The 57,000-nt window shown below is 65.0% G+C and carries 48 protein-coding genes and 1 pseudogene (1 of these 49 only partly in view); 15 read left to right on the top strand and 34 right to left on the bottom strand.

The window, feature by feature from the left end; genetic code table 11:
* Both tcuC and HX881_RS29085 read left to right on the top strand, forming a co-directional pair.
* On the top strand, window positions 1-1,244 hold the 3' portion of the coding sequence (gene tcuC, locus HX881_RS29090; RefSeq protein ID WP_017125315.1) for an MFS transporter. It extends 55 nt beyond the left edge of the window; 1,244 of the gene's 1,299 nt are visible here — the last part of the coding sequence; the start codon falls outside the window, past its left edge; its stop codon occupies window positions 1,242-1,244.
* Window positions 1,245-1,290: 46 nt separating this feature from the next.
* The gene (locus HX881_RS29085) at window positions 1,291-2,061 is read left to right on the top strand and encodes a substrate-binding domain-containing protein (RefSeq protein ID WP_177087989.1); all 771 of its coding nucleotides are present in this window, start codon (window positions 1,291-1,293) and stop codon (window positions 2,059-2,061) included.
* A 25-nt stretch (window positions 2,062-2,086) separates the two neighbouring features.
* Here HX881_RS29085 and HX881_RS29080 read toward each other — a convergent pair whose 3' ends face one another.
* The 6 genes from HX881_RS29080 to HX881_RS29055 form a co-directional block, all read right to left on the bottom strand.
* Entirely contained in the window at window positions 2,087-2,992 is a 906-nt protein-coding gene (locus HX881_RS29080; protein ID WP_017125313.1) for a LysR family transcriptional regulator, read from the bottom strand.
* Between the two features lie 112 nt (window positions 2,993-3,104).
* Window positions 3,105-3,611, bottom strand: a complete 507-nt coding sequence (locus tag HX881_RS29075; protein ID WP_177087987.1) for a GNAT family N-acetyltransferase — start codon at window positions 3,609-3,611, stop codon at window positions 3,105-3,107.
* Complete coding sequence (locus HX881_RS29070) at window positions 3,608-5,521, bottom strand: M48 family metallopeptidase (RefSeq protein WP_177087985.1); 1,914 nt, start codon at window positions 5,519-5,521, stop codon at window positions 3,608-3,610. Before HX881_RS29070 ends, HX881_RS29075 begins: the two co-directional genes overlap by 4 nt.
* Window positions 5,522-5,545: 24 nt before the next feature.
* Window positions 5,546-6,139 (bottom strand): LemA family protein, encoded by a 594-nt coding sequence (locus HX881_RS29065; protein WP_017125311.1) that lies wholly within the window; start codon window positions 6,137-6,139, stop codon window positions 5,546-5,548.
* Between the two features lie 210 nt (window positions 6,140-6,349).
* Window positions 6,350-7,369, bottom strand: a complete 1,020-nt coding sequence (locus tag HX881_RS29060) for a branched-chain amino acid aminotransferase (RefSeq protein ID WP_017125310.1) — start codon at window positions 7,367-7,369, stop codon at window positions 6,350-6,352.
* A 127-nt stretch (window positions 7,370-7,496) separates the two neighbouring features.
* Window positions 7,497-8,402: an NAD(P)/FAD-dependent oxidoreductase gene (locus HX881_RS29055; RefSeq protein ID WP_177087983.1), complete on the bottom strand. Its 906-nt coding sequence runs from the start codon at window positions 8,400-8,402 to the stop codon at window positions 7,497-7,499.
* Window positions 8,403-8,543: 141 nt separating this feature from the next.
* Here HX881_RS29055 and HX881_RS29050 point away from each other — a divergent pair, with 141 nt between their 5' ends.
* Both HX881_RS29050 and HX881_RS29045 read left to right on the top strand, forming a co-directional pair.
* Entirely contained in the window at window positions 8,544-9,029 is a 486-nt protein-coding gene (locus tag HX881_RS29050; protein ID WP_017125308.1) for an RrF2 family transcriptional regulator, read from the top strand.
* A complete protein-coding gene (locus HX881_RS29045; RefSeq protein ID WP_017125307.1) occupies window positions 9,026-9,370 on the top strand; it encodes an FKBP-type peptidyl-prolyl cis-trans isomerase in 345 nt (114 codons plus the stop codon). The genes HX881_RS29050 and HX881_RS29045 overlap by 4 nt, the downstream gene beginning before the upstream one ends.
* 11 nt (window positions 9,371-9,381) lie before the next feature.
* Here the strand turns inward: HX881_RS29045 and HX881_RS29040 are convergent, their stop codons facing one another.
* A complete protein-coding gene (locus HX881_RS29040) occupies window positions 9,382-9,840 on the bottom strand; it encodes a GNAT family N-acetyltransferase (protein WP_177087981.1) in 459 nt (152 codons plus the stop codon).
* A 190-nt stretch (window positions 9,841-10,030) separates the two neighbouring features.
* Here HX881_RS29040 and HX881_RS29035 point away from each other — a divergent pair, with 190 nt between their 5' ends.
* Window positions 10,031-10,870, top strand: a complete 840-nt coding sequence (locus HX881_RS29035) for an NAD-dependent protein deacetylase (RefSeq protein ID WP_177087980.1) — start codon at window positions 10,031-10,033, stop codon at window positions 10,868-10,870.
* Here HX881_RS29035 and HX881_RS29030 read toward each other — a convergent pair whose 3' ends face one another.
* Together HX881_RS29030 and HX881_RS29025 are read right to left on the bottom strand one after the other, a co-directional pair.
* Window positions 10,871-11,458: a hydrolase gene (locus tag HX881_RS29030; RefSeq protein WP_177087978.1), complete on the bottom strand. Its 588-nt coding sequence runs from the start codon at window positions 11,456-11,458 to the stop codon at window positions 10,871-10,873. It lies immediately after the preceding gene.
* A 211-nt stretch (window positions 11,459-11,669) separates the two neighbouring features.
* Window positions 11,670-12,368, bottom strand: coding sequence for a glutathione S-transferase N-terminal domain-containing protein (locus HX881_RS29025; protein WP_177087976.1), 699 nt, complete (start codon window positions 12,366-12,368; stop codon window positions 11,670-11,672).
* Between the two features lie 157 nt (window positions 12,369-12,525).
* Between HX881_RS29025 and HX881_RS29020 the strand changes: the two genes are divergently transcribed.
* Window positions 12,526-12,750, top strand: a complete 225-nt coding sequence (locus HX881_RS29020) for a YgdI/YgdR family lipoprotein (RefSeq protein ID WP_017125301.1) — start codon at window positions 12,526-12,528, stop codon at window positions 12,748-12,750.
* 16 nt (window positions 12,751-12,766) lie between these two features.
* Here HX881_RS29020 and HX881_RS29015 read toward each other — a convergent pair whose 3' ends face one another.
* The 4 genes from HX881_RS29015 to lexA are packed head-to-tail and all read right to left on the bottom strand — an operon-like array spanning window position 12,767 to window position 18,507.
* Window positions 12,767-15,847 (bottom strand): error-prone DNA polymerase, encoded by a 3,081-nt coding sequence (locus HX881_RS29015; RefSeq protein ID WP_177087974.1) that lies wholly within the window; start codon window positions 15,845-15,847, stop codon window positions 12,767-12,769.
* Window positions 15,844-17,262 carry a Y-family DNA polymerase gene (locus tag HX881_RS29010; RefSeq protein ID WP_177087972.1) on the bottom strand — a complete coding sequence of 473 codons (1,419 nt, stop codon included), beginning with the start codon at window positions 17,260-17,262 and terminating at the stop codon, window positions 15,844-15,846. Before HX881_RS29010 ends, HX881_RS29015 begins: the two co-directional genes overlap by 4 nt.
* A gap of 7 nt (window positions 17,263-17,269) precedes the next feature.
* Window positions 17,270-17,887, bottom strand: a complete 618-nt coding sequence (imuA, locus tag HX881_RS29005; RefSeq protein ID WP_177087970.1) for a translesion DNA synthesis-associated protein ImuA — start codon at window positions 17,885-17,887, stop codon at window positions 17,270-17,272.
* Window positions 17,887-18,507, bottom strand: coding sequence for a transcriptional repressor LexA (gene lexA / locus HX881_RS29000; RefSeq protein ID WP_177087969.1), 621 nt, complete (start codon window positions 18,505-18,507; stop codon window positions 17,887-17,889). Before lexA ends, imuA begins: the two co-directional genes overlap by 1 nt.
* A 382-nt stretch (window positions 18,508-18,889) precedes the next feature.
* Here lexA and HX881_RS28995 point away from each other — a divergent pair, with 382 nt between their 5' ends.
* Window positions 18,890-20,026, top strand: coding sequence for an aKG-HExxH-type peptide beta-hydroxylase (locus tag HX881_RS28995; RefSeq protein WP_177087967.1), 1,137 nt, complete (start codon window positions 18,890-18,892; stop codon window positions 20,024-20,026).
* Window positions 20,027-20,036: 10 nt separating this feature from the next.
* Here the strand turns inward: HX881_RS28995 and HX881_RS28990 are convergent, their stop codons facing one another.
* On the bottom strand, window positions 20,037-21,053 hold the full coding sequence (locus HX881_RS28990) for a M14 family metallopeptidase (protein WP_177087965.1): 1,017 nt from the start codon (window positions 21,051-21,053) through the stop codon (window positions 20,037-20,039).
* Window positions 21,054-21,070: 17 nt separating this feature from the next.
* Here HX881_RS28990 and HX881_RS32910 point away from each other — a divergent pair.
* A pseudogene (locus HX881_RS32910) lies at window positions 21,071-21,820 on the top strand (TetR/AcrR family transcriptional regulator); the annotation flags it as partial.
* Here the strand turns inward: HX881_RS32910 and HX881_RS28985 are convergent.
* The 7 genes from HX881_RS28985 to HX881_RS28955 form a co-directional block, all read right to left on the bottom strand.
* Entirely contained in the window at window positions 21,776-22,780 is a 1,005-nt protein-coding gene (locus HX881_RS28985) for a DMT family transporter (protein WP_042935010.1), read from the bottom strand. The pseudogene HX881_RS32910 and the gene HX881_RS28985 overlap by 45 nt on opposite strands.
* 1 nt (window position 22,781) lies before the next feature.
* A complete protein-coding gene (locus tag HX881_RS28980) occupies window positions 22,782-23,480 on the bottom strand; it encodes an ABC transporter permease (RefSeq protein ID WP_177087963.1) in 699 nt (232 codons plus the stop codon).
* 5 nt (window positions 23,481-23,485) lie between these two features.
* Window positions 23,486-24,190, bottom strand: a complete 705-nt coding sequence (locus HX881_RS28975; RefSeq protein ID WP_177087961.1) for an ABC transporter permease — start codon at window positions 24,188-24,190, stop codon at window positions 23,486-23,488.
* 263 nt (window positions 24,191-24,453) lie between these two features.
* Window positions 24,454-25,236, bottom strand: coding sequence for a transporter substrate-binding domain-containing protein (locus HX881_RS28970; protein ID WP_042935008.1), 783 nt, complete (start codon window positions 25,234-25,236; stop codon window positions 24,454-24,456).
* Window positions 25,237-25,263: 27 nt separating this feature from the next.
* Window positions 25,264-27,267, bottom strand: coding sequence for an aminotransferase class I/II-fold pyridoxal phosphate-dependent enzyme (locus HX881_RS33025; protein ID WP_177087959.1), 2,004 nt, complete (start codon window positions 27,265-27,267; stop codon window positions 25,264-25,266).
* A gap of 157 nt (window positions 27,268-27,424) precedes the next feature.
* Entirely contained in the window at window positions 27,425-28,843 is a 1,419-nt protein-coding gene (locus HX881_RS28960; RefSeq protein WP_177087957.1) for an aldehyde dehydrogenase family protein, read from the bottom strand.
* Window positions 28,844-28,989: 146 nt separating this feature from the next.
* Window positions 28,990-30,621, bottom strand: a complete 1,632-nt coding sequence (locus HX881_RS28955) for a 5-guanidino-2-oxopentanoate decarboxylase (protein ID WP_177087955.1) — start codon at window positions 30,619-30,621, stop codon at window positions 28,990-28,992.
* Window positions 30,622-30,897: 276 nt separating this feature from the next.
* On the opposite strand from HX881_RS28955, the gene HX881_RS28950 reads away from it, so the two are divergent.
* Entirely contained in the window at window positions 30,898-36,516 is a 5,619-nt protein-coding gene (locus HX881_RS28950) for a membrane-targeted effector domain-containing toxin (protein ID WP_177087953.1), read from the top strand.
* A 29-nt stretch (window positions 36,517-36,545) separates the two neighbouring features.
* Here HX881_RS28950 and HX881_RS28945 read toward each other — a convergent pair whose 3' ends face one another.
* The 10 genes from HX881_RS28945 to HX881_RS28900 all read right to left on the bottom strand — a co-directional run bounded on the left by HX881_RS28945 (window position 36,546) and on the right by HX881_RS28900 (window position 48,292).
* Entirely contained in the window at window positions 36,546-37,271 is a 726-nt protein-coding gene (locus HX881_RS28945; RefSeq protein ID WP_177088118.1) for a winged helix-turn-helix domain-containing protein, read from the bottom strand.
* Window positions 37,272-37,387: 116 nt separating this feature from the next.
* On the bottom strand, window positions 37,388-38,020 hold the full coding sequence (locus tag HX881_RS28940) for a TetR family transcriptional regulator C-terminal domain-containing protein (protein ID WP_177087951.1): 633 nt from the start codon (window positions 38,018-38,020) through the stop codon (window positions 37,388-37,390).
* Window positions 38,021-38,068: 48 nt separating this feature from the next.
* Entirely contained in the window at window positions 38,069-38,770 is a 702-nt protein-coding gene (locus tag HX881_RS28935) for an NAD(P)H-dependent oxidoreductase (RefSeq protein ID WP_177087949.1), read from the bottom strand.
* A 132-nt stretch (window positions 38,771-38,902) separates the two neighbouring features.
* The gene (locus tag HX881_RS28930; protein WP_177087947.1) at window positions 38,903-40,552 is read right to left on the bottom strand and encodes an ABC transporter ATP-binding protein; all 1,650 of its coding nucleotides are present in this window, start codon (window positions 40,550-40,552) and stop codon (window positions 38,903-38,905) included.
* A 2-nt stretch (window positions 40,553-40,554) separates the two neighbouring features.
* Window positions 40,555-41,385, bottom strand: coding sequence for an ABC transporter permease (locus HX881_RS28925; protein ID WP_017125283.1), 831 nt, complete (start codon window positions 41,383-41,385; stop codon window positions 40,555-40,557).
* 3 nt (window positions 41,386-41,388) lie between these two features.
* Window positions 41,389-42,348, bottom strand: a complete 960-nt coding sequence (locus HX881_RS28920; protein WP_017125282.1) for an ABC transporter permease — start codon at window positions 42,346-42,348, stop codon at window positions 41,389-41,391.
* A 16-nt stretch (window positions 42,349-42,364) separates the two neighbouring features.
* A complete protein-coding gene (locus HX881_RS28915; protein WP_177087945.1) occupies window positions 42,365-43,966 on the bottom strand; it encodes an ABC transporter substrate-binding protein in 1,602 nt (533 codons plus the stop codon).
* Window positions 43,967-44,213: 247 nt separating this feature from the next.
* Window positions 44,214-46,301: an acetate--CoA ligase family protein gene (locus tag HX881_RS28910; protein ID WP_177087943.1), complete on the bottom strand. Its 2,088-nt coding sequence runs from the start codon at window positions 46,299-46,301 to the stop codon at window positions 44,214-44,216.
* Between the two features lie 20 nt (window positions 46,302-46,321).
* On the bottom strand, window positions 46,322-47,482 hold the full coding sequence (locus HX881_RS28905) for an acyl-CoA dehydrogenase family protein (RefSeq protein ID WP_017125280.1): 1,161 nt from the start codon (window positions 47,480-47,482) through the stop codon (window positions 46,322-46,324).
* Window positions 47,483-47,500: 18 nt separating this feature from the next.
* A complete protein-coding gene (locus HX881_RS28900) occupies window positions 47,501-48,292 on the bottom strand; it encodes an enoyl-CoA hydratase/isomerase family protein (protein WP_017125279.1) in 792 nt (263 codons plus the stop codon).
* A gap of 453 nt (window positions 48,293-48,745) precedes the next feature.
* On the opposite strand from HX881_RS28900, the gene HX881_RS28895 reads away from it, so the two are divergent.
* The 3 genes from HX881_RS28895 to HX881_RS28885 all read left to right on the top strand — a co-directional run bounded on the left by HX881_RS28895 (window position 48,746) and on the right by HX881_RS28885 (window position 52,019).
* Window positions 48,746-49,948 (top strand): MFS transporter, encoded by a 1,203-nt coding sequence (locus HX881_RS28895; protein WP_177087941.1) that lies wholly within the window; start codon window positions 48,746-48,748, stop codon window positions 49,946-49,948.
* Window positions 49,949-50,162: 214 nt separating this feature from the next.
* Window positions 50,163-50,759: an NUDIX domain-containing protein gene (locus tag HX881_RS28890; RefSeq protein ID WP_177087939.1), complete on the top strand. Its 597-nt coding sequence runs from the start codon at window positions 50,163-50,165 to the stop codon at window positions 50,757-50,759.
* A gap of 69 nt (window positions 50,760-50,828) precedes the next feature.
* The gene (locus tag HX881_RS28885) at window positions 50,829-52,019 is read left to right on the top strand and encodes an alpha/beta fold hydrolase (protein WP_244861907.1); all 1,191 of its coding nucleotides are present in this window, start codon (window positions 50,829-50,831) and stop codon (window positions 52,017-52,019) included.
* A gap of 5 nt (window positions 52,020-52,024) precedes the next feature.
* Here the strand turns inward: HX881_RS28885 and nadE are convergent, their stop codons facing one another.
* Genes nadE through HX881_RS28870 form a run of 3 tightly spaced genes read right to left on the bottom strand, consistent with a single transcriptional unit; the run spans window position 52,025 to window position 54,743 of the window.
* A complete protein-coding gene (nadE, locus tag HX881_RS28880) occupies window positions 52,025-52,855 on the bottom strand; it encodes an ammonia-dependent NAD(+) synthetase (protein ID WP_177087936.1) in 831 nt (276 codons plus the stop codon).
* Between the two features lies 1 nt (window position 52,856).
* A complete protein-coding gene (gene pncB, locus HX881_RS28875; protein ID WP_103032503.1) occupies window positions 52,857-54,086 on the bottom strand; it encodes a nicotinate phosphoribosyltransferase in 1,230 nt (409 codons plus the stop codon).
* A gap of 3 nt (window positions 54,087-54,089) precedes the next feature.
* Window positions 54,090-54,743 carry an isochorismatase family protein gene (locus HX881_RS28870; RefSeq protein WP_177087934.1) on the bottom strand — a complete coding sequence of 218 codons (654 nt, stop codon included), beginning with the start codon at window positions 54,741-54,743 and terminating at the stop codon, window positions 54,090-54,092.
* Window positions 54,744-54,910: 167 nt separating this feature from the next.
* On the opposite strand from HX881_RS28870, the gene HX881_RS28865 reads away from it, so the two are divergent.
* The 3 genes from HX881_RS28865 to HX881_RS28855 are packed head-to-tail and all read left to right on the top strand — an operon-like array spanning window position 54,911 to window position 56,698.
* The gene (locus tag HX881_RS28865) at window positions 54,911-55,456 is read left to right on the top strand and encodes an adenylyltransferase/cytidyltransferase family protein (protein WP_177087932.1); all 546 of its coding nucleotides are present in this window, start codon (window positions 54,911-54,913) and stop codon (window positions 55,454-55,456) included.
* A gap of 1 nt (window position 55,457) precedes the next feature.
* Window positions 55,458-56,174, top strand: coding sequence for an NUDIX hydrolase (locus HX881_RS28860; protein ID WP_177087930.1), 717 nt, complete (start codon window positions 55,458-55,460; stop codon window positions 56,172-56,174).
* Between the two features lie 8 nt (window positions 56,175-56,182).
* Window positions 56,183-56,698 carry an NUDIX hydrolase gene (locus tag HX881_RS28855; protein ID WP_177087928.1) on the top strand — a complete coding sequence of 172 codons (516 nt, stop codon included), beginning with the start codon at window positions 56,183-56,185 and terminating at the stop codon, window positions 56,696-56,698.
* Window positions 56,699-57,000 lie beyond the last annotated feature (302 nt).

Below are 57,000 nucleotides of genomic sequence, written 5' to 3'. Positions count from 1 at the left end.
TTCGCGTTACCTCGGGTAACTTCCTCGAACAATTCGACTTCTTCCTGTTCGGCTTCTACGCCACCTATATCGCCGCTGCCTTCTTCCCCGCCAGCAGTGAGTTCGCCTCGCTGATGATGACCTTCGCCGTGTTCGGCGCCGGCTTCCTGATGCGCCCGCTGGGCGCGGTGATCCTCGGTGCCTATATCGACGACGTCGGCCGGCGCAAGGGCCTGATCGTCACCCTGTCGATCATGGCCAGCGGCACCATCCTCATCGTCCTGGTGCCCGGCTACGAAAGCATCGGCCTGCTGGCCCCGGCCCTGGTCCTGATCGGCCGCCTGCTCCAGGGTTTCTCCGCCGGTGCCGAACTGGGCGGCGTCTCGGTCTATCTGTCGGAAATCGCCACGCCAGGTCGCAAGGGCTTCTTCACCGCCTGGCAGTCCTGCAGCCAGCAAGTCGCCGTGGTCATCGCCGCCGCCCTGGGTTACGGCCTGAACCAGTGGATGTCGGCCAGCACGGTCGCCGACTGGGGCTGGCGCATCCCGTTCCTGGTCGGCTGCATGATCGTGCCGTTCATCTTCCTGCTGCGGCGCAACCTGGCGGAAACCGAAGAGTTCGCCAAGCGCAAGCACCGTCCGGGCATGCGCGAGGTGTTCAACACCCTGGCGCAGAACTGGGTGATCGTGGTCGCCGGGATGCTGATGGTCGCGCTGACCACCACCGCCTTCTACCTGATCACCGTATACGCGCCGACCTTCGGCAAGACCGTGCTGCACCTGAGCACCGCCGACAGCCTGCTGGTGACCTTGCTGGTGGGTGTCTCGAACTTCTGCTGGCTGCCCCTGGGCGGTGCCCTCTCCGACCGTATCGGCCGCCGTCCGGTGCTGCTGACCATGTCCGGCCTGACCCTGGCCACGGCCTATCCGGCCTTGTCGCTGCTGGTCCAGGCACCGACCTTCACCAGCATGCTGCTGGTGCTGTTGTGGTTCTCGTTCCTCTACGGCATGTACAACGGCGCGATGGTCGCGGCCCTGACCGAGATCATGCCGGCGGAAGTCCGCGTGGCCGGTTTCTCCCTGGCCTACAGCCTGGCCACGGCGGTATTCGGTGGCTTCACCCCGGCGATCTCCACCGCGCTGATCCAGTACACCGGAGACAAGGCCGCGCCGGGCTACTGGATGAGCTTCGCCGCGCTCTGTGCGCTGTGCGCGACGCTGTTTCTCTATCGCAAGGCCAGGATGCAGCTCCAACCGGCGCTGTAAGTCCTGAATCCAATCCCGCCCTTTCGATACCCATAAGAGAAATCCGATGAAAGCAGTGTTTCTGAAACTCGCCCTGATCGGCAGCCTGGCCCTCGGCAGCCTGGCCCAGGCCGAGGAAATCCGCGTGATGACGTCCGGCGGCTTTACCGCCGCCTACAAGCTGCTCGGCCCGAAATTCGCCGCCGACACCGGCAACACCCTCGACACCATCCTCGGCCCGTCCATGGGCAAGGCACCGGAAGCCATCCCCAATCGCCTGGAACGCGGTGAAAAGGCCGATGTGCTGATCATGGTCGGCTATGCCCTCGACGAGTTGATCAAGCAAGGCAAGGTCGTGCCCGGTTCGCGGGTCGAACTGGCGGATTCGCGGATCGGCCTGGTGGTGCGCGAAGGTAGCGCCAAGCCGGCCATCGGCACCGAGCAGGAACTCAAGGACACCCTGCTCAAGGCCAGCTCCGTGGCCTACTCCGACAGTGCTAGCGGCGTGTATATCCAGGACCAGTTGTTCAAGCGCCTGGGCATCGAGGCGCAGCTCAAGCCCAAGGCGACCATGGTGCCGAAGATCCCGGTGGCCTCGGTGGTCGCGACCGGCGACTATCAACTGGGCTTCCAGCAGGTCAGCGAACTGTTGCCGGTGCCGGGGGTGACCTATGTCGGCAAGATCCCGGAATCGGTGCAGTCGGTGACGCGGTTTGCCGCCGGTATTCCGGTAGGCGCCGAGCATCCCGTCCAGGCCAAGGCCCTGCTGGACTACCTCGCCGCGCCCGCGGCCCAGGCCACCGTGAAGGCCACCGGCCTGGACTCCATTGCGCATTGACAAGTGGGCGCCGGCTTGCCGGCACCTACACGTGTGAGACCTTCATCTCGACGATCAGCCGCTCCAGCTCCAGCGCCGCCGGGGTCAGCACCCGGCCCCGGCGCTTGAGCAGGCCGACCTTGCGCATCACCTCCGGCTCGACCAGCGGCACGCTGGTGAGAATCGGATGCTCGCCGGCCACCGGCATCGCCATGGTCGGCACCGCCGCGATCCCCAACCCGGCCTCCACCAGGCCGATCATGGTGGTGACATGCCGGGTCTCGCACACCCCGGGCTTCTGCGCCTCGATCCCCACCAGCGCCTGGTCGAGCAGGAAACGATTGCCCGAGGTCTTGTCGAGGCTGATGTAGTCCTGCTGGTACAACTCGGTCCAGGTCACACTGGCCCGCCCGGCCAACGGATGATCGCGGCGACAGGCAACGACATAGCGTTCCTCGACCAATAACTCGAACTCGATTTCCGGTTGCAGGTTGCCGGTGAAGCTCAGGCCGAAATCCGCCTCGCCGCTGAGCACGGCGGCATGTACGTCGTTGGCGCTGGAGTCGAGGACCTTGACCTTGATCTTCGGGTATTGCCGATGATAGTGCGCCACCACCTTCGGCATGAAGTAATAGGCGGCCGAGGGTACGCAAGCCACGGTGACATGGCCGAGCCGGGTCGAGGCCACATCGGTGATGCCCAGCAGCGCGACATCGAGGTCGTCCAGCAGCCGCTCCACCGTCGGCGCGAAGGCCCGACCGACCTGGGTCAGGCTGACCCGGCGGGTGGTACGCTCGAACAGGCGCACCCCGAGAGCCTCTTCGAGCTTGTCCACGCGTCGGCTCAGGGCCGGTTGGGAGATATTGATGGCCTGGGCCGCCTTGCGAAAACTGCCCTGCTCGACCACGGCGCGAAAGGCCTGCAGGTCGTTCAAATCGAAGTTGATGGCCACGGGACTTACTCATCGGATGCTGATTGATCAGTTTAACGCATGAGTAGTCGTTATAGATGCAGAGAACACCAGCGATCGTTCCCACGCAGAGCGTGGGAACGATCGTCCGTCATCAACTCCGAAGCATCAGCCAATCCCGTTGCACATCGTTCCCGCACTGGAAGGTGGTCCGGCCGACAATGCGGAAGCCGTGGCGCTCGTAGAAGCGGATCGCCCGCGGGTTTTCTTCGCTGACGCTCAGGCGTACCGGCCCCGACAGCAGCTTCAGGGATTCGCTCATGAGGAACCCGGCAGCGCCCGACCCGTGTTGTTCCGGCACCACGTAGCAGCGCGTGAACTCCTGTGCCCCATCGGCCACATCGATACCAACGGGCCCGGGTTCGGGAGTCAGCAGGCTATAGCCGATCAACTGGCCGTCCAGTTCGAGCACCAGGAGGATTTTTCCCGGCTGTTGCAGCAACTGGCGAAAATGCACCGGCTGCAATTGTTCTTCGATATGCCGGGCGATTGCCTGCGCCGGCGTGCTGGCCGGACAGGCCAGGGCAAAGGTCCGGCCGGCGATGTGACTGAGGGGGTCGCAGTCCGCGGCAGTGGCGGAACGTATCCGCAAGGCCGTCATGGATGGCTCGCTTGCGCCGCCAGCAACGGCGGCATCGGGCAATCGAGGATATCGGCCACCGCGCGCATCAACTCGGCTTCGGCGGCCGTGACCTGGCCGTCATGGCCGATGCAGCGGGCCATGGCCTTGAGCAACTGCGGTTTCTGCAGCGGCAGCAACTGGGTGAGGCGGCGCAGGGCCGCTTCCAGCGCCTTCAGGTCGCTTGTGCTGTCGAACGCCGGTGCGGCGAACGGCAACCCGGCGCAGCCATGTGCATAGGCCAGGCCCGCTTGCCGGGGATCGGCCTGCCCTGCCCGGCTGAGAAACGACAGCAGCACCGCCACTTCATCGACCAATGACTCCAGGCGGTATTTGCCGGTCACCGAACGCAGCCCTTCGACATTGCGCTCGACGATGCGCAGCAGCGTCCACTCCAGCAGCTCGACGCGGTCATCGGCGCGGATCAGCAACGCCATATTCTGCTTCACCGCGGCAAACTCGCTCTTGCCCAGTTGCTTGAGCGCCGGGATCGCCAGGTCGATCAGCGCCAGCCGCTGGCCCTGGGGCAGTTCACGCAAGGGAGCGCGCAGGGACTCGAGGTGGCTCGCCAGCGTCGGGCTCAGATGTTTGCGCAACAGATCGAGTTGCTGTTGTTGCAGGAATTCCACCGGGTCCAGCAGCAGGCCGTAGACCAGGGCCTGGGCCCCTTCGCTGCTGTGGGCCGCCTGTTTCAGCGACTCGGGCAAGGCCTGCAGGGTGTCCTGGGCCACTTGCAGATGCGCCAGGCCCGGGTCGCCGATCGCCGCGATCGACTCGGTCACGGCGCCGCCGCTGAAGGCTGCGGCGGCAGTCGAGCGCGAAGACTGCATCCACTGGGCGGTCGGGTCCGCTGCCGTGCTGTCGGCTACCGGCAAGGCTCCCACCTCGGGGTAGCGCCCGTCCCAACCCGGCTCGACCCGACGAATGCGCTCCGCCAGCGGCGGATGGGTGGCGAACAGGCCGTCCAGGGTCGCCTTGATCCCCGCACCGAAATACAGATGGCTGAATTCGGCGGCGTTCGAGGCCTGCAACTGCGAACCGGCCGCGTGGCCGCCGATCTTCTTCAGGGCCCCGCCGATACTGTCGGGGTTGCGGGTGAACTGCACCGCCGAGGCATCGGCCAGGAACTCCCGCTGGCGACTGACCGCGGCCTTGATCAGGTTGCCGAAAAACGTCCCGGCATAACCGAGCACCAGCAATGTCAGGCCGAGGACATACTTGAGCATCACGCCCTTGCTGCTGTCCGAGGAAGAACTGCGCGAGCTCGAATCGCTGCGCAACACCCAGTGCCCGATCAGGCCGATCAGCAGGATGCCGTGGAGCAAGGCGATCAGGCGCATGTTGAGGCGCATGTCGCCGTTGTAGATATGACTGAACTCATGGGCGATCACGCCCTGCAACTCTTCACGGCTGAGCAGGCCGATGGCGCCACGGGTCACGCCGATCACCGCGTCCTTGGGACTCAGGCCGGCGGCGAAGGCGTTGATACCGATATCGTCGAGGACATACACCGAGGGCACCGGCGTGCCCGAGGCCAGGGCCATTTCCTCGACGACATTGAGCAGGCGGCGTTCCTCGAAGTTCTGCGGCGAGAGGTTGATCAGGCGACCGCCCAGGCTCTCGGCGACCACCTTGCCGCCGGCGTTCAACTGCACGCGCTTGTACAGGCTGCCACCCAGCACCACGGCGATCACCACCAGCGCCACGACGCCGACCAGCGAAGGATCCAGCAGCGGCGTGCCACGCCGGCTCGAAGGCTCGCCATAGAAATGCCAGATCAGCGTCAGGGCGAGGCTGGTCAGGGCAACCAGGCAGGTGACCGCCAGCGCCATCAGCAGGACCAGGCGTCCGGTCTGACGCCGGGCGCGGTCCTGGTGTTCAAAGAAATTCATCGGGTCGTCCGTGGGTAAAACTGATTAGAACGACACCTTGGGGGCGGCCTGGATCTCGGCGCTGTCGGCAAACTCCAGCAGGCTGGCGTCGGCCCCATGACCAAACTTCGCGGCGAAGAATACCGGCGGGAAGGTCTGCTTGTAGGTGTTGTATTCCATCACCGAGTCATTGAAGGCCTGGCGGGCGAAGGCCACCTTGTTTTCGGTGCTGCTCAGCTCTTCGCTGAGTTGTTGCATGTTCTCGGAAGCCTTGAGGTCCGGGTAGGCTTCGAGGGTCACGTTCAGGCGCCCCAGGGCACTGTTGAGCAGGCCTTCGGCGCTGCCCAGCCGGGCCATGCTGCCCGCGTCGCCCGGCTGGGCCGCGGCGGCCTTGAGACCGGTCACGGCCTGGTTGCGCGCATTGATCACCGCTTCCAGGGTGTCACGCTCGTGGGCCATGTAGCCCTTGGCGGTTTCCACCAGGTTGGGGATCAGGTCGTGGCGGCGCTTGAGCTGGACTTCGATCTGGGCGAAGGCGTTCTTGAAACGGTTACGCAGGGTCACCAGCTTGTTGTAGATGCCGATGACGTAGAAGACCACGATGGCGATGATGGCCAGGAGGATCAGGGTGGAGACCATGGCGATGTCCTTATCTGCATTTGCGGGGTGGTGGGCGATGTTAGCGTAAAACGCCCGATGGAGCGCACACAAACCCTGTGGGAGTGGGCTCGCCCACGAAGGCGGCCGGCAGCACAACGCTGAATCCGGATATCCCCCCGACCATCGTTCAAACAAAAGGCCCGGGACGATCGCTCATCCCGGGCCTTGCCTGAAGCCGCTGTCAGCCGATCAGACCTTGACGATCCAGCCTGCCGGCGCCTCGACGTCACCGGTCTGCACGCCCGTCAGCTCCTTGTACAGGCGCTGGGTCACAGGCCCGACTTCGGTCTCGCTGTGGAACACGTGCAGCTTGCCGTTGTACTCGATCCCGCCGATCGGCGTGATCACCGCAGCGGTACCGCAGGCACCGGCTTCGGTGAAATCGGCGATCTTGTCGATCAGCACGTCGCCTTCGACCACCTTCAGACCCAGGCGCGATTGCGCCAGCTCGATCAACGACAGGCGGGTAATGCCTGGCAGCACCGAAGGCGACTTCGGCGTGACGAATTCATTGTTGGCGGTGATGCCGAAGAAGTTGGCCGAACCCACTTCCTCGATCTTCGAATGAGTCAACGGGTCCAGGTAGATACTGTCGGCAAAGCCGCGCTTCTTGGCTTCGGCACCCGGCATCAGGCTGGCCGCGTAGTTGCCACCGACCTTGGCCGCGCCGGTACCCTGGGGCGCCGCGCGGTCATAGCTGGAAATCGCGAAGTTGTGCGGCTTCATGCCGCCCTTGAAGTAAGGGCCCACCGGGATGCAGAACACCGAGAAGATGAACTCCGGCGCGGTACGCACGCCGATATTGTCGCCCACGCCGATCACGAACGGACGCAGGTACAGGGCACCGCCGGTGCCGTAGGGAGGAATGAAACGCTCGTTGGCCTTGACCACCTGCTTGCAGGCTTCGATAAAGGCTTCGGTCGACGGCGCCGGCATCAGCAGGCGGGCACAGCTGCGCTGCATGCGCGCGGCGTTCTGGTCAGGCCGGAACAGGTTGATCGAGCCATCCTTGCAACGGTAGGCCTTCAAGCCTTCGAAACATTGCTGGCCGTAATGCAGCGCGGTCGAGCCTTCGCTGATGTGCAGGACGTTGTCTTCGGTCAGCGAACCGTTGTCCCACTCGCCGTTACGGAAATACGACAGATAGCGCTTGTCGGTCTTGATGTAATCGAAACCCAGCTTGTCCCAGTTAATGCTTTCCTGACCCATGGCACCCTCTAATCATCTGATAACCGCCCGGATATCCCGGGCTTATGACATTTTTTTCGCAGGTAACCACAATACTCTATTCGGGCAGGAAATCGCAGCCTGGACGACGTGCATGTCCTACATGCGTTTATGCGCGGTCCTCGCCCAGCAACGACTGGTGGGCACAGACACCGGCCATGACCCCGGCCGCCGAAGCGAACGTCGCATTGTGCATCGGGCTGGCGGCGTCGCCGGCGGCGAACACGCCCGGCACTGTGGTCTGCTGACGTTCGTCGACCCGCAGATAAGGGCCGCTCGGTCCTTCGTCGAACTCGCAACCCAGTTGTTCGGCCAAGGGGCTGGCCATCCGGGTTTTCGGCCCGGTGAACAATGCCTGCACCTCGATCAGCCGCCCGTCGCTCAAGCGTACCGCCTCCAGGGTCGGTGCCTGGCCGAGCAGCTCGACCACCGGGGTCCGCTCGATCGTCACGCCGCGCGCCTGCAGCAGGGCCAGTTGCCCGGCATCCGGCTCGTGGAGGCCCTGGGTGAAATACACCGTCGGTCCCCAGTCCGGGATCATGCTCGCCTGGTGCGCGGAGAGCGGCATGGTGGCCAGTACCCCCAGGGCACGGTCACGCACTTCATAGCCATGGCAGTACGGGCAATGCAGCACGGTCTTGCCCCAACGCTCCGGCAAGCCGGGAATCGCCGGCAACTCGTCGTGCAGACCGGTGGCCAGGACCAGCCGCGCCGCCCTCTCCTCCCGGCCATCGGCCAGCACCACGGCAAATCCGCTATCGACCTGCCGGGCCGAGACCACCTCGCCTTCGACGAACTCGACAGTCGGGTAACGCAGCAGTTGCCGCAGCGCCTCATCGCGAATCGCCTGGGGTGAGCGGCCATCCTGGCCAAGAAAACCGTGGGCCGTCGTCGCGAACCGGTTACGCGGCCGGCCCGAATCCACCAGCAATACCCGCTGACGGGCCCGGGCCAGCTGCATGGCCGCCGACAACCCGGCAAAGCTGGCCCCCACCACCACGATGAAATGAGACATGGGCAGAACTCCTCGTCGATTGAACTCACGAAACTTTATAAGTTACATAAAGAGCGTTCGTCAACTCCTGTAACTCGTCTTGTTACAGACGGTGGTTTTTGCTATACGTGCGCGGTGTTTTTTCCCCAGCGAAACGCTCCCATGCGCAACGACAGCCGCCTTTCCCGCATGCTCCACGTGCTGATCCACATGGACCAGCACGACCAGCGCACCACCTCCGAGACCATCGCGCAGATGCTGCGCACCAATCCGGTGGTGGTACGCCGGACCATGGCCGGCCTGCGCGATCACGGTTACGTGCATTCGGAAAAGGGTCACGGCGGCGGCTGGACCCTGGCCCGGCCCCTGAGCGAAATCACCCTGCTCGACATCCACCGCGCCCTCGGCGCACCCGAGGTGTTCGCCATGGGCCTGGCGAAGGAAGAGCCGCAGTGCCTGGTGGAACAGGCGGTCAATGCGCGGCTGACCGATGTGCTGCAGGAAGCCGAGGCGCTGCTGGTCCAACGCCTCGGGCAAGTGACCCTGGCCGAGCTGGCGAGCGATTTCGAACGGCGCCTGGCGCAGAAACGCCTGGAAAACCCCGACCTGGAAATCATTCATGGGCTACCGGCCCTGGAGAAGTCATGACAGACACTCAATTGCAGGTGACCGACCTGCTGGAAGGCGACGGCAAGGCCGTGGTCAAGGGCGCGTTGATCACGACCCACTATCGCGGCACGCTCGCCGATGGCAGCGAGTTCGACTCGTCCCATTCCCGTGGCAAGCCGTTCCAGTGCGTGATCGGCACCGGACGGGTGATCAAGGGCTGGGATATCGGCCTGATGGGCATGAAAGTCGGCGGCAAGCGCCAACTGTTCGTGCCGGCGCACCTGGCCTACGGTGAACGCGGCATGGGCTCGCGCGTCGCCCCCGGCGCCGACCTGACCTTTGAGATCGAGTTGCTGGAAGTGCTGACCCGGGATGACTGAGCCGGTCTGACCTAGGACGCCGCCAAGCGCCGCTCCATGACGATGGTGCGCTCCTCGCCGTGCCAGGTATCGCCCACGGCCTGGAATCCCAGCCGCGCATAAAAGCCTTCGGCGGTCACGGTCGAAGGCACCTTCAACAGGCTCACACCTGCTTCCACGGCATAGCGGACCACCTCGTCCATCAAGGCCTGGCCCACTCCGCGGCCCTGGAGATCGGGCGCCACGAACACCGTGCGCACCACCTCGCCATCGAGACTGGCGGTGCCGACGATCCGCTCTCCCGCCTGCGCCACCAGTACCGTGCGCATGCCCAGCAGGCTGCGCACATCCTGCGGGCCGAAGTTCAGCTCGACCCGGGCGATCACCTGCGCCGGGTAGTCCGCGGCGTTGCTCTGGCGTAGCGCCTGGATAATCACCTGGCTGATGGCTTCGGCATCCTCGTCACGGGCAATGCGGATGCTGCATGGCATGGGGCTGGCCTCGAGTCCTTTCGTCAAGGTCCTATCCTACGTGTCTGCGGTGCGGCTGCAAGGGCGCCGATCGAAAGCGACCTTGTTCCTGGAGAAATCCTGTGGCTATCCTTGGGCTGCACATATGCCGAGGCCCGGGATCCCCGTGGATGCCCCCAGCGTGCCAACCTTTCGATAGTGGAGATCTCCCATGCCCGACCCACAGGTCAGCGCGGCCCTGGAAACGCTTTTGCCGCTGATGGCCGAACAACCGTTGCTGGTGCTGACCGGTGCCGGTATCAGTACCTCTTCCGGCATCCCGGACTACCGCGACAGCGACGGCGTGCGCCGGGGCAAGGCGCCGATGATGATCCAGGAGTTCCTCGGCTCGCCCCAGGCCCGCCGCCGCTACTGGGCCCGGGCCATGCTCGGCTGGCCACGGGTGCGCATGGCCCGGCCGAATGCCGCCCACCGGGCCCTCGCCAGCCTGCAGGGACAACGCCATCTCAGCGGCCTGATCACGCAGAATGTCGACACCCTGCATGACCAGGCCGGCAGTCACGAGGTGATCGAGTTGCATGGCAGCCTGCACAAGGTGCTCTGCCTGGATTGCGGCAACCGTCTGGAGCGCGATGCCGTCCAGCTCACCCTGGAAGCCCAGAACCCTTACCTGGCGCAGGTCGAGGCGGTCCAGGCGCCCGATGGCGACACCCTGCTGGACGCCGCATTCGAATCGCGTTTCCAGGTGCCCCACTGCCCGCAATGCGGCGGCGACCGGCTGAAACCCGACGTGGTGTTCTTTGGTGAAAACGTCGCCCCGCTCACCGCCGCACGGGCCCTGGCGAGCGCCGAACAGGCCGCCGGCCTGCTGGTGATCGGTTCGTCGCTGATGGCCTATTCGGCCTTCCGCCTGTGCAAGCTGATCGCCGAGCGCGGCAAGCCGCTGATCGCCATCAACCTGGGCAAGACCCGCGCCGACGACCTGCTCGACTTCAAGTTCGAAGCCTCCTGCGAACAGTTGCTGCCACTGCTGGTCGAGCGCCTGGGCTGATCAGCAACGGATCGGCAGCGCCTCGATCAGCGCCTGGGTCGAACGGACCCGGGCAATGCGCGGCATGACCTTCTCCATGGAGAACCTGTGGGTGTCCTCGCCCAGGCCGGCGCAGGCATCCTCGGCCACCAGCACCGCATAGTTGTGGTGCCAGGCATCGCGGGCAGTGGACTCGACGCCGGAGTTGCTGGCGATCCCGCAGACGATCACCGTGCTGATCCCGCGACGGCGCAGTTGCAGGTCCAGTTCGGTGCCGTAGAAGGCGCTCCAGCTGTGCTTGGTGATCTGTACCGGGGCGTTCAAGGCGGCAATCGAGGGGTCGAGGACGGCCCACTGCTCGGGCAGGCCACCGGGCGGCACGGCCATCGGCATGTCCACCGGCTGGTTGGGTTTGTCGGCATAGTCGCTGGCGAACGCCACGCGCACGGCGACCACCAGGCCACCGGCCTGGGTCAGGTGCTCGCCGAGCCGCGCCGCGCGTTCGGCAACGGCCTGCGGAGCATGGGGCGCGACGGGCAAGGCCATGATGCCCTGCTGCAGATCGATGATCACAAGGGCACAGGTACGGGGATCGAGATCGAGCGACATGAGTAGTTCCTGATGAGTTTCCTGATGCCCGGACGCCGGATCGCGGGCGACACCAGCGCGAAAGTCGGGGAGACAGGCGCAATGAGGCGGGTATCCCCCTCAGGATGCGAGAGCGCTCGCGCCGTTCGCAAGTAAAAAAATTTTCATTATTGGCCCGGCGCAATCAGCCGCAAGGCCCCGGCAGCAAGGCCGGAGCCCCCGTACGTCTCGGTCAGCCCGGAATGGTCAACCCTTTCACCACCGCCGGCCGGGCAAGGAATTGCTCCAGCGCGCGGGTGACATGGGTGAAGTCCTGGATGCCCACCAGGTCGCCGGCCTCGTAGAAACCGATCAGGTTGCGGATCCACGGGAAGGTGGCGATATCGGCGATGCTGTAGTCGTCGCCCATGATCCAGCGACGGTTCTCCAGGCGCTGGTCGAGTACCGCCAGCAGGCGCTTGCTCTCGGCCACATAGCGGTCGCGCGGGCGCTTGTCTTCGTAATCCTTGCCGGCAAACTTGTTGAAGAAACCGAGCTGGCCGAACATCGGCCCGATCCCCCCCATCTGGAACATCACCCACTGGATGGTTTCATAACGGGTGGCCGGGTCCAGGGACATGAACTTCCCGGTCTTTTCGGCCAGGTAGATCAGGATCGCGCCGGACTCGAACAACGGCAGCGGCTGGCCGCCGGGGCCGTTCGGATCGATGATCGCCGGAATCTTGTTGTTGGGGTTCAGCGCGATGAATTCCGGGCTCAACTGGTCATTGGTGGAGAAACTCACCAGGTGCGGTTCGTAGGGCAGGCCCAGCTCTTCGAGCAGGATCGACACCTTGACGCCGTTGGGCGTAGGCAACGAATACAGCTGGAGACGGTCTGGATGTTGAGCGGGCCATTTTTGCGTGATGGCAAACGACGAAAGATCGGTCATGGAAAGCTTCCAGCAAGCGGCAGGGAATGCGGCAACGGGTCAGGACAAGCCACCCGTCCGGGCCCTGATTATAGGCATAGCCAACGAGCGTGCTCACCTCGTTTGACACGACACTTTTGCCATACGGACAATAAACCATTGTTTCAAGGAGACTGACATGAACCTGAAATTGTTCGGCCTGCCGCTACTGGCAGCCACCTTCCTGGCCCTGGCGGGCTGTTCGACACCCACCGTGGTGACCTTGCAGAACGGCACCCAGTACGTGACCAAGGACACCCCGAAAACCCACTCCGCCGATGGCTTCTACGAGTTCGAGGATATTTCCGGCAAGGTGATTCGGGTCAAGGCATCCGAGGTCGCGACGGTCAAGCCGCAAGACTGACTCCGAGTCCCGGGCCTCAGCGAAAGTCCCGACTGCGCACGGTAATGTCCGCCAACATCGGACTCAGGTCGCTCAGGCGCCCGGCAATCACATGGCGCACCTCGCCTTCGGTTTCCAGGCGCCCGTCGACCCTCAGCAGTTGTGAGCCCACCAGCACCTGCCGCTGGCGTTCGGCCAGGTCGCGCCAGACCACCACATTGACGTTGCCGAACTCGTCTTCGAGGGTCACGAAGGTCACGCCACTGGCGGTGCCCGGTCGCTGGCGGCCGGTGACCAGGCCGACGATGCTCACCGGCCGGCCGTGCCCGAGCGCCTGCAACTCCCGCGAACTGCGACAGCGCAGGGCCTGCAGTTGCCCACGCAACAGTGCCAGCGGATGCGGCCCGAGGGTGGTGCCCAGGCTGGCGTAATCGGCTTGCAGGTCCTCGCCGACACTCGGGCACGGCAAGGCCACCGGGCTTTCGGCGGCCCTCGACACCCCGGCGAACAACCCCAGTTGCGCCTCGACCCCGGCCACTTCCCAGCGCGCCCGATAACGGTTGCCCGCCAGGCCACGCAAGGCGCCGGCATCGGCCAGCAGTTCCTGGGCGCGGGTATCGAGCCGGGCCCGCTCGCCGAGGTCGGCGATATCCGCGAAAGCCCCCAGGCAGCGAGCCGCTTCGATCCGCTGCGCATCCTCCGCGCGAAACCCGCGAATCATCCGCAGGCCCAGGCGCAACGCCGGCTGCGTACCTTCAGCCGGTTCCAGGCTACAGTCCCAGGTACTGGCGCGGACATCCACCGGGCGGATCTGCAACTGGTGACGGCGGGCATCCTGGAGGATCTGGTCCGGGCTGTAGAACCCCATCGGCCAGCTGTTGATCAACGCACAGGCGAAGGCCGCCGGCTCATGGCACTTGAGCCAGCAACTGGCGTAGGTCAGCAAGGCAAAGCTGGCGGCATGGGACTCGGGAAAACCGTAACTGCCAAAGCCCTTGATCTGTTCGAAGATCTGCGCGGCGAATTCCGGCGGATAACCATTGCTTGCCATGCCCTCGGCCAGCCGCTGGCGATGCGGTTCAAGCCCGCCATGGCGCTTCCAGGCCGCCATGGAACGGCGCAACTGATCGGCCTCGCCCGGCGTGTAGTTCGCCGCCACCACCGCGATCTGCATCACCTGTTCCTGGAACAGCGGCACCCCCAGGGTTCGCTCCAGCACTTCCTTGAGCTCCGGCGACGGATAGGTCGTGGGTTCCTTCTCGTCCCGCCGGCGCAGGTACGGATGCACCATACCGCCCTGGATCGGCCCCGGACGGACAATCGCCACTTCGATCACCAGGTCGTAGAAATTCTTCGGTTTGAGGCGCGGCAGCATCGACATCTGCGCCCGCGACTCGATCTGGAACACGCCGATGGTGTCGGCCCGGCCGATCATCGCGTAGGTCGACGGGTCGTCCGCCGGGATGCTCGCCAGGGTCCAGCGCGGCCCGCCACGGTACTGCTGTACCAGGTCGAAGCAGCGGCGCAGCGCGCTGAGCATGCCCAGGGCGAGGACATCGACCTTGAGCAGCCCGACCTTGTCCAGGTCATCCTTGTCCCACTGGATAATCGTCCGCTCGGCCATGGCGGCGTTTTCCACCGGCACCAGGGTGTCCAGGGGCTGCTCGGAAATCACGAAACCGCCCGGATGCTGGGACAGGTGCCGGGGAAAGCCGATCAGTTGCCGGGTCAGCGCCAGCACCCGGCGCAGCACCGGACTGTCCGGATCGAAACCGCTTTCGCGCAGGCGCTCGGCTGCCGGTGGCTCATCGCTCCAGTGGCCGCAGGCATCGGCCAGGGCATTGACCTGGTCCGGCGGCAGCCCCAGGGCCTTGGCCACATCGCGCACCGCACCGGCGCCATGGTAGGTGCTGACCACCGCGGTCAGGGCCGCGCGGCCACGGCCATAACGGCGGAACACGTATTGCAGCACTTCTTCGCGGCGATCGTGTTCGAAGTCGATATCGATATCCGGCGGCTCGTTGCGCTCACGGGACAGAAAGCGCTCGAACAGCATGTTGGTGCGATCCGGGTTCAGCTCGGTGACGCCCAGGGCATAACACACCACCGAGTTCGCCGCCGAACCGCGCCCCTGGCAGAGAATGCCCTGGTCGCGGGCGAAGCGGACGATATCCGCCACCGTGAGGAAATAACTGTCGTACTCCAGTTCGGCGATCAGCTTCAGCTCTTTCTCGATCAGCGCTCGGCCCTGGTCGCTGATACCTTCGGGCCAACGGCGCTGGATGCCCTCCTCCGTCAGTTGGCGCAGCCAGGTGGTCGGGGTCTGCCCCTGCGGCACCAGCTCACGGGGATACTGGTACTGCAACTGACCCAGGTCGAAGCCGCAACGCCGGGCAATGACTCCGGTTTCGGCCAGCAGGGCCGGCGGATAAATCCCCCGCAGGACTTCGAGGCTGCGCAGGTGGCGCTCGCCATTGGGATGCAGTTGCTGCCCGGCATCGGCGACGCGGGTATGCAGGCGAATGGCGGTCATGGTGTCCTGCAGGGCACGACGGGCCCGCACATGCATATGCACATCGCCACTGGCCACGGCGGGAATCGCCAGCTCGGCGGCCACCGCCAGCAGCCGCGCCAGGTAGCGCTCATCGTCCTGGCCGCAATGCAGTTCCACGGCCAGCCACAGGCGCTCGGGAAAACGTTCGCGCAACCAGCGGCCATCGCTTTCGGCGATGCCCCGTCCGGGTAGCCACAACGCCAGCAATCCCGGCAGTTCCTCTTCGAAATCCGTCCGCAGCAGGCGATAGCTGCCTTTTTCCGCGCGACGCCGGGCCAGGGTGATCAGTCGACACAGGGCCTGGTAGCCCGCCAGGTTCTCCACCAGCAGTACCACCCGTGGCCCGTTGTCGATCTGCAACTCGCTGCCGATGATCAACGGCAGCTCGCACGCCTGCGCGGCCTGCCAGGCCCGGACGATCCCCGCCAGGGTGCATTCGTCGGTGATCGCCAGGGCTTGATAACCCTGCTCCCTGGCCCGTTCGAACAACTCCCGGGCACTGGAGGCGCCGCGCTGAAAAGTGAAGTTCGACAGGCAATGCAGCTCGGCGTAGGCCTCACTCATGCGAACCAGCCCTGCAGCAGCAACGGGCCGCTGTCCCCCACCGGGCGATAGGCCCAGGCGTGTCGCCCGGTCCGGGTCTCGACCAGGTAATAGTCACGACGCACATCGGCGCCGTCCCACCAGCCCGACTCGATCCGTTCCGGCCCCAGCAGGACCCTCGCCGCCTGCTCGGGCAGTGGCATCGGCTCCTTGAGCAACCAGCCGGGACGCAGCGGCCCGGTCGCGGCCAACGGTCCCGGTGTGGTCGCCGCCAGCGGCTGCCAGGCGCACTCGGGGCGGTGATCGGCATGGAAGCGCAGGCCCTGCACCGCCTCGTCGCCAAGCCGGGCGCGCAGGCGTTCGCGCAATTGCTCCCAGGGCAAGGTTTGCTGCGCGCGCTCATCGAAGAGTTCGCGGTGCTGCGGGACAAAGGCCGGCAGGTCTTCGGCCTCCAGGCGAAAGCCGCGCACCGGCGACTCCACCTGGACCTGCTCCAGCCGCCCGCGGGCCAGTTCGAACAGCATCGCCGGGTCACGTTCGGCACTCAGCAGGCCGACCTTGATCCGCGTGTCCGCCACCCCGGCATGCTCCAGGATCAGTTCGAAACGCTGCACACCGCTGTCACGCCCGCAGAGAAACGCCGCCAGATCGCCGGTCAGGCGGCGCAGGGGAAACAGCAACGCCTGGTGCGAGGTCACGTCGAAATTCAGCTCGATCCGCGCTGCGAAGCGATCCGGCGGCAGGTAGAACGCCAGGGCCAGCGGTCGCTCGCCGAGCAAGGTATCGAGGTGCTTGAGCAATGCCGCGTCGAAGCGCCGGGCCAGACTGTGCCGGGGCAAGGCCAGGACCTGGTCCAGGGTGCGCAGGCCCATGCGCGTCAGGGCCGTGGCCGCCTCCTTCGCCAGCCCGACCCGGTCGATGGGCATCGGTCCCAGGGCCTGGCGCAAGGCGCTGTCGTCCGCCAGGGCCAGGCCATCGTAGGCATTGGCCAGGACCCGGGCCGCCGCCGGATGGGGCGCGACCACGATCCGGTGACGAAACCCCAGCGCCGTCAACTCCTCGCGCAAGCGCGCTTCCAGGCGCGGCCAGGGCCCGAACAGGCCAAGGCTGGACTCGATTTCGAACAACAGGGCACGGGGATAACGCAGGCTGACCTGGGAGCTGAAGCGATAGGCCCAGGCAGCGAGCAACTGTTGCCACTGCTCGATTTGCGCGGGGTCGTATTCAGCGCTGGCAAAGGCCTTGGTCAGGGCATGGGCGGCGGTCAGCGACTGGCCCGGACGCAGACCCAGGGCCCGGGCCGAGGCGTTCACCGCCTGCACGATCCGTCGTTGCGGCGAACCGCTCAGCAGCGCCAGCGGTGCATCGGGCTCGGCGGTCCGCCGTAGCACACCGTCCAGGGCCAATTGCGGAAATACAATGCAAACCCAGCGCATGCCAACCTCAATGCCCTGCGCTGAAGGCGATCGGCGCCGCATGGGCCAGGCCGCCACGGCACTTGAGCACCCGCAGTTGCGCGGGGCGGCCATCGACGGCCAGCCGCAGGGCCGCCGGCGACGGGTTGAGCGCCGCCTCCAGCGAGCGGTAGGCAAACGCCAGGGTCTGGCCGGTTTCCGCCGCCACCTGCAAACGGCGCAGGGCGCGGTCATCGACCTCTTGCGGCCAGCACAGGACCGCCCCGCAGCTACCGGAGCGCAGGCACTGTTCCGCCGCCCACAAGGCGTCCCGAGGTGCCGCCTGGATCACCGACAACTGTCGCAGGTCCACGCCCGCGCTCAACCACGCCTGGGGATAGGGCACATGGGGCGGAGCCACCAGGACGATACGTTCGCCCTTCGCCGACAGCCGCGCCAGGGTCGGCCAGACCAGTTGCAACTCGCCCACGCCCTCACCGGTGATGAGGATTTCCGTCAGCGCCGATTCCGGCCAACCGCCGCCGGGCAGCACCGCGTCCAGCGCGGCATGCCCGGTCGCGTGCAGGCTCGCTGCCTGGACCGTCGGCCGGCCCTTCCAGACCCGGCGCTCGTCCAGCAGCGCGTCCAGCGCAACCACGGCGCCCATCAACCTTGCCTCACCAGGCCGCAGAACACCCCTTCGATGGCCAGTTCCTGGTGTTCCGGGTCGACAACGATGGGGGCATAGGCCGGGTTGCGGGCCAGCAGGCGGACCCCGCTCGCCGTGCGCTCGAAACGCTTGATGGTGACCTCGCCGTCGAGCCGGGCCACGACGATCTGGCCGTTGCGTACTTCGACATTGCGCCGCACCGCCACCAGGTCGCCATCGAGGATGCCGTCGCCGATCATCGAGTCGCCCTGTACCCGCAGGAGGAAATCCGGGGTCCGGGAAAACAGCCCCGGATCGAGCCACAGGCGGCTGTGGACCTCGGCATCGACATCGATTGGCACGCCGGCCGCCACCCTTCCGAGCAACGGGATTTCCAGCAGGGTCGGACGCGCGGGCTGATTCAGCAGGCGGATACCCCGTGCCTGATGGGCATTGACCTCGATGAAACCGGCTTCGGTCAGCGCCACCACGTGCTTGCGCGCCACGCTGCGCGAGGCAAAACCAAAGGCCTCGGCGATCTCGGCGAGGCTCGGGGGCTGGCCGTTTTCCGCGATACGGTCGCGGATAAAGGTCAGGATGGCGGAACGGCGGGGGCTTAAAGTCGTCATGGAGTACATTTGTACTCTTGTGGGATTTTCCTGACAAGCACCACCAGTCGGTCACCGGTCGCGAGGCTCGAATCCGGCCTCCCGAGCCCCAGCGTCCCAAGCGAAAAGCCCCCGCCGCTCAGGCCGCCGAACAAATACAAACAACAATAATGGAATTGACCTACAGAACTATCCCGCACACTAAAACATGCCAGTAACTTCCCAGTCCTTAAAATAAAAAACAACGTTATAAAAACAACCATGAATATTGAAAAACAAAACCCGGTCGTTATAGCGTGAGCGTTTCAATCAATAATAAAAATTCTCCACGAGATACCCTGAACGCTGAACAAAGACCTGTAAATGGACTTTATCCCCCAGCACGGAAACTTGTATAAGAAGGTCAAGTATCATGCACCCAGCCCAGAACGCCCAACTTGACGATCTGTTCGAGCGCAATACATTCCTGCCCGACTCGACACCGGATCGTTTCTATCGCCTGCTGGACCAGATCAGCCAGGATCGCTACACCACCCTCGCCGCTTTGTATGCCGAGGCTTATCGACTGTTTCCCGGTTCCACCGAACTCGACGAGTTCTTTGCCAGTACCGCGAACCTGATCCTGCTGCCGGTCGCCCAGCGGCGGACAATCATCAATGAGTCGGTGTTCCAGATCTGGGCCCGGCGCGTCGTCCAGATGACCCGGGAAGTGCTCGATGGCTCGCGCCATGATCTTGCGCCGCTGCAGAGCGGCCTCCAGGAACTGCCGGATATCCTGCAACGGATTGCCCGCGCCGCCACCGACCATGCCTACACCCACCGTCCGCCCATCCAGCGGTTCGATATCGACCCGCTGATCGCCGGGGTGCTCGCGCCCTGCTACGACTTTCCCGAAGACGCCGCCACGCGCCAACACCTTGAAGACTGCGGTTACTCCATCCATTTCTTCAGCGATGTGGTGAATGTCGCCCTGTCCCGTATCGCCATGACCTGGCCCGGCTGCCACGAGCAGTTCCGCCATCTGGTCAAGCTGATCTGCTACCTGCCGGACGGCACCTTCCGCAGTGGCTCGGCCGCTCGCTACAGCGGCACGATCCTGCTGTCGGCCAAGGACCATTCGCTCCTCGATGTCGAAGAGTCGCTGGTGCGCGAAACCGCCCATCAACTGCTGTATTACATCGAGGAAGTCAGCCCGGTGATCGACCCGCAGGTGGCAGCGCAGGGGTTGTATTTCCTGCCCTGGTCAAACCGACCCTGTGCCCTGGACGAATACTTCCAGGCGTTCTTCGCCCAACTGATGCGGGCCAAGTACCTGGAACGTGTGCGCCAGCGCCCGGCCAGTGAAATGCAACGGGCCGAAGAACACCTGGTGTTCAGCCTGCGCGGCCTCGGCCGGGCCCTGCCGGAACTGGCCGGCAGTCGCGACTTCACGCCCCGCGGCCGGACCCTGCTGGATAACCTGGCCGAAGACGTGCGGGCGATGGAACGGCAGCACGCCAGCCTGCTGGTGCGTGCGGCCATGCCGCGCGACATGAGCCTGGCGGGATGAGCCGGTTGTCTCAGTTCGGATCGAGCAGGCCGCCGCTCCAGTTGCGCGATACGCGGCTACCGGTGAACTTCGCCACGACCATGCCCTGGGACACCAGCCGATCGCGATAACGCGTCACCATTCGCCCGGCCTGCTCCGCGTACAGGATCACCTCCGACGACGGATCGCCCGGGCGCCCGAGGATCCGTGCAAAACGCTGGCCTTCCTCGACCTGGTCGCCCAGATCCTTTTCAAAGATCAGCACACCGGGCTGGGGGGCCAGGATGGTTTCCATATGGCCCATCTCCATGGCCTCCACCGGCCAGTCGTCCGCCGCCGCTTCCCCGCTGATCACCCCCTGGCCGCAGAGCCAGGCGTACAGGCCCTCGGCGTCCTGTTGGGCGAAGTGGTCACTGACATCGCCCTGCCCGCGCAGCTCCAGGGTCGCAGCCATGTGCCGCGCCGTGTCGCCATCACGCAGCCAGGGCGCAATGATGGTTTCCTCGAAGGAGCCATCGCCGCCCTCGTCCCAGATGATTGCCACATCCATCTTCATCGCGGCCGCCAGCGCCCGGCCGCGGGGCCAGAAACTGCGGTGCACGTAGAGATAAGGCAGGGCTTCGTCATCGGTGTGCAGGTCGAGCATCACATCCGCCGGTGCCGCCAGCTGTACCAGTTGCTGCTGCCATTCCTGGACATTGGTCGAAGGCCGGGCCAACGCCGCCGACTGATCGAACGAGCGGTTGAAGTTCTGCCCGGTGGCATCGTGAAAACGTCCGAGGATCCGCCCCTGGCGAAATTGCCCGATTCCCAGGGGATTGGCCTGGGGCACCACGGTCACGCTGCCCTTGAGCCGGCCCGCGGCCTCGGCGACGGCCAGCCGTTGCATCAACAGGTGCAGCACCAGCATCCCGGCGATTTCATCGGCATGGACCCCGGCCTGCAGGTGCACCTTCGGTCCGCTGCCATCGCCCTCGAAGCGCCAGGCCCCGACCCGCACCGCATCGCCATTGTTGTTGCGCACACTGAACGAAATATCCCGTGCCATAGCCTTGCCCTCCCGTCGTGACCGTTAAAAATCATTGTTGCCAGCCATGGAAATTGAACGTACGTTCAACTAATATCCACCCACTTCATGTCGTGCTTGCGGGCCTCTTCGCGGGCAAGCCCGCTCCCACTCTGTCAGAGCCAGGCGCGGATCTTGTGTGCAACCTGCCCGCGACGGCGCCGGTGATACCGCCATGGCATTTCAGAGCACTCCAGACAAGGACTCCCGTGAGCACCGACACCCGCAAATTTCGCCGCGCCGAACCCGACGAGCGCCGTGACCTGCTGATCGCCGCCGCCCTGCGCTGCCTGGCCCGGGACGGCCATGCCGGCATTTCCGTGCGGCGCATCGCCACCGAGGCCGGAGTCTCCGTCGGCCTGCTCAACCACCACTTCGGCACCATCGATGCGCTGATCGCCGACACCTACCACAAGCTCGCCAGCGAACTGACCAGCACCCTGCTCGAAGAAGTCCGGCAGGCCGGCAGCGCCGCGGAAAAGCTCGATGCCTTCCTGGTCGGTTCCTTCTCGCCACGGATCATGGACCCGCAGTTGCTCGGGGTCTGGGTGGTGTTCTGGAGCCTGATCCGCCACTCCGGACACGTCAGCCAATCCCATGAAAAAAGCTATCGCGCCTACCTCGACCTGATCCGTCAGCTACTCGACGACCTGGCCGCCGCCGAGGGCTTCGCCATCCACGACAGTCGCCTGGCCGCCATCGGCCTATCGGCGATGCTCGACGGACTCTGGCTCGAGTGGTGCCTGAACCCCGAGACCTTCAGCCCCGCCAACGGCCTCCATATCTGTCGTTGCTGGATAAAGGGGTTGCGACACGGAGCATTCGGCACCGACGACGTCCTGTGACGGGTGACGGCCGAAGATCATCGCCAGGGTGCCGCTGACCGCGATCAGCCCGGCACCGATCATCAGCGACACATCCATCAGCGTGCCCCAGATCAGGTTCGACAGCAGGAACGCCCAGATCAGCCCGGTGTATTCGAACGGCGCCAGCAGGGTCGCCGTGGCGCGCTGGAAACTGGCGAACAGCAGGAACTGGCCGATCCCGCCCACCAGCCCGGCCGCGAGCATGCCCAGCCAGGCCGGGGTCGGCGCCGGGGTATGGGTCCAGGGCAGCGCCAGCGCCATGCAGAGGACAAACACCACGTTGGTGATCAGCATCTGCTCCAGCACCGAGGTCTGCTCGTCCACCTGGCGCAACTGGATGTAGGTAAAGGCCCAGCACAGGGCCGCCAGCAGGGTCAGTACGATCGGCCAGGGGTCGGCCATATGGCTGGGCCGACAGGCGATCACCACCCCGACAAAACCGACGATCAGGGTGAACCATTGCCAGCCGCTGGCATGCTCCTTGAGGATGACCGCCGCCAGCACCGTGACCATGATCGGCGCCGAGAAATACAGGGTGGTCATTTCCGCCAGGGTCAGATCGCGGGCCGCCGTGTAGTACAGCAGCCAGGCGACGATCGACAGCAGGCCACGCACCACCAGCAGCCGTCGGCTCGGCGAACGCCAGGCCCGCCGGACCAGGCGCAGGCGGCCCACCAGCAGGCAGGCGAGCACCACCACGACACCCCGCCAGAACAGGATGGTGACCACCGAATAATCGGCCACCAGCCATTTGATCGCGGCGTCCTGCAGAGCCAGGAAGGCATAGCCCAGGGTGCACAGGCCAATCCCCTGCAACGACCGGTCAACCCGAGGCGTACTCATCTCACACCGACCTGCGCATCGGCGTTCCGCGCCGTTCGGCGAAGGCAAACAGTGCCTCGATCAGGAAAGTCAGGCAGACATAGACCCCGGCCACCAGCAGCAGCGGCTGGTACACCTGCAGGGTCTGCGCCCGCACCACGTTGGCCGCGCCCAGCAGGTCGATCACGGCAATGGTCGAGGCCAGCGCCGTGGACTTGAGCAGCATCACCGTCTCCCCGGCCAGGGTTGGCAAGAGCAGGCGCATGGCCCGTGGCAGGCGCACCCGCAACAGCGACTGGCGCGGGGTCATGCCGAAGGCCGAGGCCGCTTCCATCTCGCCCTTGGGCACCGCCAGCAGGCCACCGCGGATCACCTCGCCGACATAGGCGCCCACCGACAACACCAGGGCGAAGACGATGTACCAGTAGCCGTCACGCAGGTAGGGCCAGAGGAAACTGCCGCGAATCAACGGGAACTGGGCGAACAGGCTGCCCAGCCCGTAGTAGAAGATGTAGATCTGGATCAGCAGCGGCGTCCCGCGCAGCACGCTGGTGTAGAACAGGCTGGCCTTGGCGACCAGGCGGTTTTTCGACAACCTGGCCAGGGCCACCAGCACCGCCAGCCCGAACCCCAGCACGCTGGAGATCAGCAGGAGGCTGATGGTCGTTTGCAATCCGCGGCCCAACAACGCCGCGTATTCGAGTATCCACGCTGGAATCATTTCATTCACTCAGCCAAAGGCATCCAGCGACGGATGCGTCGCTCAAGCCGTCCCGACAGGTAGTTGGACACCAGCGTCACCGCGTAATACAGCGCGGCAGCCGTGAGGTAGAACAACAGGTAGTGGCGCGTCGAACCCGCGCCCTGCTTGGCGGTGTACAGCAACTCGTTGGTCCCGACCACGCTGATCAGGGCACTGTCCTTGATCAGGTTGATCCACAGGTTGGCCATCCCGGCCATGGCATAGGGCGCCATGATCGGCAGCGTGACCCGACGGAACAGGCCGAAACCGCTCAGGCCGAATGCCCGTGCCGCCTCGATCTGGCCGTAGGGGATCGCCTGGATCGCTGCCCGGAAGATCTCCGAGGCATAGGCGCCCTGGACCAGCCCCAGCACCAGGATCGCCGCCAGCGGGCCGCTGACATTCACCGCCTCCTGGCCGAACTGCGCCATCAGCGAGTTGAGCAGCATGGAACCGACGTAGTACAGCAGGAGGATCAGCAACAACTCCGGAACCGCCCGGAACAACGTGGTGTAGCCGCGCATCAGCGCCGCGACCGGCTTGGGCGCGCCGAGCTTCAGGCACGCCACCACCAGCCCGATGAACAGCCCGACCACAAAGGCCCCGGCGGAAATCTGCAGGGTCATCCAGAGCCCTTTCAACAGCGCACTGCCCCATCCCTGTTCGCTGAAATTGATCAATTCGAACATTGCTGGCTCCCAGCTCCTACAGGTTGATCGTTCCCACGCTCGGCGTGGGCATGCAGCCGTGATGCTCTGCGCCACACAGCGGACGCGGAGCGTCCTGTGAGGCATTCCCACGCTGGAGCGTTGGAACGATCGGACGCTAGAACGCCGGTTTGATCGTTCCCACGCTCAGCGTGGGCATGCAGCCCGTGACGCTCTGCGTCACACAGCTGACGCGGAGCGCCCTGTGAGGCATTCCCACGCTGGAACGTGGGAACGATCGGACGCTAGAACGCCGGTTTCACACTGGTGCCGAAATAGCTCTGGGAGAGATCATCGTAGTCCTTGCTCGCCAGCAGGGTCTGGATCGCCTTGTCGAGGCGGGCCTTGAGCTCGGTGTCGTCCTTGCGCAGGCCGGCACCCACGCCCTTACCGAAGATCGGGTCATAGGGCACCGCGCCGAGATAGGCCAGGTCCTTGGCATCCGGAGTCTTGACGAACGCGGTCATGGCCGTGCCGTCCGCCATCATCAGGTCGATGCGCCCGGCAATCAGGTCGGCGTTGGCCGAGTCCTGGGTGTCGTAGTACTTCACATCGGCGATCTTCTCGTAATAGGCCTTCAGGTAGCTGGCGCTCACGGTGGAGTTCTGCACGCCGATGATCTTGCCCTTGAGGTCATCCGGGTATTTCTTCACCGTGGTGCCCTTGGGCCCGACAATGGCGATCACCGAATCGTAATAGGCCTTGCTGAAAGCGATCTGTTTCTCACGTTCCTCGGTCACCGACATGGAGGAGAAGATCACGTCGATCTTCTTCGCCAGCAGCGACGGGATGATTCCGTCCCAGGCCACTTCCTTGATCTCGCATTCGGCTTTCATTTCACTGCACAGCTTGTGGATCAGGTCGACCTCGAAACCCTTCCATTCACCATTGGCCTGCTTCTCGGTGTACGGCGGATAGGGTTCGGCCGCGACCGCGAAGCGGATGGGTGCGGCCTGTGCCGCGCCCATGCCGGCCAGCAGGACACAGGCCACGCCCGTCAACCAGTTTGCCAAACGTCGATTTCCCATGATGTTGCCCCGTCTTTTTATGATGCGTTAGCGAGTCTGATGAGCGTTGACGAATTGTCGGCAACGTTCGCTGCGTGGGTGTACGAACACTTCATCCGGCGAACCGGTTTCCTCGATCAGCCCTTGATGCAGAAAGGCCACCTTGGAAGAGACATCGCGTGCGAAGGCCATCTCGTGGGTCACCAGGATCATGGTCCGGCCTTCTTCGGCGAGGGAGCGGATCACCCGCAGCACTTCCCCGACCAGTTCCGGGTCGAGTGCCGAGGTGGGTTCATCGAACAGCATGACCTTGGGCCGCATGGCCAGGGCCCGGGCAATGGCTACCCGTTGTTGCTGTCCCCCGGAGAGAAACGCCGGGTACTCGTTGCGCTTGGCCGCGAGGCCCACGCGTTCAAGCAGTGCTTCGGCCCGTTCGATGGCTTCGGCACGACTCTCGCGCAGGACCTGGGTCGGCGCTTCGATCAGGTTTTCCAGCACCGTGCGATGGGGCCAGAGATTGAAGTTCTGGAACACCATGCCCAGGCTGGAACGGATCCGTACCAACTGCCTGGCATCGGCCACCAACGGTGCGCCGGGGCGGTCGTAGTTCAGGTGAATGCTTTCGCCGTCCACCAGGATGCGGCCCTGGTCCGGCACTTCGAGCATGTTGATGCAGCGCAGCAAGGTGCTCTTGCCCGAACCGCTGGCGCCGATCAGCGAGATCACCTCGCCCTCGCGGGCGGTCAGCGACACGCCCTTGAGCACCTCGATATTGCCGAAGCGCTTGTGCAGGCGCTCGACCTCGATCATGGTCCGGGTAGCGGCAGGTTCGGCCGCGCCAGGGGGCGTCACACGACTGATCAGCGGCCGTGGCGGCTCGCCGTTGAGGACCCCGACAAACCCGCGGATCCGCTGGCAGGCCTGCTCCAGGCGTTCCTCGCCAAGAGTGAAGGACAGTCGCACAAAACCTTGCGCCGGCTCGCCGAACGCCGCTGCATCGAGCACCGAGACGCCGGCCTCGCGGAACAGCCGCCAGGCGAACTCCAGGGAGGTGAGGCCAGTCTCGCGTACATCCACCAGCACGAACATGCCGGCGTCGGGCTTGAGCACCGCGATGCCCGGACAATCGGACAGGCCCTGCACCACCAGGTCGCGGCGCCGGCGATAGATCTCGCTCATGCCCCGGGTCACTTCGTCATGGGCCTGGACCGCCTTGAGCGCGGCCTCCATGACAAAGCCGGGCAAGCCATAGAGCATGCTCAGTACCAGGGTCTCGGCATGAGCCACCAGGGTTTCATTGGCCACGATCCAGCCAATGCGCCAACCGGTCATGGCGTGGGATTTCGACAGGCTGCCGATGGTCACGCAGCGCTCGGCCATGCCCGGCAACGCCGCCAGGCTGACATGCTCACGCTCGAACGCCAGGCTTTCATAGACCTCATCGACCACCACCCACAGATCGTGGGCAATCGCCAGGTCGGCGATGGCTTGCAGTTCTTCACGACTGAGCACGACACCGGTGGGGTTGTTCGGGTTGGAGAAGAAGATCGCCCGGGTGCGCGGGGTGATGGCCCTGGCCAGCAAGGCGGCATCGAGGCGGAATCCCGAGTCCGCCGCGCAGGGCACCCGTACCAGGGTCGCGCCGGAGGCCTTGAGGGTGGCCTCATAGGTCACGTACATAGGGTCCAGGGCAATCACTTCGTCACCGGCGTTGAGCAGGCACAGGGAGGTGATGAACAACGCGTTCTGCGCCCCGGCCACGGTGATGACATTCGCCGCCTGCAACTGACGGTCGAACAACGGGCTGTAGCGTGCGGCGATGGCTTCGCGCAAGGCCAGGCGCCCGGCGATCTCGGTGTAGTGGGTGTCGCCTTCGCGCAGGGCCTCGATGGCCGCTTCGGTAATGAAATCGGGGGTGGGGAAATCCGGGTCGCCGACGCTGAGGATGATCACATCCTCGCCGCGGCGCTGGGCTTCGAACGCCGCGTGATGAATGTCCCAGGCGGCCACACCGTCACCAGAGATCCGCTCAACAAAAGGTGAAAACCGCATGCCAGTGCCTCGTTCGAATTTGAAGAAACGCAAGCCCGCAACCAGCCGGGGGTGGTGGAGCCAACATAGACGAAGCTGAACACTCGTTCAACAGGAAAAATCCGCCAGCTTCGCGTTCAGCGCAAACAGGTCGTTTTCACGACAGTCGTGCCGGTTTTCAGCACTGGATCGCCTTGGTTTCGACGAACTCCGCCAGCCCTTCCTCGCCCCATTCACGGCCGTTGCCGGACTGCTTGTAGCCACCGAACGGCGCCCGGTAGTTGAAGGCCGCACCGTTGACGAAGCACTGTCCGGCACGCAGTCCGCGCGCCAGTTCCAGCGCCCGCGCCGGGGTGCCGGCCCAGACCGCACTGGACAGGCCGAAGGGCGACTCGTTGGCCAGGCGCAGGGCCTGTTCCTCGTCGTCGTAGGGCAACAGGCACAGCACCGGGCCGAAGATTTCTTCCTGGGCGATGCGCATGGCGTTGTCGACCTCGGCGAACAGCGTCGGCCGCACGTAGAAACCGCGTTCCAGTCCCTTCGGCACTTCGGCGCCGCCGCTCAGCAAACGGGCACCCTCCTGCTGGCCGACGCGGATGTAGTCGAGCACGGTACGGCGCTGGGACGCCGAGCACATCGGGCCGAGAAAGCTCTGCGGGTCCAGCGGGTCGCCGACCTTGAGGCTTTCGCTCTCGGCCCGCGCCAGCTCCAGGGCCTCGGCGTAGCGACTGCGGGGAATCAGCATGCGGGTCAAGGCGGTGCAGGTCTGCCCGGAGTTGATCATCACGTCCTGCACGCCATGGCGCACGGCGGCAGCGAGATCGGCATCGGCGGTGATCAGGAACGGTGACTTGCCACCCAGTTCCAGGCACACCCGCTTGACCGTCGGCGCGGCGGCCATCGACACCCGCACGCCGGCGGCGGTGGAACCGGTGAACGACACCATGTCCACGTCCGGATGCCGGGCCAGGGCTTCGCCGACCTTGGCGCCGGGGCCGCTGACCAGGTTGAAGACGCCGGGCGGCAAGCCGATGGCGTCGATCATCTCGGCCAGCAGGAAGGCATGCAGCGGGGTTTCCTGACTGGGCTTGACCACCACCGTGCAACCCGCCGCCAGGGCCGGCGCGAGCTTGCCGATCAGTTGATGCAACGGGTAGTTCCACGGATTGATAAAGGCACAGACACCCACGGCCTCGCGGATCACCAGGGAGTTGCCGACTTCGCGCTGCTCTTCCATCAGCGTGGCGATTTGCGCATAGCTGAGCAGGCCCTCCAGCGGGCCGTCGACCTGGACCGCCTGGCACCACTGCACCGGCATGCCCAGCTCGGCAGTGATCAGCGCGGCCATTTCCCCGGCGCGGGACTTGAGCTGCCTGCCGAGTGCCAGGATATAGCCGGCGCGAACACTGGCCGGGGTACGCGACCAACTGGCAAAGGCGCGGCGCGCGGCGGTGACGGCACGCTCGACATCGCGCTCATCGCCCAGCGGGACTTGCCCGGTCACGGCTTCGGTGGCCGGGTTGATCACTTCGGCGGCGCCGCTGCCATGGGGCACGACCCAGTCGCCGTTGATATAAAGATGGGTGTAGGTATTCATTGTTATTGTTCTCCATCATCGGGATTCGCAGATCGTTCCCACGCCCTGCGTGGGCAGGCAACCCGTGACGCTCTGCGTCACAAGAGCGAACGCGGAGCGTCCAGCGAGGCATTCCCACGCGGAGCGTGGGAACGATCATCAAGGCATCAGCGGGCACAGGCATGCTTGAGTTCGATCAGGGTGACGCCGGCATGGGCGAAGCCCGTGCGCAGATCGCGCTCCAGTTCGTCCAGGCTCTGCGGCTCGCAGACACTGCAACCGAACGCCCGGGCCAGCAGGGCGAAATCCGGATTGCGCGGCAACACGCCCAACGGTTCGATATCCAGGCTGAGCATGTCGTCGCGGATCTGGCCGAGGGCATCGTTGTTCCACAGCAGCACCACCAGCGGGCTGTCCAGCTCTTCGACGGCGGTGGCCAGCTCCTGCACCGTGTAGAGAAAACCGCCATCGCCCACCAGCACCAGGCCTGGCCGCCGGGGCGCGCCGAACTTGGCGCCGATCCCCGCCGGCAAGCCGTAGCCGAGGGTGCCGTAGCCGGTGGGATGCAGCCAGCTGCGCGGTGCCCGGCTGGCAAAGGCGTAGTTGCCGGTGTAGGCCAGCTGGGTCATGTCGCTGCTGATAAACGTGTCGGCCGGCATCGCCGCCGCGATGCGGTCGAGGATCTGCTGGTGGATCGCCTGCAACGTCCCATGGCCGGCGCGTACAGCCGTCCTCAGCTTCGCCACCGCCTGAACCGCTTCCCGGGCATCGCGAACCTGGGCCGGCAATTGCGTCAACAAGGCCGCCAGCGTCTGCCGGGCATCGCCGTGCAAGGCCACGGCACAGGGATAGAAGTCGTTGAACTTGCGTGAGTCGATATCGACCCGGATCACCTCGCCGGTCAGCGGCAGGCGTTCCCGCCAATAATCGGTATCGGCCATTTCGGTGCCGACCGCGAAGACCACATCGGCCTGGGCGATCAGTTCCCAGCCGGGCTCGACGCACAGGCTGGAACCGGCGTTCAACGGCGCGTCCGGGGCCAGCAGGCCTTTACCGGCGACGCTGGTGAACACGGGCGCGCCCAGGCGTTCGCTCAAGGCCTGCAGCTCGTCTGCGGCGGCCAGCGCACCGCCGCCGGCAATGATCATCGGCCGCCGGGCCTGTTGCAGTCGCCACGCGGCCTCTTCCAGGACCTCGCGACCCGGCAGCCCGCGCCCCGGGCGACGTACCACTTCAGCGCTCCAGTCCCGGCTGACGGCACCGGCCAGCACATCCAGCGGCACCGAGATATGCACCGGCCGTGGCCGCTCGCTGTCGAACACGGCAAAGGCGCGGGCGACCAGTTCCGGCAGGTCGTCGGTGCTCAGGGCCACCGCGGAAAACGCGGTGATCGGCGCGGTGATCGCCCGCTGGTCCTGGGTCTCGTGCAGGCACCCCCAGCCCTTGCCCAGGCTGGCGGTGTGGTTGACGCTGGAAATCACCAGCAGCGGAATCGAATCGGCGTAGGCCTGGCCGATGGCGGTGGCGGCGTTGGTCACGCCGGGGCCGGTGATGATGAAACAGACACCGGGCTTGCCGCTGACCCGGGCATAACCGTCGGCCATGAAACCGGCACCCTGCTCATGGCGGGCCAGCACATGGCGGATGCCGCTGCCGGGCAGGCCGCGATACAGCTCCAGGGTGTGCACGCCGGGAATACCGAACACCGTGTCGACACCGTAATGGGCCAGCAGGCGCACCAGGGCCTGGCCGCCGGTGAGCGTGGTGGAAGAAGCCTGCAGGGTCGATTGGGAACTCATGCTAGCCCTCGTCTTGTTGGGGTGGGGTGATGGGAGATCGCCGGCACTATTAAACACTCGTTCAATAGCGCAACACAATCCTCCCCGGACACCTCGACAAAACCCGACAAACCGATACAACCTGTTGTTTTTTATAACAATAATCCTACCGCAGTTTTCTCTGTCCGCCGACCTGTTACATCTTTGAACATCCTCGTCCACAGCATTAACTACCGCCCCCGGTCTGCGGCTTGCGCGTTGAATGACGGTCCTTCCGCAACGACAAGGACCTTCAGCATGAGCCCCCCGATCACCTCGAGCGATTCGCCCGCAAGCGACGCCGCATCGGTGTCACTGGAACACGCCATCGCGCATTTTCTCGCCGACCTGCCCGCCGAGACCGCCCGCTGCATTCGCCTGGCCAGCGGTATCGACAGTCCCGCCCTGCGCGCCGCCTACAGCGAATCGCGCCAGGTGCCGGCGCTGCTGTTCGACACCCGCCAGCGCTTCGAGCTGGACCAGGAGATACAGGACTTCATCGACGCGCTGAGCCAGGACTCGCCCGCCGTGTCCCGGCCGACAAGCCTGACCTGGCAGTTGCAACTGCTCGGCCTGGAACTGCTCTGGCCGGCGACGAGCGTGCTGCAGGTGTACGACCCGCCCGCAGAGACGATGGCGGCCGAATACGGCCCCGACCGTTCGCCCGACCTGCCGAGGATACGGGTCAGCCGGGCGCAGGTGCTCGATGGCAACCTGTGGAGCCACGTCCTGCCACAACTAAGCGCGGAACAGCGGGCGTCATTGCTGGGCGGGCAGTACACCACCCTCGACAGCCAGTTGTCGGCACTCAGGCGCCAGGCCGCCGCACAATTGTCCTCTCGCCGCGAGGCGCTGTTCGACAACCTCCACGCCTTCCGTCAGCAATCCCACGATCCGCTGGAAAACCTGCTGCGCGACCAGGTCCCCTGGCTGTCCCGGGCGGCAGCCCACGAACTGCTCGCCAACTCGAGCGGGCACGACCTTCATTCGCTGGCCTTGTCCGAGGGCGAACTGAGCGAGGACCAGGCACGGGATGCCCACTGGTATCTGCAGGAGGAACGTCTGAACCAGGCTTATGAAGGCCTGTTCCTGGAAAGCCGACAACACAACGACGATACCCAGAGGTTGCTGCTGCACAGCCTCGCCACCTTGCCGGACTGGCCAGCGAGCGGCGTGCGCCTGGAACTGCGCGAGCAGGCGCCGGACGGCCCGTTGCTGGCCGGCATCGGCGAGCCACAGGCAGAACAGACCCACATCATCCTGCGCCGTGATGGCCGTTTCAGCCTGCATGCCGCCGAAGGCCCGGAGCAGGCAGCGCAGCCTGACCTGCCCGCGGTCCTGGCAACCCTGCCGGACACCCTGCGCCAGCCCCTCGGCCTGACCGACCGGCCAGCCATCCAGCGCCTGCTGCGCCAGCACCCTCCTCTTTCACGCGCCGATCTGCGCGCCTTGCTGGAACTTTCCCCCTTGGAACCCTCACACCGCCTTTCCGATGGCAACGGCTACCAGCAGGACGCGCCCGGCGCCTTCGCCGGCCCCGATCTGCTCGCCCAGCGCCAGCGGGAAACCTTCGATGCCCTGGCCGCCACCAATGACCGCACCCTGATGCTGGCGCGCCAGCAACCCAATTTCCACTGGTTCGCCGGGCTGCTGCTGAGCCGGCAACTGGCACGTGATTTCCCCCAGGCCGCCTCGAAGGATCCCGATGCGATCTTCCTCAACACCTATGAGGAAAGTCTCTACTGGCCCCTGTCGGACAGCGGTGAGCGCGGCGAGCAAGTGCGCTATCGCGGTGTCAGGCAGTCGCAGACGCTGACGCAAGTGTTTGTCGAGCATCTGGCCGGCAACCCGCAAACATTCGACCCGGCCACCAGCGGCCTCTACGCCAGTGCGACCGGCGTCTACGACGAACAGCAACTGACCGGCCTGGACCTCGGGCGCCTGGGCAAAACCCTGGATGACGCGGGTCTGGGTTTCGACGCGCGTTTCACCGAAGCCCTGGACAGCTTCTGGGCCAGCGTCGCGTCGCTGCTGCGGGAAAACCTGCGGACCCAGATGCGCCTGGAAGCGCAGTTGCGCGAACTGGACCTGAGCCTGGACAAAGGCCATCGCGAGGACCTGGAGCGGGTTCTGGAGCAGCCTACCCATGAGCAACGCCTGAAAAAATTCCCCGCGCAGGGACCGATCCACGTCTATCGGATTGCCCTGCGACCGGCCGACCTGATTCTGCAAGGCTGCCTGGTCATCACCCGCAGCCCCGTCGGGGACACCCACAAGCTGCCGGCTCTGTTCTATCAGATCGGCCGTGGCCTGGAGCCGTTCGCGTCGTTGCAGGCCCTGAAAAAGAACCTGGTCCGGCGCCTCGATGACAAGGTCGAACGCGAATCGCTGCTCGAACTGCTGCCGCAGCGACAGCGAACCTGGCGCCCGCCGAGCACTGCCGACGGCAGCGCGCCGTTCAGCTACCGGGTCGAACAGGGTGATCCCTTCCAGCTCCTGGTGGACGGATTGCTCGCCAGGCAGAAAGAGGATTTCAGCGACACCTGGCGCTTTGTCAGAGGCGCGCCGGGCCTGCACAACGATGTCGTCGAGTTCGCCCGGCAGCTGGACAGTGCCGTCAGCCTGGCCGGTCCACTGGACATCGCCCCCGTCCTCAGGCGGCGCAATCGCGACCTGATGTTCAGCGACCTGCTGCAGCGGATCAACAGCATCAGCCAGGACGAACAGACCCGGCTCGCGACCTTGTGGCGCCCCACCCTGGAACCCAACCCGGCGCCCTCTTCGCTCAGCGACCTGCCGGCCCTGAAAGCCCATGCGGCGGGCCTGCTCAAGAGCCATCTGCAACAGCACTATCCGCAGATCCAGGCCGCCCCCGACGACATCGTGGTGCATGTCTCCCATACCACCCACCACCTGAGTCCGGCCTGGCAAAGCCAGCCACCGGTCACCCGGATGCACCCGCGCAGCCTGTCGCTGACGGCCCTGGCACTAGAGAACATCAAGGGCACGCGCCTGGGCGAAACGGTCAGTTTCAAGGCGATCCTCATCAATCCGAACGGCACCCCGTCGAGCCTGACGGACAGCCAGGTCCGGGCTATCGTCCGGGCCGTGGATGCCCCCGGTAGCTACAAGACGCTGCTCGAACAGAAACTGCTCGGCCGGGACCAGGCGTCGGTGCGCACCGCCTGGATCGAAGGGCAACGCGCGCGGATGAAACTGCAGGCCTATGTCGCACGCCTGAGCGGGGACTTTCTCGACGCCAGGGGCAGTGCCCTGGAACGTGGCTACCGGCGCATCGAACACCTGCTCAAGCATCCGTCGGCCCAGCGCCGCCCGCTGCTGGACGGCTACAAGGTCCAGGCCAACTACCTGATGCTCGGCGGCACGGACGGGGCTCGCAACGGCATGAGTATCGACGAGGTGCTGGTGATCAGCAGCGACGATCCCGCCGGTCGCCTGCTGTTCTACACACCGCAATCTCCCGACGGCAAGGCCTGGCGCGAGCTGGCAGGCCTGTCGGCGATCGAAGCGCTGCTCAAGCAGCCGGAGTGGAAATCCTATTGCATCGCACGGGCCGCCCGGAACGAACAGTGGGATCCGGCCCGGCTGTTCACGCGCCAGTTTCCGCTGGTCCGCTACTTCCCCATCGAAGGCGACCTGTTCAGCACACTGTACGAGGCCAGGGCCCGGCACCTGATCAGCAGCGTCGAATACCTCGGGGCCAGCAACCAACGGGTGGACCATGAAACGCTCTGGTACTGGATCAATGTGAGCTGGCGCTTCGCGATCGAGGTCATCCTCGGCGCCTCGCCCTTGCAGCTCAGCCTGTGGATCTATGCGCTGCGTGGCCTGTACGGCATCGCCAATGTCGGCCAGGCCCTGGCCCTGGGGCACCACCAGGAAGCCACGGACGCCCTGGTCCAGGCCCTTCTTGACGCCGCGGCGCCCTTCCCGCTGCAAGCGATGAGACCCCTGTTGCTCAAGGCGCGGACGTGGCCCCTCGCCAGGGTTTCCCGCCTGGTCAAGACCCGCCGGGGCGGCCTGGACGGCTCCCGGCAACCGCTGCTGAGCGCCGAATCTTCCTCGGCGACATCGCTCAGGTCCCTGGCCTCGGAACTCCGGGACTACGAACTCAGCAGCGTGCCGGAACTGAACTACTACCGCGACGGACTCTTCGTCGACCGCACGGCACGCATGGACCAGTACGTGAAGCTGGAGGGCAAGTGGTACCGCACCGGTTCCCGTGGCGGCAAGCGCTACCTGCTCAAGGAACGCACCTGGACGGAAGATATCGAACTCGTGCGCGAGGGCAGTCATTGGCAACCCTTGCCCAGGACTCGCCTGTTGGGCGGCGCCCCCGAGGCGGTCGGCGCCGCACGTTATGAAATCCCGGCCACCTACCGGAACACCCTCGAAGGGCTGATTCGCACCTATAACAGAACGCTTGATCCCGGCTGGTTCGTTCCGACGGCTTCCGCGCTGGAGCGCCAGGCCGCCCCGAAGGTGCACTTCGCCTCAAGACGGTTGCTTGAAGACGCCCAAAGTTTCTTCGCTGAAAAACCGGCCCCCGTGGCCAAGACCCTGGCGACCGACCTGCTGGAAGCCGGGCTGGCGACACACCTGCTCGAACGTGCCTATCAGACCGGCAACGGCATCGTCCTCGGTGCCCCCTACTCGGCCAGGGCCGGCCGCAAGTTCCTGATCGACAACATGCGCTCGCTCGCCACGGAGCACCAGGTCAAGACCCTGTACCTGGAAAACCTCCTGACGGACTTCGATCAGGTTCACATCAACAACTTCCATCGCAGCGACGTCATGTCCCCACGCCTGAGGGAGACACTGAGACTGCAAGATCTCGAACACAGCATCGACCCGAGCGGCCCCTACGCCTTGCATGAGGTGCTTGACAGCGCCCGGGCCAATGGCATTCGCGTCCAGGCGATCGACTGCGCCGCAAGCTACCGCCAGGGCCTGCGCAGCTACCATCCGGATCGGGCCAGGACCCTGAAATACTATGCCCGCCAAGTCATCATTACGGACCAGCTACAGCAAGGCCCGCATCGCTGGATTGCCCTGAGCCAGGATTCACATGCCAGCGGCGTGCACGGCGAGGCGGGCCTGGCCGACCTGTTGGGGGCGGTCAACCTGCGGGCCGTCGATGTCGGCGGACAACCCCTGCCGCTACGCATACTGCGTGATCCGGGAGAGTTCACGCTGGGCAAATATGAACAGGATATTCAGCTGGTACAGGCCGATGCCAAGCTGGAAGTGAACGTGTCGCCCCGAGCGCTGATACAGGTACGCCAGCCCCACAGGAGACTGCTGACCCGACCAGGGGATTTCCTGCTCGAACAAGACGGCGATCAGTACACGGTCGTCTACCGGCCGGTCGATCCCCTGAGTGCCCGTCTGGTGGTGACGATGGAGCAGCCGGTGGTACGGACCCAACTTCCCGACAGTTCATCCTATGTATTTCATCTCGACGCCCCGCTGAACCTCAATATCCGCGGGATCCAATACAAAAGCATCGACGACCTGATATGGGGGCTCAAGCAGGGCAACATGAGGCAAGTGGTCGAGCTCAACAATGTCACCTACCTGCGCCAGCCCAGGCTCGACACCCATCCACAACTCAGCCACGCGGGCATGTTCACTGTCGAGAAGTCCCCGAATGGGCTGGTGCTGGTCAATCGCTCCAAGGATCGATCCCTGGCAACGACGATCATCCATACCGACAAGGGCACGGGCAAGTTCTATATCGAACATAAGCGCTGGGGATTCAGCGAGGCGCAACAGTTCAACAGTATCGACGAACTGTCCCAGGAGTTGGTCAGAGAGGTGGGGCTGACGCGCGTGGTGGAATCCACCGATCTCTGATTCACAACGCCCGATTCACAACGCCCGACTCACGCCGCCCTGGAGGTGCGGGCGGTGAACAGATAACCCGCGCCATGGACGGTGATGATCAGTTCCGGAGCGGCCGGGCTGTCATGCAGCTTGCGCCGCAGACGCCCGACCAGGACATCGATGGAGCGGTCGCTGGGCAGCCATTCGCGGTTGCGCAGTTGCTCCATCAACTGGTCGCGGCTCAGGGTGTGGCCGCCGTTGCGGATAAACACGTTGAGCAACTGGAACTCACCATGGCTGAGCAGGGTTTCACTGCCGTCGCAGGCCTTCAGGCGGCGACGGTCGGTGTCCAGGGTCCAGTCGGCGAAATGCTTGAGGTGCTCATTGGCCGGCGCCGTTGCCGGCGGGTCGGATTGCAGGCGACACACCCGGCGCGTCAGGTTGCGCGCACGGGACACCAGCTCGCGGGGATTGAGGGGCTTGATCAGGCAATCGTCGGCGCCACATTCCAGGCCGGCGATCCGCTCGGCCTCGTCGTTGTGCTCGCCGACCAGGAGGATGCCGACCTCCGAACGCTGCCGCCATTGGCGGGTCAGGGCCAGGCTGTCGACCCCGGGCAATTGCCTGTCGAGCAGCACCAGCGCCACCGGCAAGCGACTCAGGCAGGCCTCGGCCTGCTCGACGCCGTCGACACAGTGAACCTCATAGCCGTCCCGGCTCAGGCACGCCTGCCACTGCTCACGAACCAGCCGATCATCCTCGACGATCAGCACGCACGGCATCACCTTCATTACCTGGCTCCTTTTCGTGCCGCGAACGGCCGATTCTTGGAATTATGCGAAGCGGTAGGAATTTTCGAAGTACTGTAGCGCTTGCTGAACAGTTGATCAACAAGCCGCGATCAACGCAGAAAACGTCGATAACCGCCCATTTGCAGGCCATCGACCCAGGCCTCGCAGATCTGCACCCCCTCGGCCGGGGTGAACGTGGTCGGGTTGAGGCCGCATTCGAGCCACAGCCCGTCGAGCAGGGCACTCAGGCCGATGGCTGCCAGACCGCTGTCGAAACCGCTCCAGCCCTCCTCCTCCGCCAGCAGGGTCAGGGCATTGCCCATGATGGTGCGGTACTCGCCATAGGAGTGATCGTGGGCACGGTTGATCGCGTCGGCGGTTTTCACCGCGCCCCAGAAGGCCAGCCAGGCTTCGAGCAGCTCGGGATCGAGCATGCCTTCGGAAAACGATGCTTCGAAAAATGCCGACAGGTGCCGGCGGGCGCCACTGCCGGCGTTGGCCACCGACTGGCGCAGCAGGCTCATGACCTGTCCGGTGATATGCAGGTAGGCGTCGGCCACCAGTTCATCCTTGCCGGTGTAGTGGTGGCTGATCAGCCCCACCGACACCCCGGCCTCGGCGCAGATCTTGCGAATCGAGGTGCCGACAAAGCCGTACTTCTTCAGGCAGCGCAGGGTTGCCGCCACCAGGTTGGCCTTGCGCAACTCGGGGTCCATACGCAGAAAACGCGTTTCCTCGGCCATGGTGCTCCTGTCCTCTTCAACGTCGATGGCTGACTGTACAGCGTGCGGTCAGCGGATGGGATACAGCGCCTCGTCGAACTGTGCCAGGCGCGGGAAGACCAGGGGGCTGTCCTGGTCGAGGTTTTCCAGGCGCCGATGGTAACCGACGAGGAATTGTTCGCGGGCCTCGGCACTGATATAGGGCACGTGCCAGGCCACGTAGGGCGGCAGCACATCGAGCCCGACATAGGCCAGGGTGCCGCGCAGCAGCGGCCGCAGCATGTCTTCCAGGGGCCCGTGGATCGCGTCTTCGCCGAACATGTGCTCACGTCCGCCGAGGGTCACGGTGACCAGCGCCTGCTTGCCGGCCAGGCCGCCCTGGTCGTAGAAACGCTTGCCGCCGTAGCAGACCCCGGACACCAGCACGCGGTCGATCCAGCCCTTGAGGATCGCCGGCACCGAGAACCAGTAGATCGGGAAGTTGAGGATCAGCAAGTCGGCCCACAACAGCTTGTCCAGTTCCCCCTGGATGTCGGCGGCCAGGCTCCGGGTCTTGACCCCCAGGCGCTGTTCCAGGGCATAGACCAGGTAGTCGGGGTTGTCCCGGGCGGAGAAATCCTCGGCGCTGGCCACCGGGTTCCAGTGCATGGCGTAGAGGTCGGAAACCTGGACGTCATGGCCCTGGGCCTGCAGGGTCGTTACCGCCTGGTCGCGCAGGGCGGCGGTGAAGGATTGCGGTTCGGGGTGAGCGTGGACGATCAATACGTTCATGGGTATTCCTGACGGTCGAAAAAGAGTCACTTATCTTCAAAACACCACCACCTTGCAGGAACCGGCTTGCTGACGATGGCGGCCGATCAGCCGCTGCAAGTCTCACGGGCCCCATCGCCAGCAAGCCCGCTCCTACAAGGGTTGTGTTGCAAACGGAGCGGCGATGGAGGCCCTCTGCCGCAGGATGCGGTCCAGCCAATCCGGGTCCATTTCCGGCTCCGAGGAAAACAGCAGGCCGGTGTAGTCGCGATGTGGCGGCGTGAAAATCACGTCCCGGGCGCCGGCATCGACCACCTTCCCGCGCTGCATCACCACAACCTCATCGGCGATGGCCCGTACCGTCGCCACGTCGTGGGTGATGAACAGGTAGGACACGCCCAATTGCCGCTGCACCCGGTCGAGCAATTTGAGAATGCCCTCGGCCACCAGTTGATCGAGGGCCGAAGTCACTTCGTCGCAGATGATCAACCGCGGCTCGGCGGCCAGGGCCCGGGCAATGCAGATGCGCTGCTTCTGCCCGCCGGACAGCTCCGACGGCAGGCGCTCCATGAACTTGTCCGGGTCCAGCTCGATCATTTCCAGCAACTCGGCGACCCGCTGACGCAGGGCCTTGCCCTTGAGACCGAGGTAGAACGCCAGCGGACGACCGATGATGTCGACGATGCGCTGGCGCGGATTGAGCGCCGTATCGGGAATCTGGTAGATCATCTGGATGCTGCGCAGTTGTGCCTTGCTGCGGCGCCGGTAGTCCGCCGGCAATACCTCGCCGTCGAACAGCACCTGCCCGCTGGTGGGTTGCAGCAAGCCGGTGATCAGTCGCGCGGTGGTGCTCTTGCCGCTGCCGGACTCGCCGATCACCGCCAGGGTCTGGCCCTTGTACAACTGCATCGAGACATCGTGCAGCACCGGCTGGCTGCTGTAGCTGGCACTGGCATTGCGCACTTCGAGCAAGGGTGCGCCCTGCCCCGGTCGGGCCTTGGCCTCGGTGCGGAAGCAGCGCACCGCCCACAGCGACTGGGTGTAGGCCTGCTCCGGGGCACTGAGCATCTGCCGCGTCGGTGCTTCTTCCACCCGTTTGCCATGGCGCAGCACCATGATCCGGTCGGCCATCTGCGACACCACCGCCAGGTCGTGGGTGATGTAGATCGCCGCCATGCCCAGGCGCTTGACCGCATCGCGGATCGCCGCCAGCACTTCGATCTGGGTGGTCACGTCCAGGGCCGTGGTCGGTTCGTCGAAGACGATCAGGTCCGGCCGGCAGGCCATGGCCATGGCGGTCATCGCCCGCTGCAACTGGCCACCGGAAACCTGGTGCGGATAACGCCGGCCGATGGTTTCCGGCTCGGGCAGGCGCAGCAGCCGATACAGCTCGATGGCCTGGGCCTCGGCCTCGGCGCGGCTCATGCCGGCATTGATCACAGCTGTTTCCACATGCTGGTCGATCAGCCGATGTGCCGGGTTGAACGAGGCCGCCGCGCTCTGCGCCACATAGGCGATACGCTGGCCGCGCAACTTGCGCAGGGTTTCGGCCGAACAATGGAGCAGGTCCTGGCCGTCGAACTCGATGCTGCCACCGGTGATCCGGCAGCCGTCGCGGGTATAGCCCATGGCGGCCAGGCCCAGGGTCGACTTGCCCGCGCCGGACTCACCGATCAGGCCCAGCACCTCGCCCCGCGCCAGGCTCAGGTCGATACCCTGCACCAGGGGGTGCCAGGCCTCGTCGTAGTAACCTTCGATCTGCAGGTTGCGGATCTGCAACAGCGGTCGTTTGGGTTCACTCATGTTCAGCACTCCTTGAGCCCGCTGGATCGGTAGAGCATCCAGTCGACGACAAAATTGACCCCCACCGTGAGCAGGGCCACGGCCAGCGCGGGCAACAGCGGCGTGAGGTCGCCGAAGGTGATCAGCACGGCGTTGTCACGCACCATGCTGCCCCAGTCGGCGGTCGGCGGCTGGATACCCAGGCCGAGGAACGACAGCGCACTGATGAACAGGAAGACAAAGCAGAAGCGCAGGCCGAATTCGGCAATCAGCGGCGCGGCGGCATTGGGCAGGATTTCCCGCCGTACCAGCCACCACCAGCCTTCGCCGCGCAACCGCGCAGCCTCGACAAAGTCCTGCACCACCACGTTCATCGCCACGGCCCGCGCCAGGCGAAACACCCGCGTCGAATCGAGCAGGGCGATCACCAGCACCAGCGACGTCGCCGTGGTGCCGACCACACTGAGGATCAGCAAGGCGAAGATCAGTTGCGGGATGGCCATCAGGATATCCACGCAGCGCGACAGGCCCATGTCGACCCAACCGCCCTTGAGCGCCGCGACCAGCCCGGCCAGGCCGCCCAGGAGGAACGCCAGCACGGTGGTGACAAACGCGATACCGACGGTATTGCGCGCGCCATACAGCAGGCGGCTGAGCATGTCCCGGCCGAGATTGTCGGTACCCAGTGGGAACTGCGCGCCCCAGGCCGCGAAGCCCTCGCCCACCACCTCGGTCTCGCCATGGGGCGCCAGGTGCGGGGCGAGCAACGCCACCAGGACATACAGGACAATCACGCAGAATCCGAATTTCGCACTCCAGGGCGCGCGAACCAGCTCTTTGAACACGGCTTTCATGGATTACCCCTTCGGATGCATCAGGCGTGGGTTGCTGGCGATGGACAGCACATCGGCCAAGGTATTGAGCACGATGTAGGTCGCGGCGAAGATCAGGCTACAGGCCTGCACCACCGGGATATCGCGCTTGGCCACCGAGTCCACCAGCAACTGCCCCAGGCCGGGATAGACAAACACCACTTCGACCACCACCACGCCCACCACCAGGTACGCCAGGTTCAGGGCGATCACGTTGACGATCGGCGCCAGGGCATTGGGCAAGGCATGGCGGAAGATGATCCGGCCCTGGCTGATGCCCTTGAGCCGGGCCATTTCGATATAGGGACTGGCCAGCAGGTTGATCAGCGCGGCGCGGGTCATGCGCATCATCTGCGCGACCACCACCAGGCTCAGGGTCACCACCGGCAGCACCGAGCGCTCCAGCAGCAGGCCGAAGGAGGCGTCCGGCGGCAGGCTCGACAGGCTCGGCAACCAGCCCAGCTTCACCGAGAACAGCAGGATCAGCAGGTAGGCGACAAAGAACTCGGGGAACGACACGGCACTCAGGGCCACCGTATTGAGCAGCCGGTCGAACCAGGAGTTGCGATACAGCGCCGCGAGCATCCCCAGCAGCAAGGCCAGGGGCACCGAGAACAGCGCCGCCAGCCCGGCCAGGCAGAGGGTGTTGCCCAGGCGCGTGCCGACCAGTTCGGCGATGGGCCGCTGGTTGGCCAGCGATGCCCCCAGGTCGCCCTGGAGGATATGCCCGGCCCAGTGCAGGAAACGCCACAGCGGTGGCTGGTCAAGCCCCAGCTGGGTACGAAAGGCCGCCAGGGTTTCCGGAGTCGCCGACTGCCCGAGCATGGCCTGGGCGATGTCTCCCGGCAGCAGGCCCACCGCCAGGAAAATGATCACCGACACCGCGAACAGCGAGAACAGTCCCAGCGCCAGGCGCTGGGACAGCAGCTTGAGAATGCTCTTCATGCCCTGATCTCCCCACTCAGGCCTGCCACCAGCGCTCGATCAGCCGCAGGCCATCGAGTTCGCCATAGGGCGCGGTCAGCTCGCCATGGGCCACGCGGTTGGAGCGCGCGGCCACGGAGCTGGCGAACAGCGGAATGATCGCGCCGCAATCGTCGCGACAGATCGCCTGCATCTCGTTGTACATCTCGCGCCGCAAGGGCTCGTTGAGTTCGCCGCGGGCCTGGTTGAGCAGTTCGTTGAAGCGCCCGTTGTCCCAGTGCGACTCGTTCCACGCCGCGCCCTTGGCGTAACCGATGCTGAACATGCGGTCGGCGGTCAGGCTGCTGTACCAGAACGACGTGGTGAACGGCTGCTTGTTCCAGACATTGGAGAAGAAGCCGTCCGCCGGTTCGCGGACCACGTCGATATCGATGCCGGCCGCCCTCGCCTGTTCCTTGAACAGCACCGAGGCATCCACCGCGCCGGAATACGCCGCGTCGCTGGCCTGCAGGCGCACCTTGAGGGAGTCCAGGCCAGCCTTGCGCAGGTAGAACTTCGCCTGCTCGGGGTCGTATTTGCGTTGCGCCAACTGGGTATTGAGGAAGCGGCTGCCGGGCTGGATCGGATGGTCGTTGCCCACCGCGCCGTAGCCCTTGAGCACCGAGGCCAGCAGCGCCTCGCGGTCGATGCCGTGCTTCATCGCCAGGCGGATATCGTTGTTCTTGAACGGGTCGCTGTCGCAGAGCATCGGGAAGGTGTATTGCTGGGCGCCCTTGGTTTCCTCGATGACCATGTTCGGATTGCGCTTGAGCAGGCCGACGGTCTTCAAGTCGACCTTGTTGATCACATCGACCTGGCCGGTGATCAGCGCGTTGACCCGTGCGGCGCCATCGGAAATGCCGATCAGTTCGGCGCTGTCGAAGTGCGCACGACCGGCCTTCCAGTAGTCGCGGTTGCGCTCCAGGGCCATGCGCACGCCCGGCTCGAAGGATTTGATCCGATAGCCGCTGGTGCCGACTCCGGCACGCCAGTCGGCCAGGCCATCCTTGGCGGGCATGATCACCAGGTGATAGTCGGCGACCACATAGGGGAAATCGGCGTTGCCCGAACGCAGTTCGAAGGCGACGCTGTCGTTGCCGGCCGCCTTGACCGAAACCACTTCGCCGAGCACGGTCTTGGCCGCCGAGGTGGACTTCTCGCCCAGGTGGTGCTCGATGGAGGCCACCACGTCCTCCACGCCGAGGCTCTTGCCATTGTGGAAGGTCACCCCGGAGCGCAGCTTGAAGGTCCAGATCCGCGCATCCGGCGAAGACTCCCAGCTCTGCGCCAGTTCGGGAATGGCCGAGCCGTCGACGGCGATTTCCACCAGGGTGTTGTAGACCGCGGAGAAGCCGACAAAGGTGAAGGTGTCGCTCCAGGAGCCCGGATCGTAGGAGTCGGAAGTGCTGCCTCCGGCCAGCCCCAGGCGCAGGACACCACCCGCCCTGGGCGTGGCCTCGGCGGCCCAGGCGCTCAATGGAAAGCCCATGGACGCCGCCGCCCCGGCCAGCCCGGCCATGGCGCCGAGCTTGAGGAAGTCGCGGCGTTCCAGTTGGAAGCCCTGGGAGAGTTGATGAATCTTGTTGTTATTATCGCTCATCGAGTTGCCCCTGTTACGTTGCGGGAAAAGGGTTCGTTTGCTGACGCGGTATTAGAGGATGGCTACGGTCCTTGTGGGAGCTGGCTTGCTGGCGATGACGTCTGCCAGATCAGCGCAAGACTCACCGGCCTCATCGCTGGCAAGCCAGCTCCTACAGGGTTTGGCGTAACCTACAAAATCTGTGTTCGACGCCGTACTGCAGGAGCAGGGCTTGCCCGCGAAGAGGCGCGCAAGATCGCCCAAAGCCTCAAGCCAGACGAATCAACGCATCCACCGCCACCGCTCCCTCGGCATTGACCAGCAGTGGGTTCACATCCAGCTCCAGCAACCGTTCGGCGTTCTCGCAGGCGTAATCCGCCACCGCGCGAATCGCCTTGACCAGGGCCGGCATATCCACCGCCGGCCCCCCGCGAAAACCGTTGAGCAACGGCGCGCAACGCAAGCCCAGCAAAGCCTCGCGGATCGCCTGGTCGGTGGTCGGCAACAACAGGCTGCGACTGTCCTTGAGCAGTTCCACCAGAATGCCCCCGGCACCGATCACCAGCGCCAGGCCGAAACCGGTCTCGCGCTTGATGCCCACGATCAGTTCGGCCAGGGGTGGCGAGGCCATGCGTTCCAGTAGTACCTGATCGAAAACCAGCCCCGGTGCATGCCGGGCCAGGTTGCCGCGCAGGGTGTCGAGGGCGACCTGCAACGCCGCCTCGTCCTTCAGGTTGAGGGCGACGCCGCCGGCTTCGGTCTTGTGCGGCAGGTCGGCACTGACCACCTTGAGCACCAGCGGATAGCCCAGGCCGCGAGCCTCGACCAAAGCGTCCTGCGGGCGGCACAGGCGACCTTCGGGCAAGGGCAGACCGAACGGCCGCAAGGCCTGCTTGGACTGCCACTCATCCAGCAGGCGGCCTTCGCCGTCCTGTTCCTGCGGGCAGATCGGCGCCAGGGCCGACTCGCCACCGGCCAGCAGGGCATCGCGGCGGGCGCGGTAATGAGCGATCCGGCCCCAGGCCGCAAGACCGTCCTCGACCCCTTGCAAGGCTGCCACACCGTGGGCATGCAGGCGTTCACGGGCCACTGCCGGCAGCAGTTCGGGAAACGCCGAGGCGACAAATCCGGTCTTGCCGTGCCGCGCGAGCAACTGGCAATACAGCTCCAGCAGCAGGTCGCACTCCTTGCGCTCACCGGTAAACTCCGCCGGATAGTCGAGCACCAGCAGCGCCGCATCGGCCGGCGTGCGCAAGGCGGTTTCGAGCATCTGTTCGAGGGCTTCGCGATTGCCCCAGATCGCCGTGGTGAAATCCAGCGGATTGACCAGGTTGGCGTAGCTGGGCAGTACCTGCGCCAGTTCGGCACGCTGGCCGTCGTCGAGCCTGGGCAGGCTCAGGCCATTGCGTTCGGCATAGTCGGCGATCAGGCCGGCGTCGCCCCCCGAACAGGCCAGCCCGGTCAGGCTCGGTCCCGCCGGCAGGTTGCCGCAGGCCGCCGCTTTCAGGGTTTCCATGAAACTCACCGGCCCACTGACACGAATCACCCCGAGGCGTTCGAACAGGCTGTCATACAGCGCATCGGAGCCGGCCAGGGAACTGGTGTGACTCAATGCCAGCTCGGCACCGATCTGCGACACGCCGGTTTTCAGGGCGATCACCGGAATGCCTTTTTCCAGGGCCTTGTGGGCGGCGCGGGCAAAGCCGGGGACATTCTTCAGGCCTTCCAGGTGCAGGCCGATGGCCGTGACCCGTGGCTCGTCGAGCAGCACGTCCATCAGTTCCGCGACACCCAGCTGTGCCTGATTGCCCACCGAGGCCATATAGGCCAGCGGCAGGGATCGGTCGCTCATGGACAGGTTGTAGGCGAAGTTGCCGCTCTGGGTCAGCACCGCCACGCCCTTCTCCACCGTCTTGCCGCCATGGGCCACCGGCCACAGGGCGACATTGTGCAGGTAGTCGAGCAGGCCGTAGCAGTTGGGGCCGAGCAGCGCCATCTCACCGGCCGCCTGCAGCAGTTGCGCCTGCAGGGCCTGGCCCTCGGCGCCGGTTTCGGCGAAACCGGAGGCATAGCAGATCGCCCCGCCGGTGCCCCTGGCCGCCAGTTCGGCGACGCAGGTCAGCGTCAGCTCGCGGTTGGTGGCGATGAACACCGCATCGGGTGCGCACGGCAGGTCCGCCACCGAAGCCACGCAGGGAATCCCGTCGAGGCTGGCATTTTGCGGGTTGACCAGCCACATCTGGCCCTGGAAGCCGCCGTCGGCGCAGCGCTTGAGCGCCCGCGCCATGCTGCGCCCGCCGACAAACGCCAGGTGACGCGGCGCAAGCAGGCGCTTGAGGTTGTCTCTGATCGACATAATCCGCACTCCTGGTCCGATCAGCGCAGCAGCGGCCGCAGCAGCTCGCGGGAAATGATATGGCGCTGGATTTCCGAGGTGCCTTCCCAGATCCGCTCGATCCGCGCGTTGCGCCAGATCCGCTCCACCGGTCCTTCGTCCATCAGGCCCATGCCACCGAAAATCTGCACCGCTTCGTCGGCGGCGCGTCCCAGCACTTCGCTGGCAAACAGCTTGGCCATGCCGGCCTCGCCGTCGGTCATGGTGCCCTGGTCCATTTTCCAGGCGGTGTGCAGGGTCATCAGTTCGGCGGCGCGGATTTCCGTGGCCATGTCCGCCAGCTTGAAGGAGATGCCCTGGTAGGTACCGATGGGCTGGCCGAACTGCTTGCGGTCGGCGGCCCATTGCAGCGCCGCATCCAGTGCGCGCTGGGCCTGGCCGACACAGTTGGCGGCCACCATCACCCGCCCGGCGGTCAGCCAGGCATTGGCGACTTCCCAGCCCTTGCCGATTTCACCGAGCACCTTGGCCGCCGGGACCCGGCAATCGTCGAAGAAGATCTCACTGGTGTGATAACCCCGGTTGCTCACGCATTTCGGACCACGGCGGATGGTCATGCCGGGGGTGTCGCGATCCACCAGGAACGAGGTCACGGCATTGCGTTTGCGACCGTTGTGCTCGTAGGTATCGGTCACCGCGAAGACAATGGCGAAATCGGCATGGCCGGCGTGGCTGATGAAGTGCTTGCTGCCGTTGATCACGAAGTCATCGCCATCGCGTACCGCGCGGGTCTTGATCGCATTGGCATCGGAACCGGCGCCGGGTTCGGTGAGGGCGAAACAATCGACCTTTTCACCGCGTACGCACGGCAGCAGGTAGTCCTCGATCTGCGCTCCGGTACAGGCCATCAGGATTTTTGACGGCCGTGCGACAAACACGTGCAGGGCCCAGGACACCTTGGACAGCTCGCGTTCGATCAAGGCCTGGGACAGGTAGTCCAGGCCGCCGCCGCCGACTTCTTCCGGCATGTTGAAGGCGTAGAAACCGGCGGCAATGGCCTTGGCGCGAATCTGCGCGGCCAGCTCCGGCGGCACCGAGTCGGCACGATCGACGGCCTCTTCGTGGGGCAGCAGCTCTTTCTCGACGAAGCTGCGCACCGCGTCCACCAGCATGTCCTGCTCTTGGGTCAGTTGGAAATTCATGGGGTACCTGCTGTTCGGTTACTGGCCGATAAAATGGGGGACGCGTTTTTCCACGGCGGCTTGCAGGGCTTCGACGCCATCGCGGCTGCGGCCGCAGAGCAGACCGGCGGCCTGTTCGGCCTGGAGCTGCTCGGCCAGGCTGCGCTGGGCGCCATCGCGGATCAGCACCTTGGTCTGGGCAAAGGCGAAGGTCGGGCCCGCGGCCAGGCGGCTGGCCAACTCGGTGGCGCTGGCGGCCAATTGCTCGTCGGCACAGACCTCGCTCACCAGGCCGGTGGCCAGGGCACGCTCGGCGCCCCAGAGTTCATCGAGGAACAACAGGCGCTTGGCCTGTTCCGTACCGATCAGGCGCGGCAGGTGCCAGCTGGCACCGGCGTCCGGCGAATAGGCCATGCTGGTGTAGCCGGCCTTGAAGCGCGCCGATTGCGCGGCCAGGCGGAAATCGCAGCACAGCGTCAGGTCCATCCCGGCACCCACCGCCGTGCCGTTGATGGCGGCAATGGTCGGTTTGGCGAAGCCGTGCAGGCGATTCATCAGGACATGGGCGGTTTCGGTCCAGCCGTAGGTCTCGAGGATGCCGCGGCGCTCGGCATCGGCCCATTCGGCCAGGTCCGCTCCCGCACAGAAGCTGCGACCGCTGCCGGTCAGCAGCAGCACCCGGACCGCCGGGTCGGCTTCGAAGCGATCCAGCAGATCGATCAGTGCCTTGAGGGTGGGAATGTCCAGCGCGTTGCGTTGCTCGGGACGGTTGAGGGTAATCCGGGCAATGCCGGCCTCGACCGTGTCGAGCAGTGTCGGATGGGAGGTCATGCAGGGCCCTCGTCTTATTGTTTTTGAGCGTGAGGTGAAGCGCTGGGGTGATACTAAACAAGTGTTCAGTAAGACTGCAATCTCCCGGAAAAATCCACAGACGTGCGGGTTAAGAGGGCAAGCTGTTGATTGGAAAAGAGATTTAAAAGATTGGAGGCTGCGCTGCGGGCAAGTTGTTACATCTTCGAACAACTCCCGGAGTCGCGCGGTGAAGCTGAGATCGCTATCGCCAGCCAGCCGGCCGGCTCCCACAGGGGCCGGGTTCGACGATACGCCTGCGGTGGAACCCTGATCCTTGTGGGAGCCGGCATGCCGGCGATGGCGGCCGGGCCAACGCCAAAGGGATGCGGGATAATCAACGGAGCTGATATCAACTATGCCTGTGACGGCCTTACACCGCCGCCGGGCAATCTCTAGACTCGCCCACCTCACCTGTTCCAGAGCCTTGAAACCATGCCGACCCACTCCCACGCCGCGCCCGTGATGACCCGTGCCCTGGTGATGCTGTTCGCCTTCTGCTGCGGTGCCATCGTCGCCAACATCTACTACGCCCAGCCGATCATCGACCTGATCGCCCCGGACCTCGGCATCTCCGCCCACAGCGCCAGCCTGATCGTCTCCCTGACCCAGATCGGCTATGCCCTGGGCCTGTTTTTCCTGGTGCCCCTGGGTGACCTGCTGGAGAACCGCAAATTGATGCTCTGCACCGTGCTGGTCTCGGTGATCAGCCTGGTGGCGGCCGGACTGTCCCGACAGCCCGGCGTGTTCCTGGTGGTGTCGCTGCTGATCGGTTTCAGTTCGGTGTCGGTGCAGATCCTCGTGCCCCTGGCCGCGCACCTGGCCCCCGAGGAATCCCGCGGACGGGTGGTCGGCGCAATCATGGGCGGCCTGTTGCTGGGTATCCTGCTGGCCCGACCGCTGTCCAGCGTGATCGCCGACCACTTCGGCTGGCGCACGGTGTTTATCGCCGCCGCCGTGCTCATGCTGCTCATCATGCTGGTGATCCTGGTCACCATGCCCAAGCGCCAACCCAGCCACAGCGCGACCTACGGCCAGTTGCTGGCGTCGTTGGGGCACCTGTTCCGCCGGCAGCCGGTGCTGCGCCAGCGGGCGTTGTACCAGGGGCTGATGTTCGCCACGTTCAGCCTGTTCTGGACCGCCGTGCCGCTGGAGCTATCGCGGGTCCATGGCCTGTCGCAATCGGAAATCGCACTGTTTGCCCTGGTGGGCGCGATGGGCGCGATCGCCGCACCGATCGCCGGACGCCTAGCGGATGCCGGGCACACCCACCGGGCTTCCTGGCTGGCGATGCTGCTGGCGACGCTGAGCTTTGTCCCGGCGTTGATCCACCCGGCCTACAGCGTGATCGGCCTGGCGCTGACCGGCGTGCTGCTGGACTTCGCGGTGCAGATGAACATGGTGCTCGGCCAACGCTCCGTCTATGCCCTCGACGCCGCCAGTCGCGGTCGGCTCAACGCCCTGTACATGACCAGTATCTTTATCGGCGGCGCCATCGGTTCGGCCCTGGCCAGCACGCTGTACGAGCAAGGCGGCTGGCTGGCGATCATGGCGGTGGGCAGTGCCCTGCCGCTGCTGGCACTGCTGAGCTTCCTGATGGTTGCGCAACGACGCAAGCGGCAGCTGGCGGTGGCCTGAAACATCCCTGGTGATCTCGAGGGCCCCTCCGTCGGAATGCCCCTCCCACACTGACCAGGATGAAGACCCCCTTGGGGCTTGCATCGCTCTTGCGGCCGTCTTCGCGGGCAAGCCCGCTGCCACATTGTGGGAGCGGGCTTGCCCGCGAAGAGGCCACCACAGAACCCCATCCGCCTTGTATGATCTGCGCTTTGCCCACCACAAGGCGTGGATCATGACTGCAACGAAAGACCGGGTTCGCATCGTCGACAGCACCGTCCTCTCGGATGACTGGTACCTGCTGAAGAAAACCACCTTCGACTTCCTGCGCAGCGACGGCACCTGGCAGCGCCAGAGCCGCGAGACCTACGACCGCGGCAATGGCGCGACCATCCTGCTGTTCAACCGGGAAAAACAGACCGTGGTGCTGACCCGGCAATTCCGTTTCCCGGTATTCGTCAACGGCCACGACGGCATGCTGGTGGAAGCCGCCGCCGGCCTGCTGGAAAACGCCTCGCCCGAAGACCGCATCCGCGCCGAAGCCGAGGAGGAAACCGGCTACCGCGTGCAGAACGTGCAAAAGATCTTCGAAGCCTTCATGAGTCCCGGCTCGGTCACCGAGAAACTGCATTTCTTCCTCGGCGAATACGATGGCGACAGCAAGGTCGGCCACGGTGGCGGCCTGGAGGCCGAGGGCGAGGACCTGGAGGTCCTGGAGCTGTCCCTGGACGACGCGCTGCAGGCCGTCCGCGACGGCGAGATCGTCGACGCCAAGACCATCATGCTGTTGCAGTACGTGGCCTTGAACAAGACCCTCGAATCGCCACGCTGAACGCCACGCGCCGCAAGGACAACGCCCATGAGCAGGACCCGATACCCATGGCTCGGCATGCTGTGCGTGATGGCCGGCATGGGCCTGCGCGCCGTGCAGGCCGAACCGCTGCCGGTCGCGGCGGACGCCGGCATTCCGGCGTTTTACCTGTGGACCGACAAGCTGCCCGGCAAGCCCGGCCAGTTGCTGCGCACGGAGACACTGACGCCGCAACAGGGCCTGGCCGCAGCCGGCCAGAATATCCGTATCCTCTACACCTCGACCGACGGCGTCGGCAAGCCGCTGCCGAACGTTGTCTCCGGTGCGCTGTTCATCCCCAGGGGCACGCCGCCCAAGGGTGGCTGGCCACTGATGGCCTGGGCCCATGGCACCGTCGGCAGCGCTGACGTCTGCGCACCGTCGCTGACCCGGCGCAGCGAGCGCGACAGGCACTATCTCGATCACTGGCTGGCGCAGGGCTATGCGATCGTCGCCACCGACTACCAGGGCCTCGGAACTCCCGGCCCGCATCCCTACGGACTGACCCGCCCGCTGGCCTACAACACCCTCGACAGTATCCGCGCCGTGGCCCACGGCGACTTCCAACTGTCGACCCGGGTCGTCGTGTTCGGCCAGTCCCAGGGCGGTCGCGCGGCATTCGCCACGGCGGTCTACGCCAGTACCTATGCCCCGGACCTCGATATCGTCGGCGTCGTGGCAACCGGCACACCCTACGCCGCCGTGCACCAGCGTGCCGCCGACCGCGAGCGGAGCAACGCCCACGGCTCGGTGGTACCGACCTTCGCCTACAACCTGTTGCGACTCGACACGGCGAGATTGCTCGACCCGTCGTTTGTGCCGAGCGACTACCTGAGCGAACAGGCGATCCCGACCTACGAACTGAGCCAGCGCGGATGCCTGCACGAGATCGAGCAGCAAGTCATGGCGAACCAGCTCACCTTCGACAACAGCTTCAAGCGTTCGCCAAGGGCGGCTTTCGCGGCGGTGACCCGGGCAGCGGCCTATCCGACGCTGAAGTCGGACATCCCGGTCTTTATCGGCACCGGCGGCCAGGACCGCGATGTCTTCGTACCGGATCAGAAGGCGCTGGTCAGGGACGCCTGCGCCGCCGGTGACCGCATCGAATGGCACCTGTATCCGCAACTCGACCATTCGGCGACCGTCAACGGCTCGCTGCCCGACTCGACCCGGTTCGTGGCCAAAGCCTTTGCCGGCGAATGGATCGCCGGCAATTGCCCCTCCCCGGTATCGCGGCCTTGAACCGATCAGGCAACCGGTGAATACGGCAGGGCCCGCTTGTGCGCCGTGCGGGCGTAGGCCGCCTCGATGATCGCGCTGGCCTGCGCCGACACCGGTTGCCCCAGCAGGTAGGCGTCGATCTCGGCATAGGTACAGCCATAGGCGACTTCGTCCGGCTTGCCGGGCGCCAGTTCCTCCAGATCGGCGGTCGGTGCCTTGTACACCAGTTGCTCCGGTGCCCCCAGGGCCGAAGCCAGGCGCCGTACCTGGCCCTTGGTCAGGCCGGACAAGGGTGCCAGGTCGCAGGCACCGTCGCCGAACTTGGTGAAGAAGCCCATCAGAGCCTCGGCGGCGTGATCGGTGCCCACCACCAGCCCGTTGACGAAGTTGGCGAGCGCATACTGGGTCATCATCCGTGCCCTGGCCTTGACGTTGCCCTTGACGAAATCCACCTGCGCCGGCGTTGCTTGCAGGCCCTCGACGTCAAGGCTGCCCATCAGGCCTTCCACGCAGGCCGAGATATTCGCGGCACTGGTCTGGTCGGGGCGGATAAACGCCAGGGACGCCTGGGCATCGCCCTCATCCGCCTGGGTCCGGTACGGCAGGCGCATCGCGATAAAGCGCGCCTTTCCGCCCTCCTCGCGCAACTGCTCGACCGCCAGCTGGCACAGCCGCCCGGCCGTCAGCGAGTCGACGCCACCGCTGATCCCCAGCACCAGTGCCTGGCAACCGGACTGCTTCAACGTGGCCTTGATAAAATCGATACGACGGCTCAGTTCGACGGCTTCGTCGCCTGGCGCCAATTGCCGGTTCACCCCCAGCGCCATGGCAATACGATCCTGATTCGTGGTCCCCATCTCACACCTCCAGTTGCTGGTTGATTTCAGTCACGTTGAATACCTGCGCCGCGTAACGCAGGAACGACGGGTCTTCACAGACGTTCTTCACCGGGTCATCGGAAAACTTCACCACCGGTTCGCCGTGGACCCGCACCAGTTTCATCACGATGCTCAAGGGTTCGACCCCATCGACATCGCAGGCCAGGCTGGTGCCCATGCCGAAACCGAAGCGGGCCTTGCCGCGGATATGGCGCAGGATCGGCAGGCATTTCTCGAAGTTCAGGCCATCGGAAAACATCAGGTCCTTGGTCATCGGATCGATCCCCAACTGTGCATAACGCGCCAATACCTTGTCGGCCCAGACAATCGGATCGCCCGAGTCCTGGCGCAGGCCGTCATAGAGCTTGGCGAAATACAGGTCGAAATCCTTGAGGAAGAAATCGGTGCTGATGCAGTCGGTCAGGGCGATGCCGAGACGCCCGCGGTATTCGCGTACCCAGTTCTCCAGCGCCGCATTCTGGCTTTCCCGCAGGCGCCCCAGTTGCTGGTGCACCATCAGCCATTGGTGGGCCATGGTGCCGATCAGCGGAAGGTCGAATTCATAGGCCAGGTGCGCATTGCTGGTGCCGACGAACACACCGGGGAAATCGCGCCGCATGATATCCACCACCTCACGCTGGGCACGGAAGGACAGCCGGCGACGGGTCGAGAAGTCCGAGACCCGCAGGTCGGCCAGTTCCTCGCGGCTGAGGTTTTTCTCCAGCCACTCGAACTTCTGGTAGAGCTTGCGGCTGACATCTTCCAACGCCACGTCCGGGTATCTGTCGCGATTGCGCAATTCGCTGACCAGGGCCAGCACCGGCTGTTCGAACATGATGCAGTGCAACATCGGGCCACGGACACGGATGCTCAACTGGCCATCGACTTCACTGACGTGGATGTAGCGCAGGTTGAAGCGGAACAGGCCGAGGAACTGCTCGAAGTCTGCCGTCAGGTATTCGCGAAAGCGCCGGTTGAACAGGAAACGCAGCTCGCCTTCGCGCATCTGCAGGCCGGCGAGTTTCTCCAGTTCGTTGCGCAGTTCGGGAATCAGGTGGCCGAGTTTTTCCCGGGAGCGCACGATGAACTGATACTCCACCTCGACGTTGGGGTGCTGGTGCAGCACTCCCTGCATCATGGTGAAGGTGTAGTAGTCGGTGTCCAGCAGTCCCTGGATGATGCCGCCTTCGCGGTTGAATGCACTTTCCATGACTTACTCCTTGTGGCCGGCCGCATGGGCCAGTTGTTCGCGACTGTTGACGACCTCGATACGTGCCTGCTGCAGGTCGTGGACCGCCTGCTGTGCACCGTCGGCACTGAGGGCACGACAGGCCGGCAGGTAGACGATGACCTTGAACCCCGCCCCCGCTAGTTGCAGCGCCGTGGTCTTGACGCAGAAGTCCAGCGCCAGCCCGCCGACGATCACCTGGCGGACCTGCCGGGCATCGAGGTACTCGATCACCCCCGTGGACAGCTTGTGCTGCAGGTCATGAAAGCACGCGCCATAGGGGTGCAGCGCAGGCTCCACGCCCTTCCAGACGAAATAGTCGTAGTCCTGGGGCTCGGGCAGCTCATCGAGCAGCGTGAAGCCCGGGGTGCCGGGAACGCAGTGGCTGACCCAGGTCAGGTCGGCGTGCGCAAGGCCGGTGGGCTTGAGCATCTGTGCGTGGGAGTCGACCACCCAGGGCGCCTGGGGACTGTGGGCGTCCTTGCTGCCGACACGGACGTCGGCCAGCGAGGCCATGAAGTTCAGCTCCGCACCGATCAGGTGGCCGCCAACCACCGGCAGTTCATCCGGGCAGAGCGGCGTGAAGCCCTTCTGGGCATCGACATCGAAGGTGGCGGTCTTGATCACTTGAGCGTTCATGGTGGGTTCTCCCTTTGCGATGAAACAAAGGTACATGTCATGTACTTTCAAATCAAGCGACGTAGCGAAAATTCTTTTCGATCTCTACCAGTAAGCAATCAATTCGAAAGAACGCCCCTTGCAACACGAGTACATGACGAGTACTTTAAAAACAAAGGAGACCCATCATGTACGAACTCGCAATCTACGGCGGCGCCTTCAATCCTCCCCACGCCGGTCATGCCCAGGTGATGATCGAAGCATCCCGCCATGCCCGCTCGGTATGGGTGGTGCCCTCCTTCAGGCATCCCCACGGCAAGCGCATGGCCGACTACGAACGGCGCCTGGGCTGGCTGCGGGGGATCGTCGACCAGGTCCGTCCGCACTGCTCGTCGGCGATTTCGGTGTGCCGGATCGAGGAACAACTGGCTCGACACACCGAGGCGCCGATCTACAGCTACGAACTGCTCTGCGCCCTGGCGCAAATGACCGGGCTGCCGACGCACCGGATCGCCCTGGTGGTCGGCTACGACGTCGCCGCGCAACTGCCGGACTTCCATCTGGGCGCGCAATTGCTCGACCGTTTTTCGGTGCTCTGCGTGGAGGAACAGGCCGGAGTGCGCAGCACCTTGCTGCGTGAACGCCTGGCCCTGGGTGAAACAGTGCCCGCCCACTGGATGGCACCGGGGATGGATCCGGTAGACTACGGGCTCTATGCCGCACACAGGACTTGATATGCCGGACCGTACACCCAGCGCGCCGAAGAAAAGCGATTACCTGCACACCGTCGACCTGTGTGTGCTCTTCTACTGTCGCGATTCCCAGAGCCTGCAGATCCTCCTGCACAAACGCGAGGCCGAGCCCTTCCAGGGTCACTGGGCCCTGCCCGGCCTGGTGGTCAACGGCGCGGTGCCCGACCTGACCCTGGATGACGCGGTGGAACGCCTGCGGGCCAGCGACAAGGTCAACCTAACGCTGGCCTGGATCGAACAGGTCGGTACCGTCGGCGATGCCTTTCGCGATCCACGCTGCTGGTCATCCTCGACCTTCTACCTGGCCATCGTCGCGCAACCGCCGGGCCTCAACGAACATCAGGCCTGGTTCGCCCTCGACAGCGTCGCCAACGGCTCGGTGCGCCTGCCCTTCGATCACAATGCGCTGGTGGCGGCGACACAGGAACGACTGCTGTCCAAGTCGCTGTACAGCAGCCTGCCGCTGATGTTTCTCGGTCCCGAGTTCAGTGCCCCGGAGGCTACCGCGATCTTTTCCCGGGTGCTGGCGCGGCCGGTGCTCAAGACCAGTACCCGGCAACGCCTGCTGAAGATGAGCGAAGCCGGTCATCTGCGCGAAACCGGGCGCAAGAAGCAGGGAGACGGCGGCCGTCCGCAAGCCACCCTGGAAAACCTGAAACCCGACGCGCTCTATCTGTTCGACCGCTGTTTTCTGGAGTAACGCCCCGCATGAAGCCCGATACCGAATCCGAATGCCTGCTGCACACCCCTTACTTCGATGTGGTCAGGCAGCGTGGTTATTTCATCGTCAAGGAACCCCAGGCCGTCAACGGCGTGGTCGCGATACCCGTCCTGCCGGACGGACGCCTGATGCTGGCGGTCCTGCAACGCCGGGCCATCGGCGCGCAATCCATCGAGTTCCCCCGGGGTGCCATCGACCACGGCGAGACCGCCAGCGATGCCGCCGCCCGCGAGTTGCTGGAGGAGACCGGCTGGCCCGCACTGAAAGTCACGGACCTGGGCCTGCTGCACAGCAATACCTCGCTGATCGCCAGCGCGGTCGCCGTATGCCGGGTGGACATTGACGGCGAAGCCGTGGAAAGCACCGATGGCGAGGTCGACAAGGTGCTGTTCGCCACCCTGGCGGAACTCAAGGCGATGATCGCCGCCGGCCGGATCACCGATGGCCATACCCTGTCGGCGACCATGATGCTGATCGCCCACGGGGAGACTTCCCCCCTGTAGGCCCTCGCGCCCGGCCCATTCCCTTCCCGCCCGGCATGCCTGCCATGCCGGTGCCTCCATCATTGCCGTCGATGGTCACCATCGACCCAATGAAGTTCTCTTAAAAATCCAGCGGCGTAACCTTTGCTCCATACCCAACGCATAACACCCGGAGCACACCACCATGAAACGCCAACTCTTTCTCGGTCTCGCCTTCTCGGTACTGGCAGTCAACGCTTTCGCCGCAACTTCGGCTCAACCCCTGGCCGCCCACGCTCAGCAGGCCGTCGCTGAAGGCGGTTCTGACCGTCTGCTCGAACGCC

The sequence above is a fragment of the Pseudomonas gingeri genome (genome assembly GCF_013386115.1).
Taxonomy (GTDB): Bacteria; Pseudomonadota; Gammaproteobacteria; order Pseudomonadales; family Pseudomonadaceae; genus Aquipseudomonas; species Aquipseudomonas gingeri.
Note: the sequence above shows the minus strand (reverse complement) of the source record. Positions and strands in the feature narration are given on the sequence as shown.

What these genes read in the sequence shown, in the direction of transcription:
- imuA (WP_177087970.1), bottom strand. Translation starts at nt 17,887, where the DNA reads ATGGGCGCCGTGGTTGCGCTGGACGCGCTGCTGGACGAGCGCCGGGTC.
- HX881_RS28940 (WP_177087951.1), bottom strand. Translation starts at nt 38,020, where the DNA reads ATGGCCGAGGAAACGCGTTTTCTGCGTATGGACCCCGAGTTGCGCAAG.
- lexA (WP_177087969.1), bottom strand. Translation starts at nt 18,507, where the DNA reads ATGTACTCCATGACGACTTTAAGCCCCCGCCGTTCCGCCATCCTGACC.
- HX881_RS28955 (WP_177087955.1), bottom strand. Translation starts at nt 30,621, where the DNA reads ATGAGTTCCCAATCGACCCTGCAGGCTTCTTCCACCACGCTCACCGGC.
- HX881_RS28980 (WP_177087963.1), bottom strand. Translation starts at nt 23,480, where the DNA reads ATGATTCCAGCGTGGATACTCGAATACGCGGCGTTGTTGGGCCGCGGA.
- HX881_RS29040 (WP_177087981.1), bottom strand. Translation starts at nt 9,840, where the DNA reads ATGCCATGCAGCATCCGCATTGCCCGTGACGAGGATGCCGAAGCCATC.
- HX881_RS28885 (WP_244861907.1), top strand. Translation starts at nt 50,829, where the DNA reads ATGGCCGGCATGGGCCTGCGCGCCGTGCAGGCCGAACCGCTGCCGGTC.
- HX881_RS28900 (WP_017125279.1), bottom strand. Translation starts at nt 48,292, where the DNA reads ATGACCTCCCATCCGACACTGCTCGACACGGTCGAGGCCGGCATTGCC.
- HX881_RS28910 (WP_177087943.1), bottom strand. Translation starts at nt 46,301, where the DNA reads ATGTCGATCAGAGACAACCTCAAGCGCCTGCTTGCGCCGCGTCACCTG.
- HX881_RS29045 (WP_017125307.1), top strand. Translation starts at nt 9,026, where the DNA reads ATGACAGACACTCAATTGCAGGTGACCGACCTGCTGGAAGGCGACGGC.
- HX881_RS28915 (WP_177087945.1), bottom strand. Translation starts at nt 43,966, where the DNA reads ATGAGCGATAATAACAACAAGATTCATCAACTCTCCCAGGGCTTCCAA.
- HX881_RS28970 (WP_042935008.1), bottom strand. Translation starts at nt 25,236, where the DNA reads ATGGGAAATCGACGTTTGGCAAACTGGTTGACGGGCGTGGCCTGTGTC.
- HX881_RS28870 (WP_177087934.1), bottom strand. Translation starts at nt 54,743, where the DNA reads ATGAACGCTCAAGTGATCAAGACCGCCACCTTCGATGTCGATGCCCAG.
- pncB (WP_103032503.1), bottom strand. Translation starts at nt 54,086, where the DNA reads ATGGAAAGTGCATTCAACCGCGAAGGCGGCATCATCCAGGGACTGCTG.
- HX881_RS29055 (WP_177087983.1), bottom strand. Translation starts at nt 8,402, where the DNA reads ATGTCTCATTTCATCGTGGTGGTGGGGGCCAGCTTTGCCGGGTTGTCG.
- HX881_RS29030 (WP_177087978.1), bottom strand. Translation starts at nt 11,458, where the DNA reads ATGTCGCTCGATCTCGATCCCCGTACCTGTGCCCTTGTGATCATCGAT.
- HX881_RS29015 (WP_177087974.1), bottom strand. Translation starts at nt 15,847, where the DNA reads ATGAGTGAGGCCTACGCCGAGCTGCATTGCCTGTCGAACTTCACTTTT.
- HX881_RS28990 (WP_177087965.1), bottom strand. Translation starts at nt 21,053, where the DNA reads ATGGCACGGGATATTTCGTTCAGTGTGCGCAACAACAATGGCGATGCG.
- HX881_RS29035 (WP_177087980.1), top strand. Translation starts at nt 10,031, where the DNA reads ATGCCCGACCCACAGGTCAGCGCGGCCCTGGAAACGCTTTTGCCGCTG.
- HX881_RS29010 (WP_177087972.1), bottom strand. Translation starts at nt 17,262, where the DNA reads ATGCGCTGGGTTTGCATTGTATTTCCGCAATTGGCCCTGGACGGTGTG.
- HX881_RS29070 (WP_177087985.1), bottom strand. Translation starts at nt 5,521, where the DNA reads ATGAATTTCTTTGAACACCAGGACCGCGCCCGGCGTCAGACCGGACGC.
- HX881_RS28930 (WP_177087947.1), bottom strand. Translation starts at nt 40,552, where the DNA reads ATGAGTGAACCCAAACGACCGCTGTTGCAGATCCGCAACCTGCAGATC.
- HX881_RS28905 (WP_017125280.1), bottom strand. Translation starts at nt 47,482, where the DNA reads ATGAATTTCCAACTGACCCAAGAGCAGGACATGCTGGTGGACGCGGTG.
- HX881_RS28855 (WP_177087928.1), top strand. Translation starts at nt 56,183, where the DNA reads ATGAAGCCCGATACCGAATCCGAATGCCTGCTGCACACCCCTTACTTC.
- HX881_RS28975 (WP_177087961.1), bottom strand. Translation starts at nt 24,190, where the DNA reads ATGTTCGAATTGATCAATTTCAGCGAACAGGGATGGGGCAGTGCGCTG.
- HX881_RS28920 (WP_017125282.1), bottom strand. Translation starts at nt 42,348, where the DNA reads ATGAAGAGCATTCTCAAGCTGCTGTCCCAGCGCCTGGCGCTGGGACTG.
- HX881_RS28895 (WP_177087941.1), top strand. Translation starts at nt 48,746, where the DNA reads ATGCCGACCCACTCCCACGCCGCGCCCGTGATGACCCGTGCCCTGGTG.
- nadE (WP_177087936.1), bottom strand. Translation starts at nt 52,855, where the DNA reads ATGGGGACCACGAATCAGGATCGTATTGCCATGGCGCTGGGGGTGAAC.
- HX881_RS28950 (WP_177087953.1), top strand. Translation starts at nt 30,898, where the DNA reads ATGAGCCCCCCGATCACCTCGAGCGATTCGCCCGCAAGCGACGCCGCA.
- HX881_RS29060 (WP_017125310.1), bottom strand. Translation starts at nt 7,369, where the DNA reads ATGGGTCAGGAAAGCATTAACTGGGACAAGCTGGGTTTCGATTACATC.
- HX881_RS29020 (WP_017125301.1), top strand. Translation starts at nt 12,526, where the DNA reads ATGAACCTGAAATTGTTCGGCCTGCCGCTACTGGCAGCCACCTTCCTG.
- HX881_RS29050 (WP_017125308.1), top strand. Translation starts at nt 8,544, where the DNA reads ATGCGCAACGACAGCCGCCTTTCCCGCATGCTCCACGTGCTGATCCAC.
- HX881_RS28890 (WP_177087939.1), top strand. Translation starts at nt 50,163, where the DNA reads ATGACTGCAACGAAAGACCGGGTTCGCATCGTCGACAGCACCGTCCTC.
- HX881_RS29085 (WP_177087989.1), top strand. Translation starts at nt 1,291, where the DNA reads ATGAAAGCAGTGTTTCTGAAACTCGCCCTGATCGGCAGCCTGGCCCTC.
- HX881_RS33025 (WP_177087959.1), bottom strand. Translation starts at nt 27,267, where the DNA reads ATGCGGTTTTCACCTTTTGTTGAGCGGATCTCTGGTGACGGTGTGGCC.
- HX881_RS29075 (WP_177087987.1), bottom strand. Translation starts at nt 3,611, where the DNA reads ATGACGGCCTTGCGGATACGTTCCGCCACTGCCGCGGACTGCGACCCC.
- HX881_RS28860 (WP_177087930.1), top strand. Translation starts at nt 55,458, where the DNA reads ATGCCGGACCGTACACCCAGCGCGCCGAAGAAAAGCGATTACCTGCAC.
- HX881_RS28995 (WP_177087967.1), top strand. Translation starts at nt 18,890, where the DNA reads ATGCACCCAGCCCAGAACGCCCAACTTGACGATCTGTTCGAGCGCAAT.
- HX881_RS28925 (WP_017125283.1), bottom strand. Translation starts at nt 41,385, where the DNA reads ATGAAAGCCGTGTTCAAAGAGCTGGTTCGCGCGCCCTGGAGTGCGAAA.
- HX881_RS28960 (WP_177087957.1), bottom strand. Translation starts at nt 28,843, where the DNA reads ATGAATACCTACACCCATCTTTATATCAACGGCGACTGGGTCGTGCCC.
- HX881_RS28935 (WP_177087949.1), bottom strand. Translation starts at nt 38,770, where the DNA reads ATGAACGTATTGATCGTCCACGCTCACCCCGAACCGCAATCCTTCACC.
- HX881_RS29025 (WP_177087976.1), bottom strand. Translation starts at nt 12,368, where the DNA reads ATGACCGATCTTTCGTCGTTTGCCATCACGCAAAAATGGCCCGCTCAA.
- HX881_RS28865 (WP_177087932.1), top strand. Translation starts at nt 54,911, where the DNA reads ATGTACGAACTCGCAATCTACGGCGGCGCCTTCAATCCTCCCCACGCC.
- HX881_RS28985 (WP_042935010.1), bottom strand. Translation starts at nt 22,780, where the DNA reads ATGAGTACGCCTCGGGTTGACCGGTCGTTGCAGGGGATTGGCCTGTGC.
- HX881_RS29065 (WP_017125311.1), bottom strand. Translation starts at nt 6,139, where the DNA reads ATGGTCTCCACCCTGATCCTCCTGGCCATCATCGCCATCGTGGTCTTC.